Source organism: Collinsella sp. CLA-AA-H302 (genome assembly GCF_040093305.1).
Taxonomy (GTDB): Bacteria; Actinomycetota; Coriobacteriia; order Coriobacteriales; family Coriobacteriaceae; genus Collinsella.
The window spans coordinates 57,672-115,342 of the sequence record NZ_JBBNJW010000002.1 but is presented as its reverse complement, the minus strand read 5'-3'; the positions used below and the strand labels follow the sequence as shown (position 1 = coordinate 115,342).

At 60.2% G+C, this 57,671-nt stretch carries 41 protein-coding genes, 1 tRNA gene and 1 other RNA gene (1 of these 43 only partly in view); 13 read left to right on the top strand and 30 right to left on the bottom strand.

Annotation, left to right across the window (positions count from 1 at the left end; all coding sequences use genetic code 11):
* The 4 genes from AAAV21_RS01770 to AAAV21_RS01755 form a co-directional block, all read right to left on the bottom strand.
* Positions 1–888 carry the 5' portion of a 4Fe-4S binding protein gene (locus AAAV21_RS01770; RefSeq protein WP_349107017.1) on the bottom strand. Its footprint begins 366 nt before the window's first position, so only the first 888 of its 1,254 coding nucleotides appear in the window; its start codon is at positions 886–888; the stop codon falls past the left edge of the window.
* 150 nt (positions 889–1,038) lie between these two features.
* Entirely contained in the window at positions 1,039–2,106 is a 1,068-nt protein-coding gene (locus tag AAAV21_RS01765; RefSeq protein ID WP_349107014.1) for a glycerol dehydrogenase, read from the bottom strand.
* Positions 2,107–2,254: 148 nt separating this feature from the next.
* Positions 2,255–3,355: a glycerol dehydrogenase gene (locus AAAV21_RS01760; RefSeq protein WP_349107012.1), complete on the bottom strand. Its 1,101-nt coding sequence runs from the start codon at positions 3,353–3,355 to the stop codon at positions 2,255–2,257.
* 83 nt (positions 3,356–3,438) lie between these two features.
* Complete coding sequence (locus AAAV21_RS01755) at positions 3,439–4,662, bottom strand: iron-containing alcohol dehydrogenase (protein ID WP_117583326.1); 1,224 nt, start codon at positions 4,660–4,662, stop codon at positions 3,439–3,441.
* A gap of 500 nt (positions 4,663–5,162) precedes the next feature.
* Between AAAV21_RS01755 and AAAV21_RS01750 the strand changes: the two genes are divergently transcribed.
* The 4 genes from AAAV21_RS01750 to AAAV21_RS01735 all read left to right on the top strand — a co-directional run bounded on the left by AAAV21_RS01750 (position 5,163) and on the right by AAAV21_RS01735 (position 9,682).
* Complete coding sequence (locus AAAV21_RS01750; protein WP_349107011.1) at positions 5,163–6,239, top strand: hypothetical protein; 1,077 nt, start codon at positions 5,163–5,165, stop codon at positions 6,237–6,239.
* Positions 6,239–7,282 carry a hypothetical protein gene (locus AAAV21_RS01745; RefSeq protein WP_349107008.1) on the top strand — a complete coding sequence of 348 codons (1,044 nt, stop codon included), beginning with the start codon at positions 6,239–6,241 and terminating at the stop codon, positions 7,280–7,282. Before AAAV21_RS01750 ends, AAAV21_RS01745 begins: the two co-directional genes overlap by 1 nt.
* 45 nt (positions 7,283–7,327) lie before the next feature.
* On the top strand, positions 7,328–9,505 hold the full coding sequence (locus AAAV21_RS01740; protein ID WP_349107006.1) for a MurT ligase domain-containing protein: 2,178 nt from the start codon (positions 7,328–7,330) through the stop codon (positions 9,503–9,505).
* A 100-nt stretch (positions 9,506–9,605) separates the two neighbouring features.
* A tRNA-Glu gene (locus AAAV21_RS01735) sits at positions 9,606–9,682 on the top strand.
* A gap of 449 nt (positions 9,683–10,131) precedes the next feature.
* Here AAAV21_RS01735 and AAAV21_RS01730 read toward each other — a convergent pair.
* The 5 genes from AAAV21_RS01730 to AAAV21_RS01710 form a co-directional block, all read right to left on the bottom strand.
* Positions 10,132–12,219, bottom strand: a complete 2,088-nt coding sequence (locus AAAV21_RS01730) for a glutamine synthetase III (RefSeq protein ID WP_349107004.1) — start codon at positions 12,217–12,219, stop codon at positions 10,132–10,134.
* 432 nt (positions 12,220–12,651) lie between these two features.
* Positions 12,652–14,091 carry a glycoside hydrolase family 1 protein gene (locus AAAV21_RS01725; protein WP_349107002.1) on the bottom strand — a complete coding sequence of 480 codons (1,440 nt, stop codon included), beginning with the start codon at positions 14,089–14,091 and terminating at the stop codon, positions 12,652–12,654.
* Positions 14,084–14,434: a PTS lactose/cellobiose transporter subunit IIA gene (locus AAAV21_RS01720; protein WP_349107001.1), complete on the bottom strand. Its 351-nt coding sequence runs from the start codon at positions 14,432–14,434 to the stop codon at positions 14,084–14,086. Before AAAV21_RS01720 ends, AAAV21_RS01725 begins: the two co-directional genes overlap by 8 nt.
* Positions 14,435–14,512: 78 nt before the next feature.
* The gene (locus AAAV21_RS01715; RefSeq protein ID WP_055251025.1) at positions 14,513–15,772 is read right to left on the bottom strand and encodes a PTS transporter subunit EIIC; all 1,260 of its coding nucleotides are present in this window, start codon (positions 15,770–15,772) and stop codon (positions 14,513–14,515) included.
* Between the two features lie 9 nt (positions 15,773–15,781).
* Positions 15,782–16,093 (bottom strand): PTS sugar transporter subunit IIB, encoded by a 312-nt coding sequence (locus AAAV21_RS01710; protein WP_349107000.1) that lies wholly within the window; start codon positions 16,091–16,093, stop codon positions 15,782–15,784.
* Positions 16,094–16,336: 243 nt separating this feature from the next.
* On the opposite strand from AAAV21_RS01710, the gene AAAV21_RS01705 reads away from it, so the two are divergent.
* The 7 genes from AAAV21_RS01705 to AAAV21_RS01675 all read left to right on the top strand — a co-directional run bounded on the left by AAAV21_RS01705 (position 16,337) and on the right by AAAV21_RS01675 (position 25,987).
* On the top strand, positions 16,337–18,241 hold the full coding sequence (locus AAAV21_RS01705) for a PRD domain-containing protein (protein WP_349106998.1): 1,905 nt from the start codon (positions 16,337–16,339) through the stop codon (positions 18,239–18,241).
* Between the two features lie 381 nt (positions 18,242–18,622).
* Positions 18,623–19,495 carry a methylenetetrahydrofolate reductase gene (locus AAAV21_RS01700; protein WP_349106996.1) on the top strand — a complete coding sequence of 291 codons (873 nt, stop codon included), beginning with the start codon at positions 18,623–18,625 and terminating at the stop codon, positions 19,493–19,495.
* A complete protein-coding gene (locus AAAV21_RS01695; RefSeq protein WP_349106994.1) occupies positions 19,495–20,283 on the top strand; it encodes a hypothetical protein in 789 nt (262 codons plus the stop codon). Before AAAV21_RS01700 ends, AAAV21_RS01695 begins: the two co-directional genes overlap by 1 nt.
* 9 nt (positions 20,284–20,292) lie before the next feature.
* The gene (locus AAAV21_RS01690; RefSeq protein WP_349106992.1) at positions 20,293–22,851 is read left to right on the top strand and encodes a homocysteine S-methyltransferase family protein; all 2,559 of its coding nucleotides are present in this window, start codon (positions 20,293–20,295) and stop codon (positions 22,849–22,851) included.
* 108 nt (positions 22,852–22,959) lie between these two features.
* Positions 22,960–24,324, top strand: coding sequence for a PFL family protein (locus AAAV21_RS01685; RefSeq protein WP_349106990.1), 1,365 nt, complete (start codon positions 22,960–22,962; stop codon positions 24,322–24,324).
* Positions 24,325–24,641: 317 nt separating this feature from the next.
* Positions 24,642–25,529 carry a methyltransferase domain-containing protein gene (locus AAAV21_RS01680; protein WP_349106987.1) on the top strand — a complete coding sequence of 296 codons (888 nt, stop codon included), beginning with the start codon at positions 24,642–24,644 and terminating at the stop codon, positions 25,527–25,529.
* A 158-nt stretch (positions 25,530–25,687) separates the two neighbouring features.
* On the top strand, positions 25,688–25,987 hold the full coding sequence (locus AAAV21_RS01675) for a YhbY family RNA-binding protein (protein WP_006234690.1): 300 nt from the start codon (positions 25,688–25,690) through the stop codon (positions 25,985–25,987).
* Between the two features lie 69 nt (positions 25,988–26,056).
* Here the strand turns inward: AAAV21_RS01675 and AAAV21_RS01670 are convergent, their stop codons facing one another.
* The 8 genes from AAAV21_RS01670 to ssrA all read right to left on the bottom strand — a co-directional run bounded on the left by AAAV21_RS01670 (position 26,057) and on the right by ssrA (position 35,456).
* Positions 26,057–29,056, bottom strand: coding sequence for a BTAD domain-containing putative transcriptional regulator (locus tag AAAV21_RS01670; protein ID WP_349106986.1), 3,000 nt, complete (start codon positions 29,054–29,056; stop codon positions 26,057–26,059).
* 448 nt (positions 29,057–29,504) lie between these two features.
* Positions 29,505–30,233 (bottom strand): glucosamine-6-phosphate deaminase, encoded by a 729-nt coding sequence (gene nagB, locus AAAV21_RS01665; RefSeq protein WP_055251013.1) that lies wholly within the window; start codon positions 30,231–30,233, stop codon positions 29,505–29,507.
* A gap of 272 nt (positions 30,234–30,505) precedes the next feature.
* The gene (locus AAAV21_RS01660; RefSeq protein WP_346972429.1) at positions 30,506–30,973 is read right to left on the bottom strand and encodes a PTS glucose transporter subunit IIA; all 468 of its coding nucleotides are present in this window, start codon (positions 30,971–30,973) and stop codon (positions 30,506–30,508) included.
* A gap of 101 nt (positions 30,974–31,074) precedes the next feature.
* Complete coding sequence (gene glmM / locus AAAV21_RS01655; protein ID WP_349106985.1) at positions 31,075–32,412, bottom strand: phosphoglucosamine mutase; 1,338 nt, start codon at positions 32,410–32,412, stop codon at positions 31,075–31,077.
* A 123-nt stretch (positions 32,413–32,535) separates the two neighbouring features.
* Positions 32,536–32,931 (bottom strand): 30S ribosomal protein S9, encoded by a 396-nt coding sequence (gene rpsI, locus AAAV21_RS01650; protein WP_022094634.1) that lies wholly within the window; start codon positions 32,929–32,931, stop codon positions 32,536–32,538.
* Positions 32,932–32,933: 2 nt separating this feature from the next.
* The gene (gene rplM, locus AAAV21_RS01645; protein WP_022094635.1) at positions 32,934–33,377 is read right to left on the bottom strand and encodes a 50S ribosomal protein L13; all 444 of its coding nucleotides are present in this window, start codon (positions 33,375–33,377) and stop codon (positions 32,934–32,936) included.
* Positions 33,378–33,534: 157 nt separating this feature from the next.
* Positions 33,535–34,413, bottom strand: a complete 879-nt coding sequence (locus AAAV21_RS01640) for a patatin family protein (RefSeq protein ID WP_349106982.1) — start codon at positions 34,411–34,413, stop codon at positions 33,535–33,537.
* 679 nt (positions 34,414–35,092) lie between these two features.
* Positions 35,093–35,456: a transfer-messenger RNA gene (gene ssrA, locus AAAV21_RS01635) on the bottom strand.
* Between the two features lie 239 nt (positions 35,457–35,695).
* Here ssrA and AAAV21_RS01630 point away from each other — a divergent pair.
* On the top strand, positions 35,696–36,130 hold the full coding sequence (locus AAAV21_RS01630) for a hypothetical protein (RefSeq protein WP_349106981.1): 435 nt from the start codon (positions 35,696–35,698) through the stop codon (positions 36,128–36,130).
* A gap of 58 nt (positions 36,131–36,188) precedes the next feature.
* Here the strand turns inward: AAAV21_RS01630 and AAAV21_RS01625 are convergent, their stop codons facing one another.
* From AAAV21_RS01625 to AAAV21_RS01610, 4 genes are all read right to left on the bottom strand, one after another.
* Positions 36,189–36,704 carry a PIN domain-containing protein gene (locus AAAV21_RS01625; RefSeq protein ID WP_349106979.1) on the bottom strand — a complete coding sequence of 172 codons (516 nt, stop codon included), beginning with the start codon at positions 36,702–36,704 and terminating at the stop codon, positions 36,189–36,191.
* Complete coding sequence (locus AAAV21_RS01620) at positions 36,701–37,054, bottom strand: hypothetical protein (protein WP_349106977.1); 354 nt, start codon at positions 37,052–37,054, stop codon at positions 36,701–36,703. Before AAAV21_RS01620 ends, AAAV21_RS01625 begins: the two co-directional genes overlap by 4 nt.
* A 124-nt stretch (positions 37,055–37,178) precedes the next feature.
* Entirely contained in the window at positions 37,179–38,936 is a 1,758-nt protein-coding gene (locus AAAV21_RS01615; RefSeq protein ID WP_349106975.1) for an ABC transporter ATP-binding protein, read from the bottom strand.
* The gene (locus AAAV21_RS01610) at positions 38,937–40,763 is read right to left on the bottom strand and encodes an ABC transporter ATP-binding protein (RefSeq protein ID WP_349106973.1); all 1,827 of its coding nucleotides are present in this window, start codon (positions 40,761–40,763) and stop codon (positions 38,937–38,939) included.
* Between the two features lie 120 nt (positions 40,764–40,883).
* Here AAAV21_RS01610 and AAAV21_RS01605 point away from each other — a divergent pair, with 120 nt between their 5' ends.
* Positions 40,884–41,882, top strand: a complete 999-nt coding sequence (locus AAAV21_RS01605) for a helix-turn-helix transcriptional regulator (RefSeq protein ID WP_349107254.1) — start codon at positions 40,884–40,886, stop codon at positions 41,880–41,882.
* A 352-nt stretch (positions 41,883–42,234) separates the two neighbouring features.
* On the opposite strand, the gene gatB is transcribed toward AAAV21_RS01605, so the two are convergent.
* The 9 genes from gatB to AAAV21_RS01560 form a co-directional block, all read right to left on the bottom strand.
* A complete protein-coding gene (gene gatB, locus AAAV21_RS01600; RefSeq protein ID WP_118256189.1) occupies positions 42,235–43,911 on the bottom strand; it encodes an Asp-tRNA(Asn)/Glu-tRNA(Gln) amidotransferase subunit GatB in 1,677 nt (558 codons plus the stop codon).
* Entirely contained in the window at positions 43,911–45,425 is a 1,515-nt protein-coding gene (gatA, locus tag AAAV21_RS01595; RefSeq protein ID WP_349106970.1) for an Asp-tRNA(Asn)/Glu-tRNA(Gln) amidotransferase subunit GatA, read from the bottom strand. The genes gatB and gatA overlap by 1 nt, the downstream gene beginning before the upstream one ends.
* Entirely contained in the window at positions 45,425–45,736 is a 312-nt protein-coding gene (gatC, locus tag AAAV21_RS01590; RefSeq protein ID WP_055250987.1) for an Asp-tRNA(Asn)/Glu-tRNA(Gln) amidotransferase subunit GatC, read from the bottom strand. The genes gatA and gatC overlap by 1 nt, the downstream gene beginning before the upstream one ends.
* Positions 45,737–46,144: 408 nt before the next feature.
* Positions 46,145–47,062, bottom strand: coding sequence for a class C sortase (locus AAAV21_RS01585; protein WP_349106968.1), 918 nt, complete (start codon positions 47,060–47,062; stop codon positions 46,145–46,147).
* Between the two features lie 735 nt (positions 47,063–47,797).
* Entirely contained in the window at positions 47,798–49,573 is a 1,776-nt protein-coding gene (locus AAAV21_RS01580; RefSeq protein ID WP_349106966.1) for an isopeptide-forming domain-containing fimbrial protein, read from the bottom strand.
* Between the two features lie 114 nt (positions 49,574–49,687).
* Positions 49,688–51,358, bottom strand: a complete 1,671-nt coding sequence (locus AAAV21_RS01575; protein ID WP_349106964.1) for an isopeptide-forming domain-containing fimbrial protein — start codon at positions 51,356–51,358, stop codon at positions 49,688–49,690.
* The gene (locus tag AAAV21_RS01570; protein ID WP_349106963.1) at positions 51,351–54,578 is read right to left on the bottom strand and encodes an FctA domain-containing protein; all 3,228 of its coding nucleotides are present in this window, start codon (positions 54,576–54,578) and stop codon (positions 51,351–51,353) included. The genes AAAV21_RS01575 and AAAV21_RS01570 overlap by 8 nt, the downstream gene beginning before the upstream one ends.
* A 537-nt stretch (positions 54,579–55,115) precedes the next feature.
* A complete protein-coding gene (locus tag AAAV21_RS01565; protein ID WP_349106961.1) occupies positions 55,116–55,937 on the bottom strand; it encodes an HAD family hydrolase in 822 nt (273 codons plus the stop codon).
* 221 nt (positions 55,938–56,158) lie between these two features.
* The gene (locus tag AAAV21_RS01560; protein ID WP_349106959.1) at positions 56,159–57,439 is read right to left on the bottom strand and encodes an MFS transporter; all 1,281 of its coding nucleotides are present in this window, start codon (positions 57,437–57,439) and stop codon (positions 56,159–56,161) included.
* Between the last annotated feature and the right edge of the window lie 232 nt (positions 57,440–57,671).

The following is a 57,671-nucleotide window of genomic DNA, read 5'->3' as shown; positions in this document are numbered from 1 at the left end:
CAGCGTCGAGAGCACCAGCTGTCGCCCGTGCGTAAGCGAACGGCGACGCTTGGTCGTCGTGGTACCGCACATGGTGTTGAGTGTGCGCTCCAGCTGGGTAATCTGATGACGATGGGCTTTGAGCTTCTGTGTCACCGAAGCTAGCGCCGCCGTCGCCGGGTTGAGCTTAGTCACGGTTAGGCCCGTGGTGCGGGCGATCTTATCCATGTACTCCTTGCGCTCGTACTCGCGGCGCTTATGGCATTTGAGGCTCTTGGGGTCGACCTCCAGGCCCATGCCCGTACCGGCCCACTCCTCGGCAGTAGCGATGGCCTCGCCCAGCATGTCCTCGCCACCGGTGTTGCGGCATTTATCGCACACGCCCAGCGGCAGATACACGCTCACGTTGGAATAGTCGGCCAGTACTGAGAACCAGGTCTCGGCCGTAATATCGCCCACGCAGGCAACGACGACCTCGTTTTCGCGCGGCATGCGCTTAAGGGCACGCGTGCAGGTAACGTAGGCGGTCTCGTGGCTCGTAGCCGCCGAGACAATGTCGTCGTACAGGTTTTTGGGCGCCAGACGCGGCGAGATGATCGCCTCGGTCGGGCAGGCGGCGGCGCACAGGCCGCACTTGCGGCAGGAGTCGAGGACCTCGATGGCGTCTTCCTCGACCTCGATAGCGTTGACCGGGCACACGTCCATGCACGCGGTGCAGCCGGTCTTTTCGTTTTTACAAGTCAGGCACGGAATGGTGTTGCCGCGCGGACGCTCCTTGTAGTCGGCAGGATTCCACTGCGGCGCCGACGGATCGAGTGCGTCGGTCACACCGCCAAGCGGGTTTTTAAGAAAGTCGAAACCCTTGCTGATCTCGATAATGTCATCAAATAGATCGTGTTCCTGCGCCATGCGCGGCCCCTCCCTGAGCAGTGCAAACAAGCAAGAGATAATGATACGCTATCGGCCCACGCCTCGGGCAAATTACACGCGGAGCATCTTTGCGGCAACTAACCCATGGCAATCGCCACCTCGGTTGCACAAGGTCAATCAAGCGCCAAACTATCCCTCGCGCATGAGCTCGACGAGCTTTTGTTTGGTTACCTTGGCCTGCTCGTTGGCCATATTGCGTTCGTTTCTAAAGGCCGCATCCGCAACGCTCATCAGGTCGGCATCGGAAATCTCGCCAAGGCCCAGCTCCTCGAGCGTCGTCGGCAGACCGACGCGCTGACAAAACTCGAGCACCTGTTCAAGCTCGGGCGCACGCTCCAGACGAAGCTGGACCACCAGACCAAACGCTACGGCCTCGCCGTGCATAGCCTTGCACTCGGGCAAAATCGTCAGGCCGTTGGCGATGGCATGCGCCAACGCCAAGCCACCGCTCTCAAAGCCAACACCCGAAAGCAGGATGTTGCACTCGATCAGGCGCTCAACCGCCGGCGATGTACGCCCCTTTTTGAGATCGCGCTTGGCAGCGACGCCGCATTCCATAAGCGTGTCGTAGCAGGCACGTGCCGCGACCAGTGCCAAGTGCCCCGGCGCGCCACCGTGCTCGTTCGCACCTCTCGCCGCGGCGCACGAACGCGCCTCGAAGTACGTTGCCAGCGCATCGCCCATACCAGCGACCGTCATACGCAGTGGGGCCGCCGCGACCACGTTGGTATCGACCACGACCAGGTCTGGATTCTTCTCGAGCATCAGGTAGCGGTCGAACGACCCGTCCTCGTGATACAACACCGAAATCGCGCTGCACGGACCATCCATTGAGGCCGCCGTGGGGCATACACACAACGGCAGCTCAGCATAAAACGCAACGGCCTTTGCGATATCGAGCATCTTGCCGCCGCCAATGCCCACCACCATGTCGCAATACTCGGCCCGGGCTTCCTTGGCCATTTCTACAACGGCATCTTCCGTACACGGACCGTTGTAAATTTTAAAGAACGGCTCGCTTAGATCTTCATCCAGAAATCCATCGACGATCTGCCTGCACAGCCGATCCTCGGTGCCCTGGTCAAACAAGACATAGGCAGCGCAGCCCAACCATGACAAATACCTGCCCTGACGCGAAAGTTCGCCCGGCCCCTGAACATACCGGCCGGGACCGCCATAAACCATAGGAAGCGCCATACGAGAATCCGCCCTTCATCAAACAACGATTGGTGCAAAGTAACCTGACCCCCTTGCACCAGCTTGGTGCGATGGGGTCAGGTTAGTTTGCACCATAGCAAAAAAGGGGCAAAGCCATCTGCTTGCTTTGCCCCTTCCTTAGCTTGATTTACTCATCCATGAGATAGTAGTGGCCCAGAGCGTCGGCACCCAGGATGGCGTTTGCGACCATCTCGGGCGTCACCTCAAACGGCATGTTGCACATGGTGTCATCGGGCGCGCAGGCGGCCTCGGCAACAATCATGGCCCGCTCGCGCGTAAGCTCGGCAACGCCAAGTTCCTTCATCGTGACCGGCAGGCCCAGCTCAATGCAGAAGCCCAAGACTTCCTCGAGTTTCTCAGTCGGAGCATCCTCGAGTACCAGCTGAACGATGGTGCCAAAGGCGACCTTCTCGCCGTGATACATGCCGTGGCACTCGGACAGCATCGTCAGGCCATTGTGGATGGCATGAGCAGCAGCAAGGCCCGAGCTCTCAAAGCCAATGCCCGAAAGCAGCGTATTGGCCTCGATGATATGCTCGACGGCAGGCGTGAGCGCACCCTTCTCCAGCGCGACCTTGGCCTTGACGCCATCGGCCATGAGGGTCTCGTAGCAGAGCTTGGCAAGCGCCAGACCGGCCATGCCGCCTTTGCCACCGGCGCAGGTGCCACCGTCGGCATCGTGCGTCGCCTGGGCCTCAAAGTAGGTTGCGAGCGCGTCGCCCATACCTGCCACCGTCAGGCGTACCGGGCTCGCCGCGATAACCGTCGTATCCATAAGAACGATATTGGGGTTTGCCTTAAGGAACAGGTACTTATCGAACTGACCGTCGTCGGTGTAGAGCACCGAAAGTGCCGAGCACGGCGCATCGGTCGAGGCGATGGTGGGGCAAATGATAACCGGGGACTCCAGGTAGTAGGCAACGGCCTTAGCGGTATCGAGGATCTTGCCGCCACCGACGCCGACGATGATGTCGCAGCCGTTGTCGCGCGCGAGCGCAACCAGGCGGTCGACCTCGCCCTTGGAGCACTCGCCGTTAAAGTCCTCAAACAGCAGCTCGGCCTTAGCCTCGTCAAAACCGCCCTCGATCTTGGCACCGACGCGCTTCTTGCCCGAAGGCGTCACGATGACGAGGGCCTTAGCGCCGAGCGGCTCGACATAGGAGCCGAGCTTGGCGAGCTCGTCCGGACCCTGGATGTACTTGCTGGGGCTATTGAAAATTGCAGCCATAACTATCCCATTCTCTAAAAGAAAAAAGAAAGGGGCTCCGTACAGATACGTGCGGAGCCCCTCGTTACGATAACAAGAGTCGATTAGAAATCGATGTCGGTGTCGTAGTAGCAGGCCTTGAGGATCTTCTCGAAGTCGGCAGCCTTGGTCTCACGCGGGTTCTCCGGCGTGCAGGCGTCGGTCTCGGCGTTCGCGGCGATCTCGGGCAGCTTGGCGAGGAACTCCTCCTCGGAAACCATCTGCGGGTTCTCGGCGTCGACCTTCACGCCGCCATTCGCGTAATCCTTGATGGACTGCGGAATGTTGAGCTGGTCGTTGAGGTCGCGGATCTTCTGGACGAGCGCAGCGATGAGCTCCTCGTTGGTCTCGCCGGGAAGGTGCAGGATCTCCTTGGCCACGTAAGCGTAACGCTCGGCAGCACGGGGATCCTTGGAGTTCCACTGGATGACCTTGCCCAGGTACATGGCGTTAGCAGCACCGTGGATGATGTGGCCGTTCTCAAAGGCTGCACCGGTCTTGTGAGCCATGGAGTGAACGATGCCGAGCAGACCCGAGGAGAAGGCGATACCGGCGATGCACTGAGCCTCGTGCATGTGCTGACGGGCCTCATGGTCGCCAGCATAGGACTTGGGCAGCCACTCGACGATCTCGCGGATGCCGTGCAGGGCGTTGGCATCGGTGAACATAGAAGCGCAGGTGGAAACGTAGGCCTCCATGCAGTGGGTCAGAGCGTCCATGCCGGTGTGAGCGCAAAGCTTAGCAGGCATGGTGTAGGTGAGCTCGGGGTCGACGATGGCGACATCCGGGGTGATGTTGAAGTCGGCCAGCGGGTACTTGATGCCCTTGGCGTAGTCGGTGATGACGGAGAAGGCAGTGACCTCGGTAGCGGTACCGGAGGTAGAGGAGATGGCGCAGAAATGAGCCTTCTGACGCAGCTCGGGGAAGCTGAACGGCTGGATGATGTTATCGAAGGACTCCTCGGGATACTCGTAGAAGACCCACATGGCCTTAGCGGCATCGATGGGCGAGCCGCCGCCGATGGCGATAATCCAGTCGGGCTCGAACTCGCGCATGGCCTCGGCGCCCTTCATGACCGTCTCGATGGACGGATCGGACTCGACGCCCTCGAACAGCTTGACCTCGAAGCCGCCTTCCTTAAGGTCGGCCTCAACGTCCTGCAGGAACCCGCCGCGGCGCATAGAGCTGCCGCCAGAAACGATGATGGCCTTCTTGCCCTTGAGGTTCTTCACCTCGTGGCGAGCGCCCTCACCAAAGTACAGATCGCGAGGATTGGTAAAACGTCCCATACTGTGCCTCCTAAACAAGCCCCTCTTAGACTTGCGTATATAACGGAGCACCCGATTGGCTCCGTTAGGACCGTTTTGCGCGTTGCCGGCGATGACAATGCGCGATGTCTAAACGTCTCAACGCTCAGACAAACACTATTTTACCGTTCTGGTTGGTCAGTTATTCACCGAAAGCCAACAATGATGAAACGTTTTTTCTATCTCTGAAGACCCTTGTGGGGCATTCATACTCCCAAGCTGGGCAAACGTTTTATCAAGGTTGACTACATATCCCGGGCAGGACTGTGCCCCTCCAAAATGCGCCCCGTTCGCCGCCAAAAATCGACCGTTTGCGGCACCGTGATACCACTCGGTCGTCCAGGGTGCCGACATTTGTGCGACATCCGTCTTCGTGGTGCAAAGGTGCATGTCGGAGCGTGGCGCCACCGGCGCGCCACATGCGGGTAAACTAGAGCGTTATATAGAGATATTTGAACCCTAACCGCAGCAAAGGAGGCTCCATGGCATTCGACCCCATACAAGAGGATTGCCATCGCCTCGTTCTTGAGGCCTTGCGCCGCGACAATATCCCGCTCACCGACGGCCCCGCTGTAGAGCGTCTGATGGAACAATTCACCCGTAACCCCGCGCCGCTCATCGTGCACGATCGCGACCGAGCTGGGCATCTGATTGCCAAGGTCGTCGAGGCTGTCGACTATCGCATTCCCTTTATCCCTGACGACACCCAGGCAGAGCAAGAAGAGACCGCAGCCGAGAACATGCTCCGCGAGGCAGCCGCGCTCGATCCGGCCAACTGGGATGCCCAGCGCATGCTGACCGCCCTCACCGCCGAATCCAACGAGGAATACGTACAGTATCTGGTGTCCAAGTGCGACGAGGTGGAGCATGATCTGACACTCAAGATTGCCTCGGCTCAGGACCCCTACGAGCGCGAGGCCGCAGGTGACCTGACCCGCCGTCCCTACCTGCGCTGGCTTGCCGCCTTGGCATCGCGCGCGCTCATTAGCGGCCGCTACCGTATGTCGCTGGATGCCGCGAATCGCAGCCTGGACTTTGCACCCAACGACCCCGCCGGCGTCCGCCACACCGCGATGCTTGCCATGGCAAAGCTCGAATACCCCGCCGAGGAGCTCAAGCGCTTTCGCTCTGCCCACTCCGTCCCCTATCTCGCCAACACGCCGCTACGCCGTCGTCCCAAGGACGCGGAGCGCGACTTGGACCCGTGGACGCTCATCGCGCTGATGAGCGCTGCCTGGCGCGAGCTGGACTACGAGGGTGCCGAGCACTACTTACGCATCCTTGCACGCTCGTGCCCGCACGCAGCCGAGGCGCTCTACTTCCAAACCGAGTTTCCCGATGGCGTCTATGCCCGCGTCAACGTGGGTGTGGGCTCCACCGACGAGCTTGTCCTTGCGCTGTCCGAGGCGACGCCGGTACTGCAGGAGGGCCTGGGCGCCCCCGACAACGCCAGCTTTGCCGCCTGGGTCGCCACCAACGACATCGTGCGTTCCCAGATCGACGAGCGCATCCTGCGGGCGGCCGAGCAGGGCTTGCCGTTTAAGGGAGGAGACCTCTAATGGATCCGAGCGTCTACATCCCTGCCTACCTGGAGCGCGTCTACGTTGCGTCGCACCCCGAACTCACCGATGCAGCACGCGAGCTTGTCCATAACGATGTGAGCGTCAGCCCTCATAAGTATGCGCAGACCGAGCATGCCCAAGCGCTGCTGTCCTATGCCGGCGTCCACCGCCACCTGCTCGACGAGCTCCATCGCATCGAGGACATGGGCAGCGATGAGGAGTTCGAGCAGACGCGCAACCGCCTGTTCGACGACATGCGCGATGAGCTGCTCAAGATCGTCCGCATCGATGCGTATGTCCTCGATGCCCAGCTGCTCGCCATCATTTTGGCGGACACGCCCGTCGACGCCTGCCTGGGCGACCTGATGAAACTCGAGGCGACCACGGCCGATTACCTGCAGCAAAGCGTGCCCGGGTTCGACATGGAGGCCCCACACTACTGGGCCAACAAGGTTTTGACGGACGGCGTGACGGCGGCCGATCTCACCGTAAGCGAGCCGGCGCTTATCGGGTGGCTCCACACGCTCGAGGCCATCTCGCAGCTGTGCATGGCGAGCGCTCGTTACCGTGCCGCCGCCAACTATTCTCGCCGTGTTCTTAAGGCGGAGGGCTATCCCACCCGAGCTGCAGGCACCGTGCTACTCGCCCTCGCTCGTCTGGAAGACGAGGACGGCTTTTTTGCCCTGGCCCACCAGCTCGAGGAACAGATGGGGGCCGATGTCCTCGAGGACTCCCCCTGGTACCTGCTCGCCCGCACGATCTTGCTGTTCAAAACGAACAAGATGCGCCCGGCCACACGCGCGCTGCGCGAGTTTGCCAACCGCTGCGAGGGCGGCGCGTTCTTTTTGCTGAACCCCACGTATCAGACACCGTACCTTCCCTGCCGGCCCGAGCCGCACGACCCCTGGGACCTTTCGCATCAGGCAGTTTGGGAAGCCGACGGCATCATCTCGGATACTCCCGACTTTGCCCCCTGGGCCAGCGCTTGCGAAGACGTATCGCAGCTTGCCCAGGAATTTGCGCGCCGTTACGGCTTTTAACGGCGCAAACGTCACGACCATGTCATTCACGTTAGGAACGGCTTCATGAACTTCCGCTCATCTCTCGCCTGCACCTCGAGCGATATCGCCCGCTGGGGGCTGCGCTCCGTCCTTAAGCGCCAGGGCGGCGTACTCCCCGGCCGCATCGCCATGAAGATCGACCCCGAGTTGCTGAGCGACCTCGCGGACCTTGTCGACCGCAGCGTGGTAATCACCGGCACCAACGGCAAGACCACCACCTCCAACCTCATCGCCGACGCCGTTGCCGCCAGCGGCGCCACCGTGGTATGCAACCGTGCCGGAAACAACATGGAGCCGGGCGTGGTGGGCGCCCTGCTCGAGAGCCGCAGCGATCTTAAGCGTGCCGGAAGCGGCAAGCGCGTAGGCGTCTTTGAGTGCGACGAGCTCTACACGGTGCGCGTCCTGCCCAAGCTCAAGCCGACCTACTTTGTGCTGCTCAACCTGTTCCGCGACCAGCTGGACCGCTACGGCGAGATCGACCACACCCAGGACGTCATCGCCCACGCGCTGGAGCTTTCGCCGGCAACGACGCTCATCTATAACGCCGACGATCCGCTGTGCGCCTCGATCGCCGCACGCGTCCCCAACACGAGCATCGCCTTTGGCATCGACGGTGCCACGGGCACCGAGTCCGATCGCATTAGCGACTCGCGTTTTTGCTCGCAGTGCAACGCGCCGTTGGAATACGACTATGTGCAGTACGGCCAGCTCGGCGCCTATCATTGTCCTTCGTGCGGCTGGGCCCGCCCTGGGCTTGTCCGTCGCGTGACGGGCGTGGAACTCGGCTGCGACGGCTACGGCTTTGACCTGAACTTTGGACCCGAAGCACAAGCGCCCGCAACGCACATCGCCACGCGCTACAACGGCCTGTACATGGTCTACAACGTTGCCGCCGCCTTCTTTGCGGCGCGCGAGTTGGGCGTGGACGCGGCACATCTGCAGCCAACGCTCGATGCCTACGTCCCCGCCGGCGGACGCATGGGCCGCTGGGAGATCGCCGGCCGTACCGTCGAGGCGAACCTGGCCAAAAATCCCGTGGGCTTCGATCGCCAGATCCAGTCCATTAAAACGGCAGGCGGCAGGCTCTGCGCCTTCTTCCTGAACGACAACGACGCCGACGGCCACGATGTCTCGTGGATCTACGACGTCGACTTCGAGCGCATCGCCGATACCCCAGGGCTTATCGCCTTTGTCGGGGGTACGCGCGCGCACGATATGCAGGTACGCCTGAAGTACGCCGGCATCGACGCCGCCATCATCTCGAATATCGAGCAGGCGATCGGCGCCGCGGCAGACGAGGAGGCTGGCGATACGTTCTACGCCGTCGCCAACTACACGGCCTTCCCGCCGCTGGTCAAGGAGCTCGACGAGCTTAAGGGCACCGATGCGAGCTCGGTTGCCTCCCACGCCGTAACGCGCGCCGATGGCAGCGCTGTCCCCACCGACATTGTGCCGGTCGAGCTCTCGCGCCCCCTGCGCATCGTCTATCTGTACCCCGATGCCCTCAACCTCTACGGCGACGGCGGCAACGTCATTGCCCTCGAGCACCGCTGCGCCTGGCGTGGCATTCCCGTGCGCGTGGACGAAGTCCGTATGGGCGAGACGCTCGATCTCACCGACGCCGACATCGTCATGATGGGCGGTGGCTCCGACCGCGACCAGCTGGCCGTGGCACACGAACTGTTCGCTCAAAAAGACAAGGTCGCAGCCTATGTTGAGGACGGTGGCTCGCTGCTCGCTATCTGCGGCAGCTATCAGCTGCTCGGCCGTTCGTACTATATGGGCGAGAATCGCATCGATGGCCTGGGCGTCGTTGCCGCCGAAACCGTGCGCGGCTCCGATCGCCTGATCGGCAACGTCGCCGTCAAGACCGACCTGGCACCCGAGCCCTTTGTGGGATTCGAGAACCACGGCGGCCGCACCCTGCTCGATGCAGAGGCCACGCCGCTCGGAACGTCCGTCGTCGTGGGCACCGGCAACAACGGCGACGATGGCTTTGAGGGTCTGATCTACAAGGGAGTCATCGGCACGTACCTGCACGGACCAGCGCTACCCAAGAACCCCGAGCTCGCCGACTGGCTCATCGCCCACGCCCTTGAGCGCCGTGGCGACGCACAGGCCGCCGCCCTGCTGCCGCTCAAACCCCTCGACGACACCTACGAGCACGCCGCCCACGACGCCGCGATGAAGCTCCTCCCCTAACGCCCCAACCACCACAAAGGGACAGGCACCTTTGTGGTGGTTTTCCAGTTTGCCAACGATATACGCGCCGGCAAAAAAGTCTGCTATACTCTTTCCCGCTGTCCCCATCGTCTAGCGGCCAAGGACGCCACCCTTTCAAGGTGGATATCGCGGGTTCGAATCCCGCTGGGGGCACCATTTAAATTAAGAAGCCCGTTACCCCCGCGGTGACGGGCTTTTTGCTACCCATGTGCCGGGATTCGAACCCGACAGGGTGCGGATCCCGGCATCTCCCGATGGACCGTGGGCAAAAAATGGCAAATATGAGTACTGTTACCAATTTAGTAACAGCGATTTCATGCCATCAGAAGGCAATTTGGACACCAGGCGTCCTACGGCGGAGGAATTGCAGGCGTTCATCAGCTAAGTACTTGGACATATGTTGCGTAATACTGCATTTTTTGCAAAAAAAATAATGCTACAGGGCTTGTGACAGTACTCATATTTGACGTTTTTTGCCCACGACCCCTTATTGCGTGGGCGAATCAGTTGCAAAACGGACTCCAAAGCGTCCCTCGCAAATAAAAAGCCGAGGCCCGCGCGATGCGGACCCCGGCTCAATACCGTGACGATATGTCGGTTACGCTCTACACGTAGAACAGGATGTCGTCGTAGGTCGGGACCGGCCAGTAGTCGGCTGCCACGATCTCCTCCATGGCATCCACGGCGGCGCGCAGCGTATCCATAGCGGGAACGACCTCGTGTGCATACACATTGGCCTGCTCCTGGCCATCGAGGGCCTCGGCCTTCTGATGCACGGCGTCGAGCGCCTTGATGGAGTCGTTGATGGCGGTGATACCGTTGCAGAGCTTGTTGAGCGTGTTCTGCTCGCACTGCATGGCAGCCTCAGCACCGGCGGCACGAATAGTCTCAAGGCCCTTAGCGACCTTGGTGGCATAGGCGGTAATGACCGGGCGATAGGTACGACGCGCCTCGCGAACCATCGTGGTGGCCTCGATGTTCATGAGCTTGTTGTACTTCTCGAGCTTACAGTCGTAGCGGCACTGTGCCTCGGCGCGGGTCAGGACGCCCGTCTCCTCAAAGAGCGCGATAGCCTTATCGGAAACAAAGGCGGGAAGCGCGTCGGCCGTGGTCTTGTTGTTGGCAAGGCCGCGCTTCTCGGCCTCGATGGGCCACTCGTCGGAGTAACCGTCGCCGGAGAACAGGATACGCTGGTGATCGGTCAGCACCTTCTTGCAGTACTCGAGCGCGGCGTCCTGGAACTTATCCTCGGGCGTACCCTCGAGTGCGTCGGCGAAGGACTTGAGCGACTTGGCCACGGCGGCATCGAGTACCAGGTTGGAGTCGGAGACGTTCTGCTCGGAGCCGCAAGCGCGGAACTCAAACTTGTTGCCGGTGAAAGCAAACGGGGAGGTGCGGTTGCGGTCAGTGTTGTCCTGCATCAGCTTGGGCAGGGTATCGGCGCCCAGGTCAAGCACACCGCGCGTGGCATGAACGGAAGCCTTGCCATCAATGATCTTCTCGACGACCTCGGTAAGCTGGTCGCCCAGGAAGATGGACATAATCGCCGGAGGAGCCTCGTTGGCGCCCAGACGATGATCGTTGCCGGCCGAGGCAACAGAGGCACGCAGGAGTTCCTGATAGTTATCGACGGCCTCGATCACCGCGGTGAGGAAGACGATGAACTGCAGGTTGTCGAGCGGGGTGTCGCCCGGGTCGAGCAGGTTCTCGGACTCGGTGCCAAGCGACCAGTTGTTGTGCTTGCCCGAACCGTTGATGCCCTCGAAGGGCTTCTCGTGCAGCAGGCAGACCAGGTCATGGCGGGAGGCGATGAGCTTCATCTTCTCCATCATGACCAGGTTCTGGTCGATGGCTTCGTTGACCTCGCCATAGACGGGGGCGAGCTCATGCTGGCAGGGAGCAACCTCGTTGTGCTTGGTCTTGGCGGGAATGCCGAGCGCCCACAGCTCGTTGTCCAGGTCCTTCATATAGGACGAGACGGTGGGACGGATTGCGCCAAAGTAGTGCTCCTCGAGCTCCTGGCCCTTGCAGGGAGCGGCGCCAAAGAGCGTGCGGCCGGTGATGACCAGGTCCTTGCGCTTGCGGTAGGCATCCTTCTTGATCAGGAAGTACTCCTGCTCGTCGCCCACGGAAGGAACGACCTTCTTGGGGGTCTTGCCAAAGAGTGCCAGCACACGCTTGGACTCACGCGAGAGCGCGGTCATGGAGCGCAGCAGCGGGGTCTTCTTGTCCAGGGCCTCGCCCGTGTAGGAGCAGAAAGCCGTGGGGATGCACAGGACATCGTCCTTAATGAATGCGGGGCTGGTGGGATCCCAAGCGGTGTAGCCACGGGCCTCGAAGGTGGCACGCAGGCCGCCGTTGGGGAAGCTCGAGGCATCAGGCTCGCCCTGGATGAGGTTCTTGCCCGTAAACTTGGTAATGGCGGTGCCGTCGTGGTTGGGCTCGAGGAAGCTGTCGTGCTTCTCGGAAGTAATGCCCGAAAGCGGCTGGAACCAGTGTGCGTAGTGCGTCGCGCCCTTGGAGATGGCCCAGACCTTCATGGCGTGGGCAACGGCGTTGGCCACATCCAGGTCGAGCGGCTCACCATCCTCGAGGGTTGCAGCAAGGCGCTTCCAAATGTCCTTGGGGAGGTAGTCCTTCATGACTTCCTCAGAGAACACCATGGTCCCGAAGCGGTCAGTAAGTTCGGCCATACGGAACTCCCTTCGTATCGGCACCGCGTGAGAAGCGGTGTTGATTACTAACGAACGAGTCATAGCTTAGGCTCGCCGTGTTTCCGCGACATTACCGTTGTGTTGCTGTCGCGAAACCAATCAATGAGGTTACCGCATCGCGGCAGTATTGCCACCCTTAACAGCCAATGAACTGTATAAATTGCAGACCTCCCCGCATGGTTAAAGGGTAGCTATTTGAGACGGGGCTATTTTAGCTGCCTCGGCTGCCAGCGCTAGCGTTTTGCCTGACTGACGGTCGAGGTAGCTAAAATGGCCCCGCCGGGAACACACCCGACGGGGCCATGATCAACAGCGCCCTATGCGAACCCGTTTGCCGCTACAGGCAGACGCCGTCTTTCCAGATACCGATCTCGTGACAGCCGCGGCGCCGCAATAGCATGGGCCACCAAATTAATCCAGGTCGGCTCCGTTAGTCTCGATCACGTGCTTGGCCCAGTAGTAGCTGTCCTTGAGGACGCGCTTGCCGGTACCGTGGCCGTAGTCATCGCGATCGACGTAGATAAAGCCGTAGCGCTTGGACATCTCGGAGCTCGAGCAGCTCACGATGTCGATGGGGCCCCAAGCGTAGTAGCCGCGCACGTCGACTCCGTCCGCGATGGCCTCGCGCACCTGCTCAAGGTGCGCACGGTAGAAGTCGACACGATACGGGTCGTGAACGGTCCCGTCCTCCTCGAGCGTGTCGTAGCAGCCCACGCCGTTCTCGGTAATGTAGATGGGCTTGCGGTAGCGATCCCAGTACGCGTTGAGCGTAAAACGCAGGCCGAGGGGGTCGATGCACCAGCCCCACGGATTCGCCGGCAGCTCCTTGTTGCGCTTGGCGTCGTAACCGTCCTCAAACGATTCCTTGCTCACCACGCGCACGTAGTAGTAGGAGAACGTGCAGAAATCGGCCGTGTTGCGCAGGTCCTCGATATCCTGGTCGGAGATCTGGACCTTGATGCCGTTGTCCTCCCAAAAGCGGTATGCGGATCCGGGAACCTCGCCGCGCAGCAGCACATCCGAGAAGAAGAACTGCATCTGGTTGAAGCGCAGCGTCGCGAGCGCGTCCTCGGGCTTGCACGAAGCTGCATACGAGGGACCACCGCAGAGCATCATGCCGATCTGCATCTCGGGATGGTGCTCGTGGGCATAGCGCGTCGCGCGACCGCATGCAACCATCTCGTTCATGACCGCCTGGTACTTTGCAGAAGGCAGATCGTCGACCTTGTCCTCGGCAACGCCCAGATGGTTAAAGGACTCATGCTCGATCAGGTTGATCTGGTTGACCAGAATCCAGTACTTGACCTTGCCGGCATATCGGTCAAACACGACCTTGCAGTAGCGCTCAAAGCAATCGATCGTCTCGCGCGAGTACCAGCCCGTATAGGAGAGGGTAAGGTTGATGGGCATCTCGTAATGCGAGAGCGTGACCATCGGCTCCATGCCGAGCTCGATCATCTTGTCAAAGAGCCGGTCGTAGAACGCAAGGCCTTCCTCGTTGGGCTCCGCATCGTCGCCGTTGGGGAAGATGCGCGACCACGCGATCGAGGTCCTAAAGGTGTTGAGCCCCATATCGGCAAGCAGCTCAAGGTCCTCAGGGTAGGTATGGTAAAAATCGATACCCTCGCGCTTGGGGAAGATGCGGTCCTCGCTCTCGAGTGCTTCCTTGATAAACGTCGTGGTGATCTCGCGGTTGTGCTTCTCACCGATGGGGATATCGTCGCGAAACTCGTTGATATCCGCCACGCTCGGGGCCTTGCCGTCGACGTCCCATGCGCCCTCGCACTGGTTGGCGGCAACGGCGCCGCCCCACAAAAAGCCCTCGGGAAACGTGCGGGGAACCTTATGCATGGCTCTCCCCTCCCTCAAGCGCGCTCAGGCGGGCATCGAGGCTCCTGCAGATCTTGAGGATCTGCTTGGTGATCACGATTTCGGAGTTGACCGTCATCAGGTGATCTTGGGCGTGGGTGAACAGCAGCGAGTACTCCTGCTCCCCGCCGGCGGCCTCCTCCTGGATCGCATCGGTCTGCGTTTTGTGGGCGGCGGTGATCTTCTCGTGCGCGAGCTTCATCTTGTCCTCGGCAGCAGCAAAGTCCCACTGGGCCATAGCCTCGAGCGCGTCTTTGTTTGCAAGGCGGGCGTCGCCGGCGTTGAGCACGATGGACATTGCTGCCTGGATCTTATCGTCAGTCATGATGTAACATTCCTTACTTGAGCAGGGCAGACAGGGCGTCGCGCCACGCCTGCCCAGAAAACAATACGTACCGTCCGCTTATGCCTCTGCGGAATCGAGGGCGTCCTTGTCGCCGGCCTCTGCGGCTTCCTCGGCAAGAACCTGCTTCTCGTACACCTTGAAGAACGGGTACCACACGAGCGTCGTCACCACAAAGATCAGCACGCACAGAAGCACGGCCTGGATGGAGCCCTCGGTGGCAAGCCAGGTGCTGATGGGAAGCGGGCAATACCACAGCTGGAACAAAATCTTGGGCACGGGGGCAAACAGCACGATCTTGGTGAAGAAGAACGAGATCAGGCTCGCAAGCACCGTGTTGATGCACATGGGGAGCATGAGGATCGGGTTCCAGACGATCGCGCCAAAGACCGTGGGTTCGTTGATGTTGAACAACGCCGGGACCACGACGGCTTTACCGAGCGCCTTGAGACGCTTGGAGCGCGAGAGGAAGAGCATCAGCGAAAGACCGAGCGTGCACCCCACGCCGCCGATCGTCAGATACGAGTAGTTGAACGAGCTCGTGAAGACGTTGGCGGCACCCGCAGTCATGTTGGCCTCGATGCCCGCAAGCCTGAGCGGCGTGGTGATAGGTGTGAGGATCCAAGCGGAGATGCCCATGGCGTAGAAGATGGTTCCGATCAGGTTGAACAGCGCAAAGCCCCACCAGGTCTCGACGAAGTTCTGCAGTGGCATGAAGATCATCAGAACCGTGTTGTACAGGTCAAACCCGAGGTTGAGCACGACGATCCAACCGAGCAGCACGATGGTGCCCAAGGGCAGCATCTGGTCAAACCAGGCGCGGATGAAATCGGGAAGCGAGGACTCCTCGCTAAAGAACGAGAACTTGCCAAACGCCCTGAGAATCAGGCCCGTGATAATGCCGCAGACGATGGCTGCAAACATTCCGCCCGCGCCGAAGGCGCTATGGGCAAAGCCGATTGCCTCATCGGCCTGCAGGCGCGGCGTGATGCAGATGCAAAAGAGGATGACGCCGCTGATACCGGCGATGATGCGCGATTTGCGCAGGCGGCTCTTCTCCATAAAGTTAAAGGGGATGAGAAACGCCATCATAAGCGAGATCAGACCCATGGTCCAGTTGGTGAGCTGGCCAAACTGCGGCCACCATTCCCATCCAAAGGCAGACCCTGGAATGCTCAGCAGCGAGAAGATCGAGCCCAGAAAGATCAGGGGCATGGTCTGGTTGATAGAGTCCTTGAGCGTGATCACCCAAACGTTGTGGTTGATCTTGTTCATCATGGGGGTGAAGCTGGATTCCATCCAGTCGAGCAGCTTTTTCATCCGATCCTCCTAGCCGATATTGCTGAGCAGGTCGTCGAGCGCGGCGGCGCCGTCGAGCTTTGAGTAGTACTCCGCCTTCATAAGGATCACCTTCACATCAGCGCCCTGCGTGTACTCATCGATGTCGTCGAGGATGTAGGCGAGGTGCGGACCGACCATAAGGGCATCGATCTCGTCGATATAGTTCTCGATCTCGCTTTCGCTGCGGGCGGTCACCGCGATATCGAGGCCGCGCTCCTTGATCACCTTGCGCATATTGGCAGCCATAAAGCCAGAGCTTGCACCCGAGCCGCATACGAGCAGAACGTTGAGCTTAGACATGGTCGTATCCTTTCTTGCCACGCTTGTCCGCGTGATTTCTGTTTTGTGTCGTTGCAAGGGCCCTTGCCTTTTGACGCTTCAACCCTACCCCGTTGCGCGCAAGAACGCATCTTGCGTTTTGCACACCCGTTGTGAAACGCGCGTATCGGTCCCGATTCACCCCCTGCATGCAAGTCCTCACTTGCCCGCCTTTGCAATTTGACGGAATATGAGACGCAGGAAATCAAGGTAGAAGGAGCTATCGTGAGGGCGGTACATCATCAGCTTATCCGCAGTCTTGTCAGCAACTCGCCGCAGACGGCCGCGACACTCGCCGAGACGCTCGATGTGAGTGTGCGAAGCGTCAGGACCTATGTGCGCGAGATCAACACCTCATGCCCAGGAATCCTCACCTCAACGCCTGTCGGCTACACAATCGACCGCAACCTTGCGGCAGACGTCCTCAAGACGGACGACGGAGAGCGCTTCGGCTCCTCAAAGGAACGCAGCGACTACATCGTCAACCATCTGATCGTGCAGCCCGATGGCGACCCCATCGACCTGTGGGACCTATGTGACGAGATGTCGGTAAGCATGTCGACGCTCAAAACGGACCTCGCGCGCGCCAAGCGTACCCTCGCGCGCAACGACCTTGAGCTCGTTACCCACCGAGACCGCATCTCCCTCAACGGAACGGAGCGCAACAAGCGCAAGCTCCTCTCGGGCATGCTTCGGCAAGAGACAAACAACGGCTTCATGGGTACCGGCGCGCTCTCACGGGCCTTTCCCGATATCGACATCAAGTCCGTTCAACAACTGGTGAGCGACACGCTCTATCGCCACCATCGCTTTATCAACGACTATGCGCTTTCGGACCTGCTGCTGCACCTCGCAATCTCAATCGATCGCATCCGCAGGTCCGAGAGTCTCGATGCCGGCAATACCGCGGACCTACCGGAGGAGGACCGCACCATCGCCTGCGAGCTCGCGGACGCCCTGGGGGCTTCCCTCTCGATTGAGTTTCCCGCAGAAGAGCTTCGCGAGCTCACCCTGCTCATCATGGCGCGTTCGACCGATATCGACTACCGTTCGGCAACCGAAAGCAACCTTGCGGAGCTTATCGGCACGGACTGCATGGCGCTCGTCGAAAAGCTCACCGCGCAATTCAATGAGCTCTATGGCATCGACCTTTCTGATCGGGGCTTTCTTGTGCGCTTTGGCCTGCATGTGCGAGGTCTCCTTGTCCGGGCGCGCACCCAAAAGCCCTCGCGCAACCCGCTTACCGAAAGCGTCAAAACCGGTTGCCCCCTTATCTACGACGCCGCCGTCGCACTCGCATCGACCATCACCAACGATCTTGGCGTCACGATCAACGACGACGAGATCGCGTATATCGCCTTGCACCTTGGCAGCGCCGTCGGCACCCAGCGCGAAGCTGACGCCAAGGCTAAGGCAACCATTTTCTGCCCCTCCTATTACGATATGGGGCCACGCCTTGTCGAACAGCTCGCTGGGCGTTTTGGCGAGCAGCTCATGGTCACGCGCATCGCGACAGACGAGGCGGAGCTTACGGACTGCCCCGACGACCTCGTCATCTGCATCTCGCCCATCCAGAGCGTGCTCCAAGTCCCAACGCTCCAGATCGCCCCCGTGCCCTCAAGCACCGACATCGCAAACCTCAGAAGCAAGATCGAGGGCATCTTGGACGCACGTAAGCGCTCCGCGTTCAAAGACCTGCTGCACGAGCTCATCGATCCTGTGCTCTTTGAGGTTCGGGACGATCTTTCCGACCGCGCCGCCTGCATCGAACACATGGGGCGCGGCCTGGTCGACAGCGGTTTTGCGGATAGGCCCTATATCGACAAGGTATTTGAACGCGAGGAAATGTCCTCGACTGCCATGGGGGCATTTGCCATGCCCCATACCGTGGGACTCGTCGGCAAGCATTCCCGCATTTCCGTGCTCATCTCCAAAAAGCCCATCCAATGGCAGGATACGCAGGTCAACCTCGTTCTCATGCTGTGCTTTAGCCCGGCGGAGCGCTCGTCGTTCAACACGGTATTCGACCGCGTGGCGGGCTCTCTCATCGAACCCGCCAACATACGCCGACTTTTGGAATGCACGTCATACGAAGCCTTCGTCGACGCGCTCGCCAGCCTGGCCAATTAGGCTTACAGCAACCTTCCCGCTCGGCGGATACCTGCTGCGTATCGACGGCGCGGTTCTTGAGCGTACGCTTGGTCATGGCGCACCTCGCATCCTCGGAGCACGCAACCGCGTAGCCCGAGCCGGCTCAGGGAAACGGGACCGCTCTAACCGCACCAGACAGCGCTCGCAATACCAGCCAAAAGCCCCGTCCAAAATGAACTGCCCCAGGTACCTGGTTGATGGGAAAAGCCCGGTCTCAAATGAGCTACGTTGTTATAGGAAATGCCGATAGCGAAGCATCTTCGATTGCTATTCCCAAATAGCGAGTAAAACTCCACCGTGGCGTAGTGGTGCTGTAGAATCCTTACAATACATCGCACTAAATATCTAAAGGAGCACGATATGCGCGTCGACGAGGTTTTTAAGCAGGCAGCATCCCAGGGCACCGCACCCGTTTCGTTTGAGATGTTCCCGCCCAAGGGCGAGCTGACCCTCGACACGGCTCGCGAAGTGGCAGGCAATCTGTGCAAGCTTTCGCCGAGCTTTGTCTCGGTCACCTGCTCTGCCGGCGGCTCGGGCAATGGCGCCACCACCGCCCCCATCGCGCATATGATTACGAGCGAATTCAATACGCCCTCGGTGGCGCACCTCACCTGCGTGGGCCGCTCGCACGCCGATATCGCCGCCAAGATCGACGAATACCGCTCCGCCGGCGTAGAAAACATCCTGGCCCTGCGCGGTGATCTGCCCGCTGGCGCGACCGAGGACGACAAGCCCGCCTCCGACTACGCCTACGCCCGCGACCTCATCCCCGAGCTCGTCGACGCCGGCTTTTGTGTGGGTGCCGCAGCCTACCCCGAGGGCCACATTGCCTGCGAGGACCTCAACGCTTCGGTCGAATACCTCAAGCAAAAACAGGATGCCGGTGCGAGCTTCTTCGTGACGCAGCTCTTTTTTGATAACGAGTGCTTCTACCGCTTCCGCGAGCTTGCCGACAAGGCGGGCATCACCGTGCCGATTACCGCGGGCATCATGCCGTTTATGGGCAAGTCGCAAATCAGCCGCATGGTCTTTATGTGCGGTGCGTCGCTGCCCTCCCCCGTCATCAAGATTCTCGCCAAGTACGAGAACGACCCCGAGAGCCTGCAGGCAGCCGGTGTAGATTATGCCGCCCGTCAGCTTTGCGACCTCAAGGAGCACGGCGCCGCCGGTCTGCACCTGTACACTATGAATCGTCCTGCGATCGCCGCGACCATTATGGAGCGCCTGGGGTAATGGAAAAACCGCACATCGATACAACCACTGTCGAAGTGCCGGCCGACCTTGCGTCGCCGGCGCTTTACCGTGTCGATGCTGCGTACCATCCCCGTGTCGACCGTGCCGAGATGCTGCGGTATCTGGGTTACGGCGGCCAGCAGATTGAGCCCGAGCTGTCACGACGTATTGAGCTTGTGGTCGAGCGCCTTGAGCTGGACATTGAGCCCCGCGGCGTGCGGCGCGTGTTTACCGTCGATGCCACGGGCGTGGACGAGCAGGGAGAGCCTTGCATCCGTCTGGTCGGCACCAACGTTGAGCTGCGCGGTCGCGACATCTATCGACATCTCAAGGACGCCCGCATGGCCGCGCTGATGGCCTGCACCCTCGGCATGGACGCCGAGCGTCGTCTGCGCACCACGGGAGCCCAGCAGCCCCTAGAGGGAGCCGTGCTCGACGCCGCATGCTCTGCCTATGTAGAAGCCGCCGTCGAGCAGATGGACCAGCAGGTTAAGGCTGCGGCCGCCGCACACGGACTCGCCGGCAACTGGCGCTTTAGTCCCGGCTACGGCGACTGCCCGCTCTCGGCCCAGCGCTCGATCGTCAATGCGCTCAACGCCACGCGGCTCATCGGGCTTACCGTCACGCCCACCAGCCTGCTCATGCCCACCAAAAGCGTGACCGCGGTGATCGGTCTGTTCGACGGCGAAGTCCACGACGCCCAGACCCGCCCCACCTGCAATATCTGCCGCATGCGCGAGCACTGCCGCTTCCGCGCCGCCCACACCACCTGCTATTCCAGCCATTAGGAGCCCTCAATGTTTACTCCGCTTATCACTCATGATTCTGACGGCACTGCATTGGCGGCACCCGTTGATGCCGCACGTCGCAACGGTGCCACGTACAAGGCGCGCACGATCGACGATCTGCGCATTAAGGACGATCGCCTGCGTGCGGCCATCGAGGGCACGGGACACCTGCTGTTCGACGGCGGCATGGGCACCATGCTGCAGGCCGCTGGCATGAAGGCGGGCGCCCTGCCCGAGCTGCTCAACTTTGAGGAACCCCAGGTCATTACCGACATTCAGCGACAGTACGTCGAGGCCGGCTGCGACGTGATCACCGCCAACACCTTTGGTGCCAACGCCCACAAGCTCGACGGTACCGCCACCGTGGCAGATGTCTTTGCCGCCGCTGTCGCCTGCGCCCGTGCAGCCGGTGCCCACTACGTCGCCGGCGATATCGGCCCCATCGGCGCGCTGCTGCGCCCCTTGGGTACCCTCAGCTTCGACGAGGCCTACGACCTCTTTGCCGAGGAGGTGCGCTCTGGCGTCGCCGCGGGTGTGGACCTCTTTATTATCGAGACTATGACCGACCTTGCCGAGATCAAGGCGGCCGTCCTCGCCTGCCGCGAGAACTCCGACCTGCCCGTCTTTGCCACCATGACCTTTGAGGAAGACGGACGCACCTTCTTGGGCACGAGCCCCGAGGTCGCCGCCATCACCCTCGACGCCATCGGCGCCGACGTTTTGGGCATCAACTGCAGCCAGGGCCCGGCCGAGCTCCGAGGACTCGCCGCGCGTATGCTCACCGTTACGGACAAGCCCGTTATGGTGCAGGCCAATGCGGGACTGCCCCGCGTGGACGATGACGGAAACACCGTCTTTGATATCCAGGCACCCGAATACGCCGAGGCCGTCGCTGGCATGATTGAGGACGGCGTGAGCGTCGTGGGCGGCTGCTGCGGCACCACGCCGGCGCACATGGCCGCTTTGCGCACGCTTATCGATAACCACACGCCCAGCACGCGCCGCCGCAAGCCCAGCATGTCGGTCACGAGCGCCCAAACGGTCGTGGACCTTCCCAGCGACGGCCACAAGATCGCCGTCATCGGCGAGCGCATCAATCCCACCGGCAAAAAGCGCCTGCAGCAGGCCCTGCGCGACGGCGACCTGGACTACGTCGTGAGCCAGGGCATCAGCCAGCAGGAACAGGGCGCCGACATCCTGGACGTCAACGTGGGGCTGCCCGAGATCGACGAGGTTAAGATCATTCAACAGGCGACCGAGCAGCTCCAGGGCTCCACGCTGCTGCCGTTGCAGATCGACTCCACCGATCCCGCCGCTGTCGAGGCCGCCGTACGCCGCTATGCCGGCAAGCCCATCATCAACTCCGTCAATGGCAAACAGCAGATCATGGATGAAATCTTTCCGCTGGTCGCCCACTACGGCACCAACGTCGTCGGCCTCACGCTCGACGAAGGCGGCATCCCCGATACCGCCGAGGCCCGCTTCGCCATCGCCGAGCGCATCGTGGCCGAGGCCGCCCGCTACGGCATCGGCCCGGACCGTATCCTCATCGACTGCCTGGTCATGACCGCCTCGACCAACCAGCGCCAGGCCGAGCAGATCCTGCGCGCCATGTCCCTGTGCAAGGAGCGTCTGGGCGTCAAATGCGCGCTTGGCGTGTCGAACATCAGCTTTGGCCTGCCCGCCCGCCCACTGCTGGGCTCGGTCTTTTTGGCCGCCGCCTTCGGCGCGGGCTTGGACGCCCCCATCATGAACCCGGGCTCCAAGCGCTTTATGGACACCGTCTACAGCTATCGCGTCCTGAGCGTTGAGGACGAGGGCTCGACCGGATACATCGAGCGCTATGCCGGCTGGACCGATCCGTACAAGATCGCCGCCAACCCGGCAGCAGCTCAGGCCACATCGACCGATGCCGCGCCTGCCGCAGGCACCACCGGCACCGACGGCAACGACGACCCCATCCGCCACATGGTTGTTTCGGGCCGCAAAGGCGAGATCGCTGCCGAGACCGAGCGTCTGCTGGCAGACCACGACGCCATGGACCTCATCAACAATCACTTTATCCCCGCTCTCGACGAGGTTGGCGTCCTCTTTGACCAGGGCAAGTTCTTCTTGCCGCAGCTCATGGCCTCGGCCGAAGCCGCACGCGTGGGCTTCGACACCATCAAGCGCCTGATGCCCGCCGGCGAGATTGCCGACAAGGGCAAGATCTGCGTGGCCACCGTCAAGGGCGACATCCACGATATTGGCAAGAATATCGTCAAAATGCTGCTCGACAACTACGGCTACACCGTCTTTGACCTTGGCCGCGACGTCGATCCGCAGGAGGTACTCAAGACCGTCAAGGAGCGCGATATCAAACTCGTCGGCCTCTCGGCGCTTATGACCACCACGGTCGTCGCCATGGAGGAGACCATCAAGCTGCTCCATACCGAGGTGCCGGGCGTCAAGATCATCGTAGGCGGCGCCGTGCTCACCCCCGAATACGCCAAGCAGATCGGCGCGGACTACTACGCCAAGGATGCCGCCGAAAGCGCGCGCATCGCCGAAGAGGTCTTTGGGCAGTAACACAACGGAAACAACCGAGCACCAAAACGTGCCGCACGCGCCACTTGGCACGTGCGGCACGTTAGAATAGAAAAGGCTATGCTCGTTTTGGCAGATAGGAGCGCAAGGATGGCGATCACGCCCGCAGAAATCGCGGAAACCCGCGGCATGGTTGAGGAGCAGAACCTCGACATCAGGACCATCACCATGGGTGTTTCGCTCATGGGTTGCGGTGACGAGAACCTCGACCGCATGTGCACGAAGATCTACGACCACGTAACGCACACGGCTGAGCATCTGGTCGAGACCGCCGAGAACCTCGAGCGCGAGTACGGTATCCCCATCGTCAACAAGCGCGTTTCCGTCACCCCGGTGGCGCAGATCGCCGCGTGCTGCAAGGATGAGGATCTCACCCCCATCGCGCATGCCCTCGACCGCGCAGCCGAAACGCTCGGCATCGACTACCTGGGCGGCTTCTCCGCGCTCGTCCAGAAGGGCATCGGCGACGCCGATCGCCGCGTTATACAGTCCATTCCGCAGGCGCTCGCCACCACGAGCCGCGTCTGCTCCAGCGTCAACGTCGCCAGCCTGCGCGCCGGCATCAACATGGACGCCGTACTCATGGCCGCCCAGACCATCATCGATGCCGCTAAACTCACGGCCGACCAGGATTCCGTTGGCGCTTCCAAATTTGTCTGCTTTGCCAACATGGTCGAGGACTCCCCGTTTATGGCGGGCGCCGTCCACGGCGGTGGCGAGGCCGACGCCGTCATCAACGTTGGTGTCTCGGGCCCCGGCGTTATGGCTGCTGCCTTGGAGACGCTCCCCGATTCCGCATCGATGATGGAGGTCGCTGAGAAGATCAAGCAGACCGCCTTTAAGATCACCCGTGCCGGCGAGCTCATGAGCCGCGAGGCCGCCCGTCGTCTGGGTGTCGAGAAGGGCATTGTCGACCTGTCGCTGGCGCCTACGCCTGCCATCGGCGACTCCGTTGCCCGCATCCTCGAGATCATCGGCGTGGGCACCTGCGGTGGCCCGGGCACGACCTGCGCACTCGCCATGCTCAACGATGCCGTCAAGAAGGGCGGCGTCATGGCCAGTTCCAGCGTGGGCGGTCTTTCGGGCGCCTTTATCCCCGTGTCCGAGGACGCCGGCATGATCGCCGCCGTCAAAGCCGGTGCGCTTTCGCTCGAGAAGCTCGAGGCCATGACCTGCGTGTGCTCCGTTGGCCTGGACATGATCGCCATCCCCGGCGACACCCCGGTCGAGACCATCGCCGGCATCATCGCTGACGAGATGGCCATCGGCGTCATCAACAACAAGACCACGGCCGTCCGCGTGATCCCTGCCATCGGCAAGGGCGTGGGCGACTGCGTCGAGTACGGCGGCCTGTTCGGCCGTGCGCCCATCATGCCGGTGAACCCCAACGCCGGCACCGTGCTTGCCCACCGTGGTGGACGCTTCCCGGCGCCGCTGAACTCGCTGAAGAACTAGCAGGGGGTTACGGGGCGAGGAGCCCCGGGGAGGGCAAATATATAAGGTCGCCTGCTCGGACAGTCCTGACTCGCACGGAGAGCACATTAAGTGCTCTCCGGCTCGTGCGGAACTCGCGATCGACCTTATATATTTGCCCTCCCCGGGGCTCCCGCACAACGGGCCCTCGGTTGGGTTCTATCCCTTTGGCAGTCGCTTCGCTTCTGCCCCACTTTGCTGGTATGGCGGTTTGGCGTTGGAACGGTTCTTTCTGATATATGCTGGTTGCGGCTCTTCTTTTGGGAGGAGTCGCTTTTTTGTTGCTAGGAGGTTGGCCCGTGATTGATGGGGATGCTCGCTCTGAGCTTCTTTCTGCTGATTGGAATCAGGAGTGGATGCGTCTGCAAGCTGGTCGGCGGCGGGCTGATGATTCTTTTGAATGGGATAAGCGGGCTCGGCATTTTCGGCCGCTGGAGACTGCCCCTTATGCTCGGGATTTTATAAAACTGCTGGCGCTTGAGCCTGGTGAGTCGGTGCTCGATATGGGGTGTGGGGCTGGGTCAATTGCTATTCCACTTGCTCAGGCTGGGCATTCCGTGATTGCTGCCGACTTCTCTCCTGCCATGTTGGGCACCCTTGATGCCGGCATTGAGTTTTACAGGCTCGAGGGCCTAATTACGCCGCTTGAGCTTGCTTGGGACGATGATTGGGATTTGGTTGGGCCGGTTGCCAAGACTGTGGATGTTGCCTTTGCCAGTCGTTCCGTCACCACAAATGACCTAAAAGGTGCGCTTGCCAAGCTCGACCGTACGGCTCGTCGGCGTTGTGCTGTCACGATGGTCGCCAACTCCAGCCCGCGCTATGATCTGCACTTGATGAACGCTATCGGCGCCTCGGTTACCTGCAGCAATGGCTTTGTGTACGCCTTCAACATCCTCATTCAGATGGGTGCGTTGCCGCAGGTTACATACTTTGAATCGCCTCGTCGCGATACCTTCGATAGCCTTGAGGCAGGTGTGGCGGATTTTTCCCGTATGCTCGAGCATGGCAACGAGGATAAGATCGACTGCCTGCGCGGCTACATCGCTCAACACATGATTGAGAACCCCCATGCCGGTGAGCCGGGCTCCAAGGGCGTGCCGCAGGGGCGCTATATGCTCGATCATGTCCGCAAGGTTCGTTGGGCGTTTATTGCATGGGAGCCGGTCTCTGCGCCCAGCTCATAGCCTGTTCGCAGCCCGCACCGCCCACTCACTCGGCATCCGCATTCTTTTTGAACTGGGCAAACGCGCTCCACACCGCGCCGTTCCTGCGCTATCGTGGGACAGCTCACGTAGATTAAGGCCCCGTCGCGGGGCGCCCCATACATAGAAAGCGAGAACCCATGGCACTGACAGGAGCCCAGGTCAAGCAGCTTCGCAGCATGGCCCATCACCTCAACCCCGCCATCATCATCGGTAAGTCCGATGTCAACGAGGGCACCGTCGAGCAGACGGTCGCCTACCTGGAGAAGCACGAACTCGTTAAGTGCTCCGTGCTCGATGGCTCCAGTCTTTCCGCCCGCGAGGCCGCCGAAGAGCTCGCTGAGCGTTGCCACGCCGAGGTCGTCCAGGTCATCGGCCGCAAGTTCTCGCTGTATCGCGAGTCCTCGCGCAAGGACATCGAGAAGATCAAGCTCGTCTAAGAGCCAATGATCCGGCGAGCCAGCATACATCAAGCTTGCGAGCGTCCGAGCAATTCGGACGCTCATTTTTTATCGCTCGACCAGCACGCGATTGAGCCGCCCCTCCACCAAGCGCTCGTATAGACGCCGCGTCTCGGGCTCGGGCACGCCATTGACCTGCTCCCTCAGATGGTGCATATGCCCGCTGTACAGCTCGACGATATCGCGCCGCCGCCCCGCCGCACTGTAGACGCGCATGGCGCAGCGCACCATATCCTCACGTGCCGTTTCCTGTCGAAGCCCCGACTCCGCCAGCCAAATCGCCGACTGCAGATCGTTTTCTTCTAGAGCGGCATTTGCTCCCTTAATCATGCAATCGATGTACTTTGACTGCATAATGCGTCGCATACGCAAAAAGTAGGTGGGGTTACAGCCATTGGGAACATACAGCGGTCCGGCATAAAGCTGCTCAATCTTAAGGCACAGCTCAACTAAATGGGGCCCGCGCGCGCCCGTGCGATTTCCCAAAACCTCGCGGCTTATCTGGTCAAACAGCCGTACATCGGTCTTGACGTAGTCGCCGTTAAGTCCGATGCATTCATTTTGGATGAGCACACACGACTTGCCATCCGGCGTCGGTCCCAAAGCTGACCGCAAGCGCGATATCGTCGAGTACAGGTTGTTGCGGGCGCTATTGAACTCGGCATGGGGCCACAGCTCCATGGCCAGCGTCTCGCGATCGACGAGCGCATCCATGCCCAGCGCAAGCCGCTCGGCAAGTGTCGCCGCCTTCTTGCGGCGCCACATTTTGTCCGTAATGGGAAACCCGTCGCGCTCGGCGCGAAACGCCCCAAACATGCGAATCTCGATATGGTCAATGGCGTCGACGGCTTCAACCTCGCCGGCCTGGAACAGGCGCTCGCCCTCCCCTTCCAAATCGTCGCGCAGCGAGTACCGCGACAGCTCGCGCACGGGAAGCTTCTTGCGAATCCTGGTCGCCGGCTCGCCCAGACAATGCATGGCAAGGCGCGCAAAGAGCCGATACGATGGCTCCAGAATCCCCGCACGATTCATGGACATCCAGGCCGCAAGATCGCTGTCTCGGCCCGCACAGGCCAAATGCAGCGCCACCATCCAGGCCTCCGCTCCACCAACCTGCGTCTGGCTTATATCGAGTAGCTCCGCTTCCTCGCGCACCGAAACCATCGAGGTGTTACGCAGATACGCCGCGCGCTCCAACAGCAATGCGTTATCACGCATGTACGCAATCGACTCCTCGGCAAGTTTGAGCACTTGGACCGCACGGAACTTTGCATTAACCGGCCGTCCCTCTGCCAGCGACTGCCAGCCTTCTAGCAACAGGCCAAACAGCTGAATCTGGTTGTCGCGCATGCGCACGGCAAAACGATCGAGCTCGTTGAATGCCGCGTCGTCGGTTACCGGCAAGCCGGAAAGGAGCCGCCGTGCCGCCAACACCATGCGCACCCAGATAGCCATCGCCTTAAGCCCACGTACGTCGAGCGCCTCCCGCGCCACCGTCATCTCGTCGTCGCGCTCGTCGGTTCCCGCAAACGACCCGTCAAAAAGCTCCACCAGCATGCTGTCGGCCCGTATAACAATCCCCGCGATGTCGAGCTCACAGTCGTAGGCCTTGCTCGTTTTGAGCTGCTGTAGAACGCCGCCGTCATCTCCCCGCTCGGTCAGGCAGCGCTTGACCTCGATATGCGCGGACAACATATCGAGTGCGGTATGGGATGTCTCGATTTCTGGCACGGTCAGGTTCGTAGGAAGCCCAAGCCCGTTGTCCCCATAGCAAACAGCCGTCAGTGTCTGGGCCACCCTCCATGAAACAGGGTCTATTTCGCAGGCCGCCCGTTCGCCCCCGCGCTCGATGACCGATGCCATATAGCGAGCGAGCTTTGTATTGGACACGCTGACCGCTGCCAGATATACGCCAAGCGCCTCGGCAGGCGTTGGCTCTGGAGCCGGATCCTCGGCATCGATCGTGCCCAGCGCTGCTCGGCAGATATCGGCCCCGTGCCCCGTCAGAGCCAGATCGACCCCATACTGCCCAGCAAGTTCAAGGACCGCATCACGGTCCAAAAAGGCGTCCGCCAGGCCCATCGCCGCATCGCATCGGCCCGCCTTAAGCAAAATCCGGGCCGCCCTCGGAACAAGTTCGGGGCGAACCTCGGCCACCAACTTACGCAAGCGCAAGCGTCCGTTATCCTCCGTGCCCAGACACGTAAAACTCCGCTCGGCGGGGTCCAAGCCAAAGATCGGGTAGTCGCGTACGAAGTAGGACTGGTCGACCATCGATAGCCTCACCCCGCAAGCCTCGAGTTCTGCGATATTGCCCTCGCCCATCAAAATCATGAGACATGCCACGCAAAACAGTGCATTATTGTCGAGCGAAGCCAGGTCGACAAGTGCCGCGCCATATACGTTGACAATCTCGTTTTCGAGCAGACCGGCTACGTCGCCTTGGCCATACAGACCCGTCTGCAATGCCGAAACGAGCTCGGGCACGCCCTGCGTGAGCTGATAAAAGTCGAGCGATGTGCTGATCGAAAACGCCGATGCCCACGCCGAATACTCATAGGCATGCACCTTGAGCATCTGCGCATTGATCTTAACCGAATCGCCCAGCCCATGAATCAGTTGACGATTTGAAGGACGGCAGGAGATAAAGACCCCTACCCCCATAGCGCGCAGGCCGCGAATCCTGTCGATGAGGTCTTCGGTATCGCGCTGATCGAGGTTTGGCACATTATCAATCGCGATAAGGGAGTGCGGTTTGTCTTTGAGTTCTTCGGTAACCACCTCGAGCTGCATAAACACCTCGCGCCCAGTGGCGCGATCGGCCTCGATAATCCGCACGGGGCCTCGCGTCGGGTCGCATTTAACCTCATGGGTGTACTGCAGCAGCACCGAGGTCTTCCCAAACCCGTCGGGCGCATAAAGAACCACGATGCCGGCCTTTCGGCCCTTGGCGAGAAGCTCATTCATCAAGCGTTCGCGTCGCACCATATAGCCACCGCCCAGCGGCATCAGCTCGAGGTCGTCCATACTGCCCAAATCGTTTACCATGCCCGCTCCTCAACTCGACCGTATGGACACTGTAACCGCAAGACCATACAAGCCGCGCTATGAATAGAGCGACCTTGTGTTCTAGGTTGTCTTTTGGTACGCAAGCGGCAAGTTTTTGTACAGCGAGGGCCGATTGTTATTAATCCCCCGACTAATCGGTCTTTAAGCAGGTAAATGAGCTTGTCAGCTTGTCCCATCTAAGCGGCAGTGTAACGCAAATGAACAAGGTTCAGCTATGTCATTCAACTCGCCTAGCACCCGCTACCGTCTACGACCTTTTAGTGGCATTTTTGCATAGAATCTGGTATGGAATGAATCAAGCTGTTGGGCATCCGGCATTCGTCAAGCTTGCGGCAAGATTTTGGTCAAGCGGGCGGAGGGGGATAACAAAAAGGCCCCCGCAAAGCGGAGGCCTTAGGCAAGGCTATGTCGAGGTGTAGGATTCGCGCTACTCGCAGAGCGAAAGGGCGGCCTCGTCGGCAACGACAACGCAGTTGGTGTGCAGCTGCAGGATCGAAGCCGGGCACGCGGGCGTAACCGGACCATAGCACATGTCATGCACGGCCTGAGCCTTGGCCTCGCCGTTGGCGACGACCAGGATCATGCGGGCATACATGATGGTCTGGGTACCCATGGTGTAGGCCTGACGGGGAACATCGTCGATGCTGTCGAACAGGCGGCTGTTGGCCTGAATGGTGCTCTCGGTGAGGTCGACGCAGTGCGTGCCCTTGGAGAAGTGGTCATCGGGCTCGTTGAAACCGATGTGGCCGTTGTTGCCAATGCCGAGCAGCTGCAGATCCGGGTAACCGGCGGCGGCGACGATCTTGTCGTACTCAGAGCAGGCAGCGGCGGCGTCGGGGTTGGAACCGTCGGGCACATGCGTGTTGTTCAGGTCGATGTTGATGTGATCGAAGAAGTTCTCACGCATGAAGTAGTGATAGCTCTGGGGATCGTCGTGCGAAAGGCCGCGATACTCGTCCAGGTTGTAGGTGCTGACCTCGGCAAAGTCGACGTCGCCCTTCTCGTACCAAGCAGCGAGCTGCTTGTAGGCACCGATCGGGGTGGAGCCGGTGGCAAGGCCCAGCACGCAATCGGGCTTGAGGATGACCTGCGCCGAGATAATATTGGCGGCCTTGCGGCTCATATCCTCGTAGTCTTTAGCTTTAATGATCTTCATTACGCGTCCTTTCTCGTACAAGAGAGGCAAGGCTCCCCTTACAAGCACTTGCCCGCGGCCCGCGTCGGCCGCAACCAACGTGTGCGGCCACCAGGGCGAGGTCGCGTAATGTATGTGTCTCGTGTCTAGCCGCGTCGAGGCCCCTGCCCGTCCACGGTGACCCAAAGCCGTTTAGCTTCGGACAAATCCCATCTTGCCACGGAGGGCGCCCTCTTTCAAGGGCGCCCTCCGTAAACGTGTTTGAATTGTAGGCTAATGGCCACGTGCACTTGCTAGCGCTCCCGAGCAACGATGAGCTGGTCCATCTCTTCGACATGCACGCCAACGGAGCCCTTGATACTCGAGAACTCAACGGAGTTGCACACCAAGATGGGAACCGTCACATCGTAGCCCTCGGCAGCAATTGCCTCGCGATCGAACTCGATGAGCACGTCGCCCTTATGGACGACATCGCCCACCTGTGCATGCACGCTAAAATGCTTGCCCTCAAGCTGAACAGTGTCCAAACCAACGTGGATGAGCACGTCTAGGCCATCGACCGTGTTGAGCGCAACGGCGTGACCCGTGGGAAAAATGGCCTCGACCTTGGCGTCTGCCGGCGCAATCACACGCGTGCCGGTAGGCTGAATCGCCACGCCCTGCCCCAAAAGGCCGGTGGCAAATGTCTGGTCATTGACCTCGGACAACGGAATGACGTCGCCCGAGATGGGAGCATCCAGCGTAAGAACTCGTCCACGCATACCAAAAGACCTTAGGACTTTAGTGAACATGCTCCCCCTCGGACATACCAATCAATCAAAAAGGCTTTAACAGTTTACCACTTGGCACCCGTTTTTGACCATTAGGGAAGTTCGCGCTTGACAACCTCGACGATGTCGTCGACAACACGCTGGGTCAGCTCGTGCGTCTCGGCCTCGGCCATCACGCGGACCAGCGGCTCGGTACCACTCGGGCGCACCAGAATGCGGCCGCGGCCGTCAAGCTCCTTCTCGGCGGCAGCGACGGCGTCCCAAATGGGCTGGCAATCGTCCAGGCCGACCTTGTTGTCCGAATGCACGTTGACAAGCACCTGAGGGTACTTCTTCATGATGCCGGCAAGGTCGGTGAGGGTACGGCCGGTGCGCTTGAGCACGGCCAGCAGCTGCAGAGCCGTCACCAGGCCGTCACCGGTGGTGTTGTGCTCCAGGAAGATGATGTGGCCGGACTGTTCGCCGCCGATAACGGCGCCGTCCGCGAGCATACGCTCAAGAACGTAGCGATCGCCCACGGCGGTCTGAACCATTTCGAAGCCCTGCTCCTTCATAGCGATGGAGAAGCCCAGGTTGCACATGACGGTCGAGACGATCTCGGAGTTGGCGAGCTTGCCGCGAGCGGCGAGATCGGAGCCGCAGATAGCCAGGATGTAGTCGCCGTCGATCTCATTGCCCTCACTGTCCACGAACAGCACGCGATCGGCATCGCCGTCGTGGGCCAGGCCAATATCGGCGTGGGTGCGCAGCACGAGCTCGCGCAGGGGCTCAAGGTGAGTGGAGCCGCACTCAACGTTAATGTCAGTGCCGCAATAATCGGTGTTGATAGCGTGCACCGTGGCGCCCAGGCGCTGCAGCGCGGCGGGCGTGGTCTGGCAAGAAGCACCGTGACCGCAGTCGACGGCAACGACCAGGCCGTCGAGCCTAAGACCGTCAAGCGTATCGATGGCGTGGTCGACGTATGCCTTGCGAGCGTCCTTCATCTTGATAATGTGGCCCACGCCGGCGCCAGTCGGCAGCGTATCGGCAGCCATGGCTTCCTCGGACATGACCCAGGCGCTGATCTCTTCCTCGACCGCATCGGGAAGCTTCATGCCCTTGCAGCTAAAGAACTTGATGCCGTTGAACTCCGGCGGATTGTGCGAAGCAGAGATGACGATGCCACCGTCGAGCTCGTTCTGAACGGTGAGCAGCGCCACGGCGGGCGTGGGGATGACGCCGCAGCAATGCGGACGGCCGCCCTCGGCCATAATGCCGGCGGTCAGAGCGCTCTCGAGCATGGTGCCCGAAAGACGCGTGTCGCGGCCGATGCAGATGTCCGGACCAAGAAACTTGGTCGCCGCGCGGCCCAGGCGAAACGCGAGGTCGCACGAGAGGTCGGCATTGGCGACGCCACGGACGCCGTCGGTACCGAAGATGTTCTGGGGCATAGGATCGCTCCTTCCCTAGCAGGCGATATACAACCGCCCACCCTAGTCGAAAAAGAAAAGCGGGACCCGCCGAGGAATCGGCAGGCCCCGCTTGTACATTGTATCTCGAAAGGAGATAAAACCTTAGCGCTTGGAGAACTGGGGAGCGCGGCGGGCCTTCTTGAGGCCGTACTTCTTGCGCTCGACCACGCGAGCATCGCGCGTAAGGAAACCGGCCTTCTTGAGGTCAGCACGGTAGTCGCCAGCGTTCAGAAGAGCGCGAGCGATGCCCAGGCGCAGAGCGCCGGACTGACCGGAGATGCCGCCGCCATCGCACAGAGCGATAACGTCGAACTGACCGGCGGTGTCGGTCACCTTGAAGGGAGCAAGGGCGTTCTCAACGAGCTGATGACGGCCGAAATACTGCTCGGCGTCACGCTTGTTGATGGTCACCTTGCCGGTGCCGGGGACGAGACGGACGCGGGCGACGGCGTTCTTACGACGGCCGGTACCCTGGTAGACAACGGTGTTCTCAGCCATCTTTAAGCCTCCAGCTCAATCTTCGTGGGGTTCTGGGCAGCATGCGGATGCTCGGCACCAGCGTAGACCTTAAGCTTGGTCATCTGGGCACGGCCGAGGGTGGTCTTGGGCAGCATACCGCGAACGGCGCGCTCGATGACCTTCTCCGGGTGCTTCTCCATAGCCTGGCGGAAGCTCTCAGCCTTGAGGCCGCCGTTGTAGCCGCTGTGGCGATAATAGGTCTTCGTGTCGGCCTTGTTACCGGTAAGCTGGACCTTATCGGCGTTGATGACGACAACGAAGTCGCCGCAGTCGCTGTTGGGCGTGAACTGGGGCTTGTTCTTACCGCGCAGGATCATTGCGATCTGGGTGGCAAGACGGCCCAGGACAGCACCATCGGCGTCGACGAGAACCCAGTTGCGCTGGACCTCGCCCTGCTTGGCGTAGTGAGTCGATTTCGAAATCACTTAGACTCCTCCATGTACAGTACGTGTTGTTACAGAGATTCACGGGGCTCTGCAAGTAACCCGTCCATATTACCCCGCTCGCCGTACGAGTCAACAGGTATTTTGGCTCCGACCAGAGTTTCTGCACATGTCATCCATCGGTCATGACATCGCGACACTAGCGCTCGACAAATGCCTCGATATCACTCAGTAGGCGCTTTGCCTCCTGACGGCCCTGGATATACAGGTCCAAAAGCTTTGCCGAATCGTGCTCGACATGGCCGACCTCGACCGGCTTTTGCGGAGCCACGATCAGGGCACGGCCCTCGCGCTCGTACTTCCAAAGGTGCATGCGCTGGACGTTATAGCGGTCGTGGCGCGTCTCGATAGCCTCGAGCAGATAGGGGTAGTCGGCATAGCGGGCGCGTGCGGCAGGCAAAAACTCGTAGGGCTTTTTCTCATACGAGCGGTCCTGGGTGACGATGACAACCGCGCGATCGAAGCCCGCCTCCTCCAGCACATGCTCGATGGGGACCGAATCGGCTACGCCGCCGTCGACGTATTTGTGCCCGTCAATCTCGACCGGCGGCGTCACCAGCGGCAACGACGTCGAGGCGCGCACGGCGTCGAGGTCGAGCACGGCGCTTTTGACCGGCAGGTAGGCAGCGGTTCCAAACAGCATGTCCGTCGCGACGGCGTACATCTCGATGGGGCTGGCGTCGAACGTCTCGTTGTCAAAGGGATCCAAGCGGTCCTGGACATCGTTGAAGATAAAGTCGTAGCCGACGATAGAGCCCGTGGCCGCAAACGACGCGGCGCCCATGAAGCGGTTGTCGTTACAGAAAGCCAAGTTGATGCGGTTGGCACGGCCGATCTGGTGCGACTTGTAGTTCACGCCGTTGAGGGCGCCGGCCGATACACCGTAGACAGCCGGCATCTCGACGCCAGCCTCCATGAGAACGTCGAGCACGCCCGCGGTAAACTGCCCGCGAAAACTACCGCCCTCCAGGACGAGCGCGACCTTGCCAGCGTTCTTTGCCTTATCTTCTGCAGTCATGTTGCCCTCCTGCGATTGCGTTTTGGCCTTCTTCTACCCAGTTTTGGAATGGAGAGCGCGCAGGTTTTTCGAGGCGGCAGGTGAAGCGGAAAGTGTATCCCGGTCTGAGCGCGGATTCCGGGATGAACTTTCCGCCTGGGCTGCCATTGGGAAAGCGCGTCCCGCTCTACGGCTCGATTCCGGGTTGCAGTTTCCGCTTGAAGCGCCACCCGGAAAATGAATCCCATTCCGAGCTTAGATTCCGGGATGTAGTTTCCGCTTGATGTGTCATCCGGAAACTACATCCCAGTCTGAGCGCGGATTCCGGGATGAACTTTCCGCCTGGGCTGCCATTGGGAAAGCGCGTCCCACTCTGCGTCACTGAGGCGTTTTCTTTACGCTCGCGCCCTGCACAGAGTTCGATTCTCCGCGGGTTTGGGGTTCCGTTGATGCGGCGTATGGCAGGCTGAGATTCGATAAACATCGCATCTGTTTTGAGCTGAGGCTTTGCGCGGAGAATCCGCGTATTTGCTTCGCAAATCCGCACCGGCTTCGGCCGCCTGCCGGCGTCCTCGCCCGCGGGCTAAAAACGCTTACGCGTTTTCTTTACGCCCGCGCCCTGCACAGAGTTCGATTCTCCGCGGTGCGGACAAGAAATAAAAAGGCAGGTAGATATGCGTATCTACCTGCCTATTACTTATGGTGGAGGCGCGGAGAATCGAACTCCGGTCCACGAAAGCCCCCTGATTGGCATCTCCAAGCTCAGTCGCTGGTTTAGTCTCGGACGCTTTGCGCGCAGCGACACGCTCGCGGCGTCCTAACCGGTTCGGTCTTAGCCCGCGCCATACCGATTACGTGCGCAGGAGCATTCCCCTAACATGACGTCGCGCCGGTGTCGGGGAAATCACCGGGTTGACGCGCCGCTATAAACTAAGCAGCGAGAGCCATAGGCTCAAAAGAAGAGTTGTTGTCAATTCAATTTGACGGCACCCCTGTTTAACGAGGCGAGGAGACCTCGGCTTGCTTCCTCTCTCAGAGCTATCGTGTCGAAACCAGTCGCCCCCGGATGTCGGGAAAGTCTGGATGGTATCGGGCCTGCAAACACCCGATAACCGTCGACTTTTCAAGGAACACGCGGGGTGAACCCCGCTCGTGGATAGCTATCTTACCACGTTCTAAAGGCAGGCCGCTGCTCTATGCACGAGCTGTGAAGACCCTAATGTGCACCACACTTCGCACTTTTGCCACCGAACGCGTCACGTATATTTTCGCCAAGCAAAATTGCCCCGTCGAAAGGACCGTTATGGATACCAAGCAGCAACTCGTCAATGCCCTCGCAGGCCTGGGCTCAACCATTACCGAAGCCATGGATGTCATCGAAGGCTTTGTCCCCTGCGGACATCCCGCTCTCACGGTATCGAACGCACTCGTCGCGCTGGACGCTGCCGATGATGCAGCTCTCGCCCAGCAGCTTGAGACCGTCGAGGGCTTTATCGACCACGTGAGCGAGAACCGTGGCGTGACCGCCTACCACGGCATCGAGGTCGAGCTCGCGGGTCCCAAAGCCGATCTGCTCGCAGCAATCCGCGAGGTAGGCGCCCTTATGCAGACCGCAGGCGTCAAGAACACCCAGGTCAACGAGTGGGTCTACCGTAGCTTAGCCGCGCTCGACAGCTCCGAAGAAAAGGCAGCCGAGCAACTCGCAGAAAGTCCCGCCATTAAGGCCGAGCTATTGTAAATAGCAGACGCGGGCCCCTTGGCGCATTGTCGTCCAAGAGGCCCGCAAACAGTTCACGTCAACCGATGGCCGCGCCGCCGCGTTCGGCCAAAGCAAGAATCGGCATCATTTGACGAGGTGTCTTTGCTGCAAGATCGGCATGTTCGAGCAGTTTGCGATCGTTGGTCACCAAGTAATCAACCTGCGCACGCTTGCACGCGGCGAGCACCAAGTTGTCCTCGTAATCGCGATGGAGCGCTAAGTATTTGTCGGCCAGCCAAAGGTCCGACGCATCTGCACCCACGGCCGTGGCGTTTTCGGTCATGTTCCGAACAAACGCCAACGCCGCATCGCCAATTGCACGGGCAGATGCCTCGTCGAGCGCTCCCCCGCTGGCAAGAACGCTACGCTTCAGCTCGTGTTGGACAACGTACAGCACGTCCTTGGCGATGTGCACCGGAAAGAACAGCAATGCCGCCGCCTCCGTCGCCTGCCCAATAAACGCACGCGCGACAAGCGACTCGGCATGGTCGGCGCAAAACGAATCGACCCATACGTTGGCATCCACCATTATTTTGAGGGGAGCCCCGCTCACAGGATCATCCCCTTTTGGCGATAGCGCTCGCCCATGGCTTCGGAATAGATTGTGTTCCAATCTCGATCGTCGGATACGGGCGATGTAGCGATGCCCAGGTCCGCGTAAAGCTGATCCGCCGCCGCCCATGATGCGGCAAACGGAGAATCCAGCGCGGCACCCCGCTGCCGGTCGCTAACGGCCTCGAGGATTTCCTCGCACGAACCGCCGCCCTGTGCAACCTTTGCCACGACCTTCTTGATAAGTTCGGGCAGCGTTCCACCCGAAAGTTGAAGCGCTTCCTCGGCACGTTCTTTTACCGAGCGATCCACACGGACATTTACCTGCACCATGCTGCCAGCAACGCTCATATCGATCACGCTCCTCCCGTCTGCTATCACTGCTAGCACTACTGTATAGACCCGCTAGCACACAGTCAAACGCAAATATACCCTGAATGTGACAAAGGGACAGTCCCTTTGTCACATTCCGTTCCTACAGCTGCCAGGCAGCCGCTTCCTTTTGTAGCGCGACCATGCGGGCGAATTCTCCGCCCGCTGCCTTGAGTTGTGCCGGAGCGCCCTGCTCGGCTACCACGCCATCCTTGAGCACAACGATCTTGTCGGCATTTTCCACCGTGCGCATACGGTGGGCGATCACGATAACCGTCTTGCCTGCGAGCAGGCGGGAAAGCGCCTGCTGCACCACGGTCTCGTTCTCCACATCCAAACTCGCCGTCGCCTCGTCCAGCAACACGATCGGCGCGTCTTTGAGCAGCGCACGGGCGATAGAGATGCGCTGGCGCTCACCGCCGGACAGCTTGGAGCCGTTCTCGCCGATCATGGTGTCATAGCCCTGCGGCATGCGGCTCACAAACTCGTCGCAGTTGGCGGCACGCGCGGCAGCAAGCACTTCCTCATCGGTGGCATCGCGACGACCAAGACGGATGTTTCCCATCACCGTGTCGTCAAAGAGCAACACGTCTTGGAACACAATGGCGTAGTCGCGCAGCAACACCTCGGGATCCACGCTCGCAACATCCACGCCGCCCACGGTGACCGTGCCTTCGGTGGCGTCCCAAAAGCGCGCGGCCAGGCGGCTCACCGTGGACTTACCGGAACCCGAAGGACCGACCAGTGCCGTGACCTCCCCTTCTTTGGCGGCAAAGCTCACATCGGTAAGAACTTTCTCGCCGGCGCGGCCGTCCTCGCCCGCACCATAACCAAATGCCACGTGATCGAACACCACGTCATGACCTACGGGCTCAAACTGCTCGCTGCCCCGCGCCACGGGCTCTTCCATGATGGAGCGCATGCGCTTGGCCGACGACTCGGCGGCAAACAGCTCGGACATCAGCATCAGTGCCTGATCGAAGGGCGCATAGATGCGGCTCACCATGAGCAGGAAGGCAAACATCACCAAAAAGTCGACCCGGCCGGAGGCGACCATCGCAGCGCCCGTGACCAACGTGGTGGCAATCCCCAGGCGCAGGATGGCAAAGGCGGAGTTGACCAAAAGCCCGTTGGCGAGCTCGCCTTTGGTGGTCTCGCGCTCCTCGGCATCGATCACGGCGTTGAGCCCCTCAAGATAATGGGCCTCCTGGTTGGTGGCGCGAATCTCGCGCACGCAGTCGAGCGTCTCCTGGATCGCCTCGGTGACCTTGACCTTCTCGGCGCGCACGCGGTCGAACACCGGGGTCATGGGGCCGCGTGTTAGATACAGCACGGCAAAGGCCACGGGAACGCTCCAAAACGCCGCGATCGCCAGCTGCCAGCAAAAGAACAGCGACGCCACGAACACAATGGCGCTTGCGATGACGGCACCCCAAAGCTCTCCCAGCACGTGGCTGTAGGCGTGCTCCATAGTCTGAACGTCGCCCATGATGGTTTCGGTTAGATCGGCCAGATCACGACGGCCGAAAAACGACAACGGCAGTTTGCGCAAGCGCTCGGCAATCCCCATGCGCTGCTTGCCGCACTCCTCGTAAAAGATGCAGTAGGTGTAGTAATACTGCTGCCAGTTAGAAGCAAAGAGCAACACAAAAAAGACCAGGAGGCCGCCCACGATCGGCAGGGCATCCGGCAGGTCAGCCCCGCTGGCGAGATGCTCGACAAAGCCGGCCATAACCAGGAATAAAAAGCCCATGCCGGCCATGGTAATGAGATTAGTGAGCGTGGTCCAGAAAATGCCGCGTTTTACGCCGGCGACGCCTTTATCGGATAGGAAATACTTCTTTTGGAATGAGGCGAACATTTAGGCCTCGCCTCCCTTCGTGACGGCGGCATCCGCGGTCGCTGCAGTGATTTTCCAGCTCGCGGCCTGTTCGTATTCGGCCCACATCTTGGCATACAGACCCTCTTGGGACAGCAACTCGGCATGGGTGCCAGTCTCCTGCACGCTGCCCTGGTTGAGCACCACGATTTGGTCTGCGCCCACTACAGTCGAGAGTCGGTGCGCGATCATAATGACCGTGCGACCCGCCGCCAGCTTGCTAAAGGCGCGCTGGATGAGCGCCTCGTTCTCGGGATCGGCAAACGCCGTGGCCTCATCGAGCACCACGATAGGCGCGTCTTTAAGGATCGCGCGGGCAAGTGCCACGCGCTGGACCTCGCCGCCCGAAAGGTACGCCCCGCCGGCGCCGAGCATGGTGTCGATGCCCTGCGGGAGCTTGGCCACGATATCGTCGCACTGGGCCGCGGAGAGGGCCGCGCGCACTTCGTCGTCAGTGGCTCCAGGCTTGGAGGCGCGCACGTTATCGGCAAGTGTTTGCCGGAACAGCTGGTTGGTCTGGAACACGAAGGCGACCTGGTCCATAAGCTCGTGCGGATCCATATCGCGAACGTCCACACCACCTACGAGCACTCGACCTGCGGAAACATCCCAAAAACGAGGAATCAGGCTGGCGCAGGTTGACTTGCCGCCGCCCGAAGGACCCACCAGCGCGAGGGTGCTACCTGCGGGAACGCTAAAACTCGCATGGTTGACGGCAGGCGCCTCGGCGCCCTCGTAGGTAAAGCTCACGTCCTCAAAGCGCACATCGCTGCCAGCGGGGTGCTTGGGTTGCGCGGGCACGGAGAGCCGCTTGGAATCCATGACGCTTCGAATGCGAGCCAGCGAATCGGCACTCATCTGAGAGGCCTCGCCCACAAACATAAGCTTGGTCATGGCCGTCGGCACCACGGCCGAAAAGATCGCGTAAAACGTAAAATTGACCATAAAGTGCGCGAAGTCCGTCTCGCCCGGCGCCAGCAGCAGCGCCACAGGCAAAAGAAATGCCACAAGGCCGTTGAGCGCAGTAAGGTTGAGCACCTGCGGACCCCGGCAAAACGTACCCGCATAGTTTTGCGCCATATCGGCGTATTCGGCGATCGCATCGTGGAACGCCTTAAAGGAGTAGACCGTCTGCTGGAACACCTTGACCACGGGGATGCCGCGTACGTATTCGGTGCCGGTCTTGTTCATCTTGACCAGCGCGCCCATGTAAGCCTTCATAAACTCGGCGCCCTTGCCGCTCATCATGGTGGCCATGGCGCAAAACGAAACGACGACCGAGATTAAGCATGCCGCGCCCAAACGCCAATCGAGGGCAAATAGCAGCACAAGCAGGCCCACGACCATGGCGGTGGCACCGGCGATATCGGGCAGCATGTGCGCGAGCAGCGTCTCGGTGGAGGCGGCACAGCCGTCTACGATACGGCGCAGCTCACCGGTGGCGTGCGTGTCAAAGTAGCCGAGCGGCAGCTTAAGCAGATGCTCGCTCGTAGCCTTGCGGATATTGGATGCGCAGCGAAACGCGGACAGGTGCGTGCACATGAGTCCCACAAAATAGACCACAATGCTCGCCAGGGCAAAGCCCACAGCCCACCAACCATACATCGCGATATTGGCGGCCTCGCTCCAGTTGGGCGCCACGGCGATAAGATCTCGCGCAACAAGCCAGATGCACACGTACGGGCCAAAGCTCAGCAGCTGCGAGAGCGCCGAGAGGGCCATGCCCAAATACGTTAGGAATTTACGTTCACCGGCATATGCAAGCAGCTCGCCGATGCCGCCACCTTCCTTTTTTGATCCCTTTGCCATGAGATTCCTTTCTAACGGCTTGAGAGTTAACCGTAAAAAACTTATCATGGGCGTGTTAGCCAAGGCACACAGTTGGGCCAGGCGTGGACGTTTTCGCAAATGAAGGGGACGCTTTTGAAAATGCGGTGGGCGGCAACCGATATAACCGAGCTCTACGCATCGCAGTTTGAGCAGTTTGGCTTGGAGTTCTCCGGCAAGGGCGCCGTCTTTACCGGCGAGGTGGCAAACGATCGGGCGCACGGCCGCGCATGGATCATGCCTCTCTCCCCCGCCTGCATCGTTATGGAGCATTTCATTACCCCGACGCACGATATGCACCTGGCCGAATACACACCCGAGCCGTACGCCTGCGTGAGCGAGGTCAGCGCGCCCACACTTATATGCATGCCCGAGGCTGGCATAACGCCTGCGAACCTTAAACCCTTGCATGGACCGTGGCCGAACAGCGCGGTGTGCAGCTTTATCCAAGATAGCTGCGGCGAGGAACTAAGTCCGCTGTTTGCAGGGCAGCTTTATCACTCGCGCTCGGTGCTCTTTTTGCCTGGATATTTTGACGAACTGGAGCACCGCTATCCCAACGAGTTCGCAGGGGTCTTTGAGGCGTTTGCCGAGCCATGGCACGAGGAAGCGACGTCCGCCATCTGCCACACACTGCACCGGATTAACGAGGACCGCGCCCGCACCGTAGGCGGACACGTCTATATGCAAGGCATCGTGGAGACCATGGTCGCGGAGCTCGCCTGTTCGCGCGCGGCCCACAAGCAGGCGCAGCAGGCGGCAGACACACGCGTCAGCATAACCATTGCCGAAGAAGCAACGGCAATGATTGAGCGCGCGCTCGACAAAGGCAGGCGTGTGGGTATCAACGAGGTGGCCGAGAGGCTCTACACAAGCCGCTCCAAACTATGCGCCACCTTTAAGGCCCAAACTGGCGAGTCCCTAGGCGCCTACATTCGCAGACGCCGTATGGAGCGAGCACAGGACCTTTTGGCCGATAGCGCGCTCACGATAGCGCAGGTCGCAGAGCGTCTAGGCTACCCTCAGCAGGCCGCCTTCGCCCAAGCCTTCAAGCAACACACCGGCACCACCCCCACCGCTTGGCGCTCCCAACATATATAAAGAATGAAGGCGCCAACGGCACCCTCATTCACCAAATTAAATTCAGCCCGCCTGACCCGAACGGCCGAGTCGTCACGAAACCGAGGGGCCGGGCGCAGGGCCTTGCCTCTCAATGAGTTCCCTTCAAAACAATGGGCGTGCCGACGGCACGCCCATTCACTCTATTCAATTCAGCCTACCTGACCCGAACGGCCGAGTCGTCTGGTCGTGGAAGCCCCGAGTCGCCGGGATGTTTCCTCCAAATGAGTTCCGCATGCAAAGAAGGCCACTAAATGTGGCCTTCGTCTTGCATAGGACTGTTTGAAATTTGGAGGAAACACCCCGGCGACTCGGGGCTTCCCCGGCCTCGCAGCTACGAGAGCGACGTTCTCAGCAACTCGTTGAAGAGCTTCGGGTTGCCTTTGCCGCGGCTCGCCTTCATGCACTGACCCACCAAAAAGCCGATGACCTTCTGGTTGCCGTCACGATACTGCTGCGCCTGATCGGCACAGTTTGCCAGCACCTCGTCCACGATCGGCTGCAGCGCGCCGGCATCGCTCACCTGACGCATGCCGCGCTCGTCGACGATCTTGTTGGGATCGTCACCGGTCTGGGCCATGGCCTCAAAGACCTCGTGCGCTTGGTTGGAGCTGATGGCATCGGTCGCCAGCAGCTTGGCGAGTGCTGCCACCTGAGCCGGCGCGATACCGGACTCGGCGAGCGACACGCCCGCGCCCTTAAGGTAAGCAATCATCTCGTTCACCAGCAAGTTTGCAACCGTCTGGGCCTCCTTGCCAGCCATACCGGCAGCGGCCGCCTCAAAGAACTCGGCAAACTCCGGGTCGCCGGCGATCTGCTCGGCGTCGGCCGCCTTAATGCCAAAGTCGGCCTCAAAGCGGGCGCGCTTGGCATCGGGCAGCTCGGGGATCTCGCCACGGCAGCGGTCGATAAACTCGTCGTCCAGATCGAACGGCGCCAGGTCGGGATCGGGGAACAGGCGATAGTCGTCGGCCGTCTCCTTCACACGCATGACCACAGTGCGCTTGCGGCTGGGCTCCCAGTGGCGGGTCTCCTGATAGATGATGCCGCCCTCCTCGAGCACCTCGGCCTGGCGGCAAATCTCGTAGGCAAGGCCATCGTGCAGGCTCTTAAACGAGTTGAGGTTCTTGAGCTCGGTCTTGGTACCCAGCTTGGTCTCGCCGCGACGGCGCAGCGACACGTTGCCGTCGCAGCGCATGGAACCCTTCTCCATGGAGCAGTCCGAAATGCCCAGCGTCACAAAGATGCGGCGGAGCTTCTCCATAAACAGGCGCGCTTCCTCGGGCGTACGCAGGTCGGGCTCAGTCACGAGCTCAATCAAAGGCGTGCCGCAGCGGTTGTAGTCGACGAGCGACTCGGCCGCGGCGGTAATGCGGCCCTCGGCGCCACCCACGTGGACCATCTTGGCGGCGTCCTCCTCCATGTGGATGCGCAGGATGCGGATGGGCACCGTGTAGGAACCGTCCTCGCGGCGCTCGGGCATCTGCAGGTTGGACGCATCGTAGCTGGCCAGGTGACCGGCGCGCTGATTGCCCTCGCGCATGGTCGACGTCATGGACGTGGACAGGCCCTCGGCGTTGGCCGAGGCGCTCGCCAAGCTCTGGGCCTCGGCCTCGCCAAACGCGCAGTCGGGGCGCTCGGCGGCACCGCGACCGGTCACGTCCAGATCCAGGTGACCATACATGGCAAAGGCGACCGGACCCTGCGTGGTCTGGAAGTTCTTGGCCATATCGGGATAGAAGTAGTGCTTGCGGTAGAACATCGAGTGGCGCTGGATCTCGCAGTTGGTGGCGAGACCGGCCTTGACGATGCTCTCGATGGCGCGCTTATTGGGCACCGGCAGGGCGCCGGGCAGGCCCAGGCACACCGGGCACACGTTGGCGTTGGGCTCGTCATCGTGGCTGAGCTTACAGTTGCAGAACATCTTGGTGTCGAGTGCGGTGAGCTCGGTGTGGATCTCCAGGCCGATCACGGCCTCCCAATCCTGCAGGACCTCGGAAAGCTCCTTCATTACAGCTCGCCTCCCTTCCCGGCAAAATCGGGCGCGACGGAAAGCGCGGGCGCACCCGTGACGGCATCGGCAAAGCCGCGCTCCAGGGCGCGGGCAAACGTGAGCAGCTGACGGTCCTTAAACGCCGGACCAACCAGCTGGGCAGAAACGGGCAGCTGAGTATCCTCGCCCAGGCCCAGCGGCACCGAGATACCGCCGTTGCCGCATATGTTGAGCGAGATGGTGTACAGATCGGAGAGGTACATCTGCGTGGGGTCGCTGATCTCGCCAAACTTAAAGGCCGTTCGCGGCGAGGCGGGCATGAGGATGGTGTCCACCTTGGCATACGCGGCGTCGTAGTCCTGCGTGATGAGCGTGCGGGCCTTTTGCGCAGCGTAGTAGTACTTGTCGTACACGCCCGAGCTCAGCAGGTAGGCGCCGAGCATCTGACGGCGCTTGGCCTCGGCGCCAAAGCCGTGGGCGCGCGACAGCGAGCTCTGGTCGGACAGGTTGGCGCAGCCCTCCTCCTGATAGCCGTAGCGAATGCCGTCGAAACGTGCCAGGTTGGAGAACGCCTCGGCCGGGCCGATGACGTAGTAGGCGGCGATGGCGGCGTCCAGGTGCGGCAGGTCGACCTCGACCAGCTCGGCGCCCTGGTTCTGCAGCTCCTGGGCGGCGCGCTGAACAGCGGCCTTGACCTCGGGCGTCAGGCCCTTGGCCTCCATAAACGCAGGGATGATGCCCACGCGCTTGCCCTCGATGCTGTCGTTGAGGTGCTCGGTAAAGTCGACGGCGCAATCCTGGCTGGTGCAGTCGTACGGATCGTGGCCCGCGCCGGTAAGCGCGTTCATGGCCAGCGCGACATCCTCGACCGTGCGGCCAAAGGGACCCACCTGGTCGAGCGACGAGCCAAAGGCAACCACGCCGTAACGGCTCACGGCGCCATACGTGGGCTTAAAGCCCACCACGCCGCACAGCGACGCCGGCTGGCGAATGGAGCCGCCGGTGTCCGAGCCCAGCGAAAGCGCGACCTCGCCCGCGGCGACAGCGGCAGCGGAGCCACCCGAGGAGCCGCCGGGCACGCGCTCGGTATCCCAGGGGTTGTTGGTGCGGTGGAACGCCGAGCTCTCGGTGGAGCTGCCAAAAGCGAACTCGTCCATGTTGGCCTTGCCCATGGGCAGGCAGCCGGCGTCGAGCATGCGCTGGACGCAGGTGGCGGTGTAGACGCTCTGGTAGTCCCCGAGCATGCGGGAAGCGCAGGTGGTGCGCGTGCCCACGAGGTTCATGTTGTCTTTGATGGCCAGCGGCACGCCCGCAAGCGGGGGTAGCGGCTTTCCGGCGGCACGGTCGGCATCCACGCGCGCAGCGGCCTCGAGCGCAAGCTCGGGCGCTACCTGCAGGAATGCCTGGACCCCGCCCTCGCGCGCCTCGATGGCGGCAAGGGAGGCCTGAGCCACCTCGGTAGCGGTAAAGTCGCCGGCGGAAACGCCCGCGGCGATCTGGGCGGCGGTAAGGGAATCGAAGCTTAGCGCCATTACTCGCTCTCCCCCTCTCCCAAAATGGACGGCACGCGGAAGTAGCGGTCGCGCGCGCTGCCGGCGTTTTCGAGCGCAACGTCGAGCGGCAGGTCGCGCTCGGGCTCGCGCAGGTCATCGCCCATCACGTTGGACAGGCTTCCGATGGGATGGAACGTGGGCTCCACGTCGGGTAAGTCATATTGCAAGACGGGCTCGAGCATCTGGACGGCGTCGTTCATGTAGGACGTCATCTGGGTGAGCTCGTCATCGGTCAGTGCGATCTTTGCGTACTCGGCGATGCCGCGCACGTCTTTCTCGCTGAGTGCCATAGGCGCTCCCTTCCGCATAACAGATAAACCGCTCTAGTATACAAGGCAATGCCGCTTGGAGCAGGCGCTTTACCCAAATGCAGCGAAAACGTAACGAGGGCGGCGGTTGGCAGGCTGCGGGCTGGCGGTTCTGCAGCGAAACCGCACCGTCCATAGCGAAAACCGTCCCTCCCGCAACGAAAACCGCGCCGTCTGCAACGAAAACCATCCCGCCCGCAACGAAAACCGCGCCGTCTGCAACGAAAACCATCCCGCCCACAACGAAAACCGTCCCGCCCACAACACAAAGCATCACAACATTCGACGCTTTTCGTCCAAATCGCGATTTTCATCGAATGTTGTGATGGTTTGGAAGCCCCGACCACCGCAAAGGTACCTGTCCCCATTGTGGTGGTTCTGAACAATGTCTTATGCCGAGGCCTTGGCCTTGCGACGTTTGCGGACCGCGTGGATCACGATGTCCAGCAGCAACAGCACAATGGCAACGACCACGATGAGCACGGCAAACTCGCGCTTGCCCCAGTGGCGGCCGGCCAGCGACTTTTGCTTGTCGACGTCCTTTTTGCTGTACTTGGTGCGCACGCAATGCACCAGCAGGCGATGGTCGTTCACGCCGTAGGGCGTGCAGGTGACGAGCGTCACCTTGTCGGCGCCGGGCTCGATGGTCAGCGACTCCATTTCCTCGGGCAGCACGACCTCGGAGTCCACCATCTTGTAGGCGAGCGTCTTGTTCATGGTGTGCAGCAGCACCAGGTCGCCGGGCTCCAGCGAGTGGATGTCGTCGAACATGCTCAGGTTGCGCATACCCGAGTGCGCGGTGAGCACGCAATGCGTCGAGGTGCCGCCCACCGGCAGGCTCGTGCCCTCCAGGTGGCCGACGCCCGCCATAAGGACTTCCTCGCTCGTGCCGTGGTAGATGGGCATGCTCACGTCGATGGAGGGGATCTCGACCCAACTCATCATGGGGTCGCGGTCAAAGATGAGCTGCTGGGCGTAGGGCTCGATCTGGTCGGCGGGGAGCTCGGTGGCCTCGCCCGCCAGCTGCTCGTTAAAGGAGCGCGCCTGGAGCAGGATGCGCTCGCGCTCCTCGGCAGATAGCGCGTCCACGGTGCTGGACACGGTGCTGATCTGGTTGAACACGCCCGAGGCCTCGAGCCGGTCCAAAATCCACGGCCAGGTCATAAGGCCCACGCCAATAAGGATGATAACGATGGTGATGAGCCGATCGGCCCAGCGCGGCAGCCGCTTGCGACGGCGCTTGGGCTTTGGTTGAGGTTTGGGCTGAGGGCTTGAGCCGCCGTTGGCCGCGGCGTTATTGCTCTTCATATGTTTGGCGCCCTGCACCATCGCCGGTCACTCCTCTACAACTCAAGTTGTCTAAACAAATAATAGCCGATTAGCAGGCTCCCCCGCCCGACAACACAGCTAGACTGCACCGTCCAGTCGAGGATAAGCCAGCATTTGAGTTTTCAAAATGTCCCGAATCGGCTGGGCGATTCGGGATACAATGTCTGTAGGAAACGACGCACCCCGCGTAAGTGATCGAAAGCGCGGGCGACCAGTTTCCGGTGTTGTTAAATGCCCGGGCCTCTAACCCCGGGCATTCTTATTTGCGCTTGCGGCGCAAATGCCTTCTACCGTCCGCACCGCGCGTGCGCCTACGGACCTTAAACCGAACCTCATACGAGTCAAGAAACGCGATGACGAACGAGCCCACCGCCGCGAGGGCGGCGAGGGCGTTAAGGAATTTCAGCATTTGGGGACCTCCGATCGAGTCGTCGGCCGCCCGCGCACGGGATGCGTCGCAAAGCCATTTTACTGCGAGTGTATGCACCAACAGCTGGTAAACGCAATAATTGCAAACATCTGTTCGATATTCATATGCTTGATCCATCGGGCAATGGAGCCTGGCTGTGTTACCCAAAAAGAACGGGGCAGACACCAGTGCGGAGTCTGCCCCGAAAAGAGAATGGCAAAGCAAGAACGTGAATAGACCAGAAAAGTGTCCGCAAGTCTCATGGCCATCACATCCCACCTGCCAAAGGGATGGGTGAGCGAGCGTTACTCCTGCTCGGACTCCTCAGCCTGCTTACGGCTGCGGATGAGGTGCGCCACGCCGATGCACAGCACCGCGCCACCAGCGATCCAAGTGAAGGTCACGCCGTTAAGACCGGTGAGCGGGAGGCCGGAGCCCTTCTTGTTCTTAATCGTGAGGGGCATGGTTGCGCCATTTGCATCCCCAATGACGGTCATCTCCTTATTGTTGGAGCTGACCGTAAGCGTATCCAACTCACCATTTTTCTTGTAGGACGGAGTCACCGTGATTTCAAATGGGGCAACGGTGTTGTAGCCGGCGGGCGTAGTGGTCTCAGTAATCTGGTATGTACCGGTATCAAGGCCGGGAATATAGACCTTGCCGTCTTCGAGTTTCGTCTTGAACTCATATGCCCGGCTTTCGTCGACAATTTCGCCGTTTTCACCAAGCCACTTGTTATCCAAAGTGCCCTCGTCACCTTGAATAACCTTAACCTTAAAGCCCGCCTGGAGATTCTTTCCCGTTAGCGCGCTCCCGGTGTCCTTATCGGTCTTGGTGACATCGAGACGGAAGACGTGATCCGTCACAACCTTGATCTCGGATTTACCGGTACCTTCGGCCATAGGGTTGTTGGAGTACTCGAGATAGACCTCGTTTTTATTACCGGGAGCTTCATAGCTAGCCTTGCTATTGAGTTCGGCCTTGTAGAAGACAACGATTTGAGTTTTAGCATCGATATTAAGAGGCTCGCTTACATTAGCCTCAGTAGCCGACTTCAATCCCTTATCATTAAAACTCACCGTCAGAGTATTATTATTGCCCTTAGCAGGCTCAAACACGGTGTAGCTATTCGGACCTATCTTGGTATAGCTCCCGTCATTCAGCGCATAAACCTCGAGCGAGCCCTTAGCATAAGTAAGGCCCTGCGAAAGGGTATCCGTAAACTTGTATGCATAGGAATCATAGGTGGCGTAGTTGTCTGCAATCGTGCCGGTAAGTTTATAGCTTATTTGCTGACCCACCTGGGAGTCAGCAAAATTACTCCACTCATCTTGAGCGGTGTAACCGCCTTGTTTCTCCTTGCCGTCGTTAAGGATCTCCTTATTGACCGTTGGGATGCTGGTCTTCTCCGTAACGGTCACGGGATCGCCACCAACGATAGCGAAGATTGGAGAGGTGCCCGTATTCGGCTTATCCGCCTTAAGGCCGTCCGGCACGAACAGGTAATAGCCATCGCCGTAACGGCCATCGGAAGTGATGTTAGGGCGCGTCCACGACTTGTCCGCCGTAAGGTTTCCCGCAACGGTCTCCGCCTCAACACCTTGCTTCTTACCTGAAACCGCAGCCGCAATTTCATAAAGCATATCGCCGGGGGCAACACGCGTACCTTCTCCGCTGGATGCCGTGCTGGCAGTACTTTTCACATTTTGAGAAAGCCACTCGGCCACATCCGAAGCAGAGGGATCGTCCTTGAGCTTCTTGGTAGAATCTTTCTTCACGAGTTCCTGATACTCGGTAGACCCCGTAATGGCGGTAATCACCTTGGAACCGATAACATCATTTGCCCATTTAATATCGGAAGCAACCTTACCTTTGTCTTTCTCGTCAACGACTTTTGCCTTGAAGATCTGATAAGCCTTGAACGTATTGTCCTGGTTGGCGTTGTTGACCTTATTGATCGTGATGCTGCCCGTCGCACCATCCTCAGCGAACGCCATAGTCACCGGGGCCATGACGCCGCCGAAGCTCAGCGCTGCTGTGAGGCCGGCGGTTACTGCCAGGCGTGCGATGTTCTTGCTCATGCTCATCTTCTTTTCCTCCATTTTCCGGTTGGCTCTCATTCGATCGATCATCATCTGTCTGTGTCTTAGCATCTACTTCGCTACGTCTCGCCCCGCTCTCTGTGGGGCTGCCAGCTACTCTTTATGGCTGCCACCTCCCCGCTTGACCAAGAGCGCGACCACGATGAGCGCGGCTCCGGCGACCGCTGCGGCGGCCGCGGCGTACATTGCCATATCGCCAGTCGAGGGCATAAAGCCTCCGGTGGTAATGCTAGGGGGTGTGCCGGTGGGCGTGTTGATGAGCGACGCCTCCAGGCTGCCCGTCAACCCGTCCGCGCTGTCGGCGCGCAGGGGCGACTCGGCCGTGATGGTGAGCTTGGGCTTGGTGGCGGCCACCTGGTCGACGTCCAGGCCCTCGGCCTTGACCGTCACGGAGCGCGTGCCCTCAAAGGCGGTGTAGCCCTTGGGCGCCTTGAGCTCGCGGACCTCCAGCTTGCCCGAGTCCACGCCCGAGACGGTCACGCGGCCATCCTCGCCCGTGGTGACGGTGACCTTGCCCTCCGCATCCCACGTGCCGTCGGCCGCCAGCGTACGACCGCGGTCGTCGGCGATGCTCAGGACCGCCCCGGCAAGCGGCTTGTCGCCGTCGCTGCCGCGCTTGGTGAGCGCGAGGTCCCAGGTGTAGGCGCACGCGTCGTCGCTCGGCGTGCGGGTGAAACCGGCGTCGCCGGACTGGTCGGCAAAGGGAGAGCGCGGGTAGCGCAGGTAGACCTCGTTGGGGTTGCCCTTCGCGATGCCGTGGTTGCACGCGCTGTTGAGCGGCGCATTGTACACGGCGACCACGCGGGCGCCCGCGGCGAAGGCGTCGGCCCCGCCGAGCGCGGCGATCAGGTCGCCGGTGCGCACGGTGAAGGTGTTGCCGTCGACCGCTACCTTGGTGGCACACTGGGTCGTGATATCGGTCCAGCCCTTCGTGGGCTCGGTGCCGGCGCGGCCGTCCTTACCGGTCTGGACGGCGTCAAAGCCACCGTCCGCGCCCGCCGCCACGTACACGCGCATGCTCGCGGCCACCTTGGAGGGGTCGAGCCCCGCGCTCATGGTGTCGACGAACCGCACCGCGTAGGTGTCGTAGGCCGCGAGTCCCGCCGGGACCGTGGCCGAGAGGCGCCAGTACAGGTCGTCGGCGACCGTGGCGTCGGCGGCCTTCTGCCAGGCGGCGGTGCTGTCCTCCAGCACGTGCTTGGCCACCTTGGGAGTGGCGGCCTTGGGCTTGACGGTGACGGCGCTGCCACCGACCAGGGCCATGACCGGCGCGGTGCCGGCCTCGCCCTGGGCGATGGCGTCGTCGTCGGCGACGATGAGCCAGTAGCCGCAGGGCAGCTCGGCCGCCGTGCCCGCGTTAAGGGCCACGGACACGGCGCCAGAGCTCTGGAGGGAACGAGCGAGCTGTGCGCTCAGCGCGCCCGCAAGGTGGGAATCGGCGTTGAGCCACTCGGCAGCTTCCTGCGCGGTGGTCTGGGAATTGGGCATGCCGGCGCTGTGTAGCACGGGCAGGACGGCGTCGCGCGCGGCGTCGCTTGCCCAGGCGAGGTCGGTGGCGATCTTGGCGTCGCTGTCGCCGTCGACGACGTTGGCGCTAAAGATCTGGTAGGCGTCGTAGCTGCGCGCCACGGTGCCGCTCACCGTGATGGAACCGGTCGAGGTCGGCGCGGCCTGCGCGGATGCGGGGAACACAACCGCGCAGGTGCCGATCAGGAGGGCAAGCAGCGCAAACAAGATCGGGAAGGAGCAAACTTTCTTATTCACGACGCTCACCTCCCTTCGCATTCGCCTTGCGACGAATGTGCATCCAGGCTGCAGCGACGCAAAGCATCGCCGCGCCGGCAAGGTACGTCAGAGTTACGCCCGACATACCAGAAAGGGGCAAAGAGGTGGAGTAGGTGTTGGTGAAGGTGGGGTTATCGGTCTCCTGTTCCGTGTTGTTGGCGTCGACCTCGTAGTAGGTCGGCGTGCAGGTCAGCGTGCCGTCACCCTTGTCCGCTGCCGTCACCACGACCTTGAAAATCTTGGTGTCGTTGGTGTAGCCCTCGTGTTTGGTGCCATCGCCCTCACTGGCGGCGCATTCACGAATATAGTAGGTGAACGTTGCTTTACCGTCGTTGAAGTCGCTGACTTCGAGTTTCTGATTGTCGAACTTCACCGTCTTCGAGCTGTTCGAGTCATCAGCGGTCCACTTTTTATCAAGCACCTTTTCCCCGCTGCCATCCTTGGTATACAGCTCGAACTTGAACTTTTTCATCTCGCCGCCGACGACCTTCTTGGTCACCTGAGGCGTCCAAGAGCCCTTGGCTGTGTATGCATTAGTAAAGGTCTTATTGTTCGTGAGATTGACGGACACATTACTGCCATCGTGCGGGGTAACCTCCATCGAGTCCCCTTTGGCGAGATTAGTGACCTTTACTTTTCCAACCGAGTAGTAGGTGTAAGTAATGTCCAGCACCTTCTGTGTCTGGGCCACCGTTGTTTCAAACTCAATCTTGTAGATAGTCTTGTCGTATGTCACACCAGAAACGGGCCTGTCACCGGGATCCTCAACTAGGTAGTAGACAACCGGGTCATCGGAGTAGACCCTGCCTAAATCAAAGGCAAAGCTACCGTCAGCGTTGTTCGTGACCCCATCGCCAACTCTTGTGCAGCCATTGCGCTGCAATTTGCCATCGGCGTCAAAGAAAGGGGCACCACTCGCACCCTGCTTCAACAGCTGGAACTTGAATTCTTCCGGACGAAGCGCGCGGCCCGTCAGTGCCTTAGTGCCGTTGAGCTTCATACTGGGATACACGCTCACCTGCGTGGTGGAGCCAGCGATTACGTCGCCGTTGGTCATGATTCCGCCACCGTGGACGTTGGATTTGTTGCCTGTGATATATAACGAAGCCCGCCCTATAGCGACATTTTGATCATCACCGGACGAGTCGGACCTTAGGCCAATCATGTACTTAGCTTGGGCGCCCTCGTACTTGCCGATAGACGTTCGTGTATTGTCGATCGTGCCCGACCAGTTAGCAGCTCCGCCACCAAGCATCTGACCTGTTACGGCAGCGATATACGGCAGCGATTCAGCGTTAGCACTATCGCGAATAAGAAAAAGATCCTGGTGACCGGCTTTTATAAAGTCTTCAGTTATTTCGCCGCCTTTGCTTGTATCCGCGTCATCGGTCTTGGCGTGGGTGCCTTGCGATCGATGCGTACCGTTTGCGTCAGTGTTGCCAAAAATCGCAATACCATTGGTGTCGGTAATCGCCGTCTTGCCGGTCGGGCAGGCGGCAAAGCCGCCGCCAAAGCCCTGGGCATCATTCTTGGTAATCAGAGCGTTATATATCTTGAGGCTTGCCGGCTGAACGTTGTTGTCGCCGCCGCCCTGGACGAATACGCCACCGCCGCCCCAGTCGTTGTCTGTATTGGTTTTGTTGTTGGTGATATATGCCTTAGTGCCAATAGGAACGTTGAACACGCTCTCAGTAGGCGCAGTGATACGGATACCGCCACCCTCTGAGTTTTGCGCCACATTGCTGGCGATGATTCCACCAGAAAACGTAAACCCGGAAAGAGCTTGATTCCAAACGCCAGCATAAACGCCGCCGCCAGCCTCGGCAGAGTAGTTGCCCGTGATGTAGCCGCCGCTAATAACCAGACTGCCTTTTCTCTGTCCTTGTACGTTGCTAAAGGCAGCAATGCCGCCGCCACCGTGACAACCGTTACCCTTGTGTCCTTCATCGTAGTGCTGATATTTGTTGTTAGTAATGTAACCATCCGTAATGGTCACATTAGAGTTCTCAGCACAAATTCCCGCGCCATAACCGCTTTGATCATTATTTGTACCGTTACCGGAGATAATACCGCCAACCATGTTTACCGTAGAATTCATGGCATAAACGCCGCCGCCACTGGGGGCATAGTTACCAGCGATTACGCCGTCAGAGATCACCAGGGTTGAGCCCTCAACATGAATTCCAGCACCAGCGCCACTGCTGCCCATAGAAGCACCACAAACGTATCCGCCACTCATGTAGACAGTAGAGCCGTTCTCGGCATAGATGAGGTTGCCGACGTTGCAACCCTTTGCCTGCGTGAGCGTACCGCTTGTGAGATTAAACGTACCGCCCGCATAGACGTTTATGAGCTTCATCGTGGAGCTTTTAGTGGTGCCCACGATGGCGCCGCTGATGCTGACCTCGTGCTTGTAGAGCGTCTCAGTGGTAGCAGTGCCATTCGGAGTTGACTTGGTCACGTAGTACGTGAGCTTGCTGGGCATACCGTTGCCGTCGTAATCGAGCGTAGCAAGATTCCCGTATTTGTCGAAGTCCTGCTTGCACTCACTGTCGACTCCCGGATTCAAATCCTCAATCGTGAACGTCGCGCCCGCAGGCACATTGAACATGGACATGTTATTGCGACCTGATTCGGTGCCATTATGCTTAATCTTGTGACCATTTAAATCTAAGGTCACCTCACCTGCGCCCAACGTAATGTCACTTGCATACTCGACATCGGCATTCAAGCGAAACTTGCCGGTTTTTTTATCATTTTGAAGGTAATTGCAGAGGTCCTGCGCTGTATTAATCTGCGTATATCCGTCCGCGTCTTCCACAGCTAGAGCAATATCGCCCTCATCATTAGCACTGTCATCCGCAGGCTGTACAGCATCCTCAACCCCTGCGTCATCGGACAACAGGCTCGCCGCACCAGCGTCGCCAGAGGCTTCGTCATTCTTGACGTCGTTGTTATCCTGCCTTTCGGTATCCCCGTTGTTGGTGTTGTCTACATCAGTAGACTCACTTGAGGAACCCCCCCCCATCACAGTTTCCTCGGCAGAAACCGTCTGGACATCGTTGGCAATGGCCTGCGAGATCGGGGGCATGACGAGCGACAGTATCAGGCTCAAAACGGAGGCTCCGCACAAAACACCTGCCAGTACACGGCGCGTCGCTTTATTACTCTGCTTAGATTTGTCCGAATTCGCTTTCATCGATGTCTCCTCCCCAAGAGACCGCGATCTTGCTCTTTCACCATCAAACTTGGGCGCGCAACCTATAATTGCTCGCGCTCGATATGCATATTATTACTATTTGTTTAAACAACGCAAGCCTAACAATGTCAGTTCTGCTTCGCGTTGCCTTAACTTCTTGACAATTATTCAAACTGTGCATTGTTTTTCGAGGGTTTAATTTCGGAAAGACGCTGGTAAACCTGTTAGCAAATCTAGATAAATGACACTTTACCATTGTTTGTACAACATTTTGTTTTAACCCGCTCAATCTGTGAACGGTCAAAATTGCGCCGTGAATGGCAGTATATCTACCTGCAAATATTAGTTATGAGCTAATTGGTCAATTACTGCACGACCAGCGTGTGTATCACATGTTCATACATCGACACTTGAATGACATCGCATGTTACCGGCTGCAAATCTCCTCGCTACAAAAAAGCGTCCCAACAATCGACTGTTGGGACGCTTGGAAAACCACCACAAAGGCGCTCTGCCCTCTTTGTGGCTGCCCCCGCGCTACAGCAGATGTTCCTCGATAAAGATCGCGATGCCGTCTTCGTCGTTGCTGGCGGTTACAAAATCGGCGGCGGCGCGGGTGGCATCGCTGCCATTTGCCATGGCCACACCCACGCCGGCGTCAGCCACCATGCAGGTGTCGTTGTCGGCATCGCCAAACACGCAGATGTCCTGGAGCTCCATGTCGTTGAGCTCCGCTACGCGCACAAGGCCGCGCGTCTTGGACACGCGCGGATCCATGAACTCGTAGAGCCGCTGCGTGGTTTGCAGAGCCGCCGCCTTAACAGTGTTATCGGCAAACGTCGACGCCCGCTCAATCACCCGCGGCATTACCTCGGGCGCCATGGTAAACATCACCTTGGGCTGCGGCTCGCGCAAAAACTCGGCAAAATCGACCACCTGGTAGGGCACGCCGTCGACGCGCGACAGGTGCTCGACGCACGCGTTGCTCTCGGGCACGTAGAACACGCCGTCTCGGGGGCAGACGGGCGTTGCCGGAAGGTCCGCCATGTGCTTGCAGATACGCGCGATGGTCTCGCCCGGCAGCGGATAGCTCAGCTCGTTGATGTTGTGCGCGCGGTCGATGACCTCGGCGCCGCCGCAGCCCACCAGCACGTCCACCAGGCCTTCGATGCCCCAGAGCTCGTACATGGCCTCGGTCGCGTGGGCGTCGCGCCCGGTGCACAGGCCAAAGAGCACGCCGCGCTCGCGCAGGGCGCGAATCGCCGCCACGGTGCGCGGGGACACCGTGTGCTGGCTCGTGAGCAGCGTACCGTCGATATCGCAGAACACGGCTTTGATGTGGCTGAAGGTGGTGTCCATGGGAGCCTTTCTGGGTTGTGCGGCGGTGTGGGGCGTATTCGCGAACGGCGTACATGGTATACCAAGGCATGCACGGGGCGCTTTGGTGCAAAACCGCCACAAAGGTGCCTGGCCCCTTTGTGGCGGTTGCGGCGTTTGCGGGCCAAACCATCACAACATTCGACGTTTTTCGGCAAAATCGCGATTTTTACCGAATGTTGTGATGGTTTCTTACCTATTTCTTACCGGTTTACGGCACGTTCCAAATGCCGGCGTCCAAATAGCAACAACGCCGCGGGAACCGCCGTCACGACCATGCCAGCCCCCACGAGCGTCTGCTGCACGCCAAATGTCGCCGCCAGCCACGGGGCAATCGCCAGCGGCGCCACGCCGGCGAACATGTTGCCAAAGCCCATGACCGAGTTCACACGGCCAAGCTGCTCGAGCGGTGCCGTCGTCTGCACAATGGTGTTGTGGAGCGGGTTGACGACACCCCAAGCAATGCCCAGGGCGATCTGACCAACAAGGGCCACGCCCACGTACGGCGTCCCCACATAGAGCAGACTTCCCAGGCCCACGGACACGAGCGCCACGAGCAGTGTTTTAAGGTTGACCAGGTGCGGTGACAAGCGGAGCGCGAGCACGGCACCCAGCACCGCGCCCACGCCCGAGGCCGACGAGAGCCAGCCCATCCACTCAACGCCGACGTGCAGGACATCGCGATAGAAAAACGACTCCAGCGGATCGAAGGCTCCGTAGCCAAAGTTCGAAAGAAAAATGATGCAGAAAAGTAGCGCGAGGACGCTGTTGGTGAAGACTGTCTTGATGCTGGCTGCGAAGGTGGCGCGGGCGGACGTGCTGGGGTTGGAGCTTCGTCCCGCACGCTCCCCTTCCTCTGCCGAATCGGCATCCGCATGCCCGGCGACATGGCTGGTCTGCGGCCTAAAGCCCCAGCCGGCGATGAACGCCAGCACGGTAAAGAGCATCATGAGCACGAAGACCGCGCGCGACGACGCAGCCGCCGCGACAAAGCCGCCCAGCGTGGGGCCAACGATGATACTCACGTTTGAAAACATGGCGATGGCGGAGTTGATGTCTTTGAGCTCGACAGGATCGTCGGTGAGGTAGGCCGGATAGGACGTGGCGATGGGCTGGGCGAATCCCATCACAAAGCCCAGAAACACCGCGCCGAGCAGGACGACGCCGGTCGCGCTACCAAAGGCGATGATTGCCGTGCCAGTTGCGAGAGCGCCGATGGTGCTCAGCAAGAAATGGTGGCGCGGACCCCGGGCGTCGAGCTCCGCGCCACCCGCAAAGGATCCCAGGATCACGAAAACGTTCATGAACAGGACGGCCAGCGATGTCGCGACGACTGAGGCATCGTCCGCATAGGTAAGCGTTCCGATGACGCCGATAAAATAACTGGTCTGAAACCCGGTGTAGATGAGGAAGCGCATTGCCACCAGGCGCTTGGCCTGCACGGACAGCGATGATTGAGGCTTTGAGAAAAGAGAGGCGAGCATGGAGACTCCTTGTTTCATACGAATGCGGACGGCGGGCATTCGCCACCGTCTGTCAAATCAATCTATCCGCATGAAACATTAAGGACGCATCAAACCCCTTTTCTCCGTTTTTCGCCCAGCACGAACTACTTGGTAGATTTTAAGGCATGTCCCAAATATCTACCAAAGAAAAAACCACCACAAAGGTGCCTGGCCCCTTTGTGGTGGAAATGGCGTTTGCCCAGATAAAACC

What these genes read in the sequence shown, in the direction of transcription:
- AAAV21_RS01765 (WP_349107014.1), bottom strand. Translation starts at nt 2,106, where the DNA reads ATGGCGCTTCCTATGGTTTATGGCGGTCCCGGCCGGTATGTTCAGGGG.
- AAAV21_RS01760 (WP_349107012.1), bottom strand. Translation starts at nt 3,355, where the DNA reads ATGGCTGCAATTTTCAATAGCCCCAGCAAGTACATCCAGGGTCCGGAC.
- AAAV21_RS01755 (WP_117583326.1), bottom strand. Translation starts at nt 4,662, where the DNA reads ATGGGACGTTTTACCAATCCTCGCGATCTGTACTTTGGTGAGGGCGCT.
- AAAV21_RS01750 (WP_349107011.1), top strand. Translation starts at nt 5,163, where the DNA reads ATGGCATTCGACCCCATACAAGAGGATTGCCATCGCCTCGTTCTTGAG.
- AAAV21_RS01745 (WP_349107008.1), top strand. Translation starts at nt 6,239, where the DNA reads ATGGATCCGAGCGTCTACATCCCTGCCTACCTGGAGCGCGTCTACGTT.
- AAAV21_RS01740 (WP_349107006.1), top strand. Translation starts at nt 7,328, where the DNA reads ATGAACTTCCGCTCATCTCTCGCCTGCACCTCGAGCGATATCGCCCGC.
- AAAV21_RS01730 (WP_349107004.1), bottom strand. Translation starts at nt 12,219, where the DNA reads ATGGCCGAACTTACTGACCGCTTCGGGACCATGGTGTTCTCTGAGGAA.
- AAAV21_RS01725 (WP_349107002.1), bottom strand. Translation starts at nt 14,091, where the DNA reads ATGCATAAGGTTCCCCGCACGTTTCCCGAGGGCTTTTTGTGGGGCGGC.
- AAAV21_RS01720 (WP_349107001.1), bottom strand. Translation starts at nt 14,434, where the DNA reads ATGACTGACGATAAGATCCAGGCAGCAATGTCCATCGTGCTCAACGCC.
- AAAV21_RS01715 (WP_055251025.1), bottom strand. Translation starts at nt 15,772, where the DNA reads ATGAAAAAGCTGCTCGACTGGATGGAATCCAGCTTCACCCCCATGATG.
- AAAV21_RS01710 (WP_349107000.1), bottom strand. Translation starts at nt 16,093, where the DNA reads ATGTCTAAGCTCAACGTTCTGCTCGTATGCGGCTCGGGTGCAAGCTCT.
- AAAV21_RS01700 (WP_349106996.1), top strand. Translation starts at nt 18,623, where the DNA reads ATGCGCGTCGACGAGGTTTTTAAGCAGGCAGCATCCCAGGGCACCGCA.
- AAAV21_RS01695 (WP_349106994.1), top strand. Translation starts at nt 19,495, where the DNA reads ATGGAAAAACCGCACATCGATACAACCACTGTCGAAGTGCCGGCCGAC.
- AAAV21_RS01690 (WP_349106992.1), top strand. Translation starts at nt 20,293, where the DNA reads ATGTTTACTCCGCTTATCACTCATGATTCTGACGGCACTGCATTGGCG.
- AAAV21_RS01685 (WP_349106990.1), top strand. Translation starts at nt 22,960, where the DNA reads ATGGCGATCACGCCCGCAGAAATCGCGGAAACCCGCGGCATGGTTGAG.
- AAAV21_RS01675 (WP_006234690.1), top strand. Translation starts at nt 25,688, where the DNA reads ATGGCACTGACAGGAGCCCAGGTCAAGCAGCTTCGCAGCATGGCCCAT.
- AAAV21_RS01670 (WP_349106986.1), bottom strand. Translation starts at nt 29,056, where the DNA reads ATGGTAAACGATTTGGGCAGTATGGACGACCTCGAGCTGATGCCGCTG.
- nagB (WP_055251013.1), bottom strand. Translation starts at nt 30,233, where the DNA reads ATGAAGATCATTAAAGCTAAAGACTACGAGGATATGAGCCGCAAGGCC.
- AAAV21_RS01660 (WP_346972429.1), bottom strand. Translation starts at nt 30,973, where the DNA reads ATGCGTGGACGAGTTCTTACGCTGGATGCTCCCATCTCGGGCGACGTC.
- glmM (WP_349106985.1), bottom strand. Translation starts at nt 32,412, where the DNA reads ATGCCCCAGAACATCTTCGGTACCGACGGCGTCCGTGGCGTCGCCAAT.
- rpsI (WP_022094634.1), bottom strand. Translation starts at nt 32,931, where the DNA reads ATGGCTGAGAACACCGTTGTCTACCAGGGTACCGGCCGTCGTAAGAAC.
- AAAV21_RS01640 (WP_349106982.1), bottom strand. Translation starts at nt 34,413, where the DNA reads ATGACTGCAGAAGATAAGGCAAAGAACGCTGGCAAGGTCGCGCTCGTC.
- AAAV21_RS01630 (WP_349106981.1), top strand. Translation starts at nt 35,696, where the DNA reads ATGGATACCAAGCAGCAACTCGTCAATGCCCTCGCAGGCCTGGGCTCA.
- AAAV21_RS01620 (WP_349106977.1), bottom strand. Translation starts at nt 37,054, where the DNA reads ATGAGCGTTGCTGGCAGCATGGTGCAGGTAAATGTCCGTGTGGATCGC.
- AAAV21_RS01615 (WP_349106975.1), bottom strand. Translation starts at nt 38,936, where the DNA reads ATGTTCGCCTCATTCCAAAAGAAGTATTTCCTATCCGATAAAGGCGTC.
- AAAV21_RS01610 (WP_349106973.1), bottom strand. Translation starts at nt 40,763, where the DNA reads ATGGCAAAGGGATCAAAAAAGGAAGGTGGCGGCATCGGCGAGCTGCTT.
- AAAV21_RS01605 (WP_349107254.1), top strand. Translation starts at nt 40,884, where the DNA reads ATGCGGTGGGCGGCAACCGATATAACCGAGCTCTACGCATCGCAGTTT.
- gatB (WP_118256189.1), bottom strand. Translation starts at nt 43,911, where the DNA reads ATGAAGGAGCTTTCCGAGGTCCTGCAGGATTGGGAGGCCGTGATCGGC.
- gatA (WP_349106970.1), bottom strand. Translation starts at nt 45,425, where the DNA reads ATGGCGCTAAGCTTCGATTCCCTTACCGCCGCCCAGATCGCCGCGGGC.
- gatC (WP_055250987.1), bottom strand. Translation starts at nt 45,736, where the DNA reads ATGGCACTCAGCGAGAAAGACGTGCGCGGCATCGCCGAGTACGCAAAG.
- AAAV21_RS01585 (WP_349106968.1), bottom strand. Translation starts at nt 47,062, where the DNA reads ATGAAGAGCAATAACGCCGCGGCCAACGGCGGCTCAAGCCCTCAGCCC.
- AAAV21_RS01580 (WP_349106966.1), bottom strand. Translation starts at nt 49,573, where the DNA reads ATGAGCAAGAACATCGCACGCCTGGCAGTAACCGCCGGCCTCACAGCA.
- AAAV21_RS01570 (WP_349106963.1), bottom strand. Translation starts at nt 54,578, where the DNA reads ATGAAAGCGAATTCGGACAAATCTAAGCAGAGTAATAAAGCGACGCGC.
- AAAV21_RS01565 (WP_349106961.1), bottom strand. Translation starts at nt 55,937, where the DNA reads ATGGACACCACCTTCAGCCACATCAAAGCCGTGTTCTGCGATATCGAC.
- AAAV21_RS01560 (WP_349106959.1), bottom strand. Translation starts at nt 57,439, where the DNA reads ATGCTCGCCTCTCTTTTCTCAAAGCCTCAATCATCGCTGTCCGTGCAG.